At 39.7% G+C, this 57,671-nt stretch carries 59 protein-coding genes (2 of these 59 only partly in view); 28 read left to right on the top strand and 31 right to left on the bottom strand.

Going from position 1 to position 57,671, the window contains the following annotated elements; all coding sequences use genetic code 11:
* The 25 genes from T356_RS0101590 to rsfS all read left to right on the top strand — a co-directional run.
* On the top strand, nucleotides 1-567 hold the 3' end of the coding sequence (locus T356_RS0101590; RefSeq protein ID WP_026512984.1) for a DNA gyrase/topoisomerase IV subunit A. It extends 1,671 nt beyond the left edge of the window; the window shows 567 of its 2,238 coding nt (coding positions 1,672-2,238); the start codon falls outside the window, past its left edge; its stop codon occupies nucleotides 565-567.
* On the top strand, nucleotides 564-1,121 hold the full coding sequence (gene rsmD, locus T356_RS0101585) for a 16S rRNA (guanine(966)-N(2))-methyltransferase RsmD (protein WP_026512983.1): 558 nt from the start codon (nucleotides 564-566) through the stop codon (nucleotides 1,119-1,121). Before T356_RS0101590 ends, rsmD begins: the two co-directional genes overlap by 4 nt.
* The gene (gene coaD, locus T356_RS0101580) at nucleotides 1,118-1,621 is read left to right on the top strand and encodes a pantetheine-phosphate adenylyltransferase (protein WP_026512982.1); all 504 of its coding nucleotides are present in this window, start codon (nucleotides 1,118-1,120) and stop codon (nucleotides 1,619-1,621) included. Before rsmD ends, coaD begins: the two co-directional genes overlap by 4 nt.
* Entirely contained in the window at nucleotides 1,622-2,329 is a 708-nt protein-coding gene (locus T356_RS0101575) for a hypothetical protein (protein ID WP_026512981.1), read from the top strand.
* A gap of 91 nt (nucleotides 2,330-2,420) precedes the next feature.
* The gene (locus tag T356_RS0101570) at nucleotides 2,421-3,470 is read left to right on the top strand and encodes an N-acetylmuramoyl-L-alanine amidase family protein (RefSeq protein WP_026512980.1); all 1,050 of its coding nucleotides are present in this window, start codon (nucleotides 2,421-2,423) and stop codon (nucleotides 3,468-3,470) included.
* On the top strand, nucleotides 3,467-4,195 hold the full coding sequence (locus tag T356_RS0101565; protein WP_026512979.1) for a pseudouridine synthase: 729 nt from the start codon (nucleotides 3,467-3,469) through the stop codon (nucleotides 4,193-4,195). Before T356_RS0101570 ends, T356_RS0101565 begins: the two co-directional genes overlap by 4 nt.
* A gap of 15 nt (nucleotides 4,196-4,210) precedes the next feature.
* A complete protein-coding gene (locus T356_RS0101560) occupies nucleotides 4,211-4,819 on the top strand; it encodes a hypothetical protein (RefSeq protein WP_026512978.1) in 609 nt (202 codons plus the stop codon).
* Nucleotides 4,820-4,827: 8 nt separating this feature from the next.
* A complete protein-coding gene (locus T356_RS0101555) occupies nucleotides 4,828-5,814 on the top strand; it encodes an RluA family pseudouridine synthase (protein ID WP_026512977.1) in 987 nt (328 codons plus the stop codon).
* Between the two features lie 40 nt (nucleotides 5,815-5,854).
* Nucleotides 5,855-6,391 (top strand): Holliday junction resolvase RecU, encoded by a 537-nt coding sequence (locus T356_RS0101550; protein WP_026512976.1) that lies wholly within the window; start codon nucleotides 5,855-5,857, stop codon nucleotides 6,389-6,391.
* A gap of 158 nt (nucleotides 6,392-6,549) precedes the next feature.
* Entirely contained in the window at nucleotides 6,550-7,659 is a 1,110-nt protein-coding gene (hisZ, locus tag T356_RS0101545; RefSeq protein ID WP_026512975.1) for an ATP phosphoribosyltransferase regulatory subunit, read from the top strand.
* Nucleotides 7,660-7,670: 11 nt separating this feature from the next.
* The gene (gene hisG, locus T356_RS21220; protein ID WP_026512974.1) at nucleotides 7,671-8,306 is read left to right on the top strand and encodes an ATP phosphoribosyltransferase; all 636 of its coding nucleotides are present in this window, start codon (nucleotides 7,671-7,673) and stop codon (nucleotides 8,304-8,306) included.
* A gap of 3 nt (nucleotides 8,307-8,309) precedes the next feature.
* The gene (hisD, locus tag T356_RS0101535; protein ID WP_026512973.1) at nucleotides 8,310-9,599 is read left to right on the top strand and encodes a histidinol dehydrogenase; all 1,290 of its coding nucleotides are present in this window, start codon (nucleotides 8,310-8,312) and stop codon (nucleotides 9,597-9,599) included.
* Between the two features lie 183 nt (nucleotides 9,600-9,782).
* Nucleotides 9,783-10,373, top strand: a complete 591-nt coding sequence (hisB, locus tag T356_RS0101530; protein WP_026512972.1) for an imidazoleglycerol-phosphate dehydratase HisB — start codon at nucleotides 9,783-9,785, stop codon at nucleotides 10,371-10,373.
* Nucleotides 10,374-10,376: 3 nt separating this feature from the next.
* A complete protein-coding gene (gene hisIE / locus T356_RS20710; RefSeq protein WP_026512971.1) occupies nucleotides 10,377-11,663 on the top strand; it encodes a bifunctional phosphoribosyl-AMP cyclohydrolase/phosphoribosyl-ATP diphosphatase HisIE in 1,287 nt (428 codons plus the stop codon).
* Between the two features lie 9 nt (nucleotides 11,664-11,672).
* A complete protein-coding gene (locus T356_RS0101520) occupies nucleotides 11,673-13,553 on the top strand; it encodes a TIGR03960 family B12-binding radical SAM protein (RefSeq protein WP_026512970.1) in 1,881 nt (626 codons plus the stop codon).
* A gap of 6 nt (nucleotides 13,554-13,559) precedes the next feature.
* A complete protein-coding gene (locus T356_RS0101515) occupies nucleotides 13,560-14,288 on the top strand; it encodes a TIGR03936 family radical SAM-associated protein (protein WP_026512969.1) in 729 nt (242 codons plus the stop codon).
* Complete coding sequence (locus T356_RS0101510; RefSeq protein ID WP_026512968.1) at nucleotides 14,281-15,453, top strand: ribonuclease E/G; 1,173 nt, start codon at nucleotides 14,281-14,283, stop codon at nucleotides 15,451-15,453. The genes T356_RS0101515 and T356_RS0101510 overlap by 8 nt, the downstream gene beginning before the upstream one ends.
* Before the next feature lie 86 nt (nucleotides 15,454-15,539).
* Nucleotides 15,540-15,848: a 50S ribosomal protein L21 gene (gene rplU / locus T356_RS0101505; protein ID WP_026512967.1), complete on the top strand. Its 309-nt coding sequence runs from the start codon at nucleotides 15,540-15,542 to the stop codon at nucleotides 15,846-15,848.
* A gap of 19 nt (nucleotides 15,849-15,867) precedes the next feature.
* Nucleotides 15,868-16,206 carry a ribosomal-processing cysteine protease Prp gene (locus tag T356_RS0101500; RefSeq protein ID WP_026512966.1) on the top strand — a complete coding sequence of 113 codons (339 nt, stop codon included), beginning with the start codon at nucleotides 15,868-15,870 and terminating at the stop codon, nucleotides 16,204-16,206.
* Nucleotides 16,200-16,487, top strand: coding sequence for a 50S ribosomal protein L27 (rpmA, locus tag T356_RS0101495; RefSeq protein ID WP_026512965.1), 288 nt, complete (start codon nucleotides 16,200-16,202; stop codon nucleotides 16,485-16,487). The genes T356_RS0101500 and rpmA overlap by 7 nt, the downstream gene beginning before the upstream one ends.
* 100 nt (nucleotides 16,488-16,587) lie before the next feature.
* Complete coding sequence (gene obgE, locus T356_RS0101490) at nucleotides 16,588-17,946, top strand: GTPase ObgE (RefSeq protein WP_026512964.1); 1,359 nt, start codon at nucleotides 16,588-16,590, stop codon at nucleotides 17,944-17,946.
* Nucleotides 17,946-18,260, top strand: coding sequence for a ribosome assembly RNA-binding protein YhbY (gene yhbY / locus T356_RS0101485; RefSeq protein WP_026512963.1), 315 nt, complete (start codon nucleotides 17,946-17,948; stop codon nucleotides 18,258-18,260). Before obgE ends, yhbY begins: the two co-directional genes overlap by 1 nt.
* A 174-nt stretch (nucleotides 18,261-18,434) precedes the next feature.
* Nucleotides 18,435-19,043, top strand: coding sequence for a nicotinate-nucleotide adenylyltransferase (nadD, locus tag T356_RS0101480; protein ID WP_026512962.1), 609 nt, complete (start codon nucleotides 18,435-18,437; stop codon nucleotides 19,041-19,043).
* On the top strand, nucleotides 19,040-19,621 hold the full coding sequence (gene yqeK, locus T356_RS0101475; RefSeq protein WP_026512961.1) for a bis(5'-nucleosyl)-tetraphosphatase (symmetrical) YqeK: 582 nt from the start codon (nucleotides 19,040-19,042) through the stop codon (nucleotides 19,619-19,621). Before nadD ends, yqeK begins: the two co-directional genes overlap by 4 nt.
* 13 nt (nucleotides 19,622-19,634) lie before the next feature.
* A complete protein-coding gene (gene rsfS, locus T356_RS0101470; protein ID WP_026512960.1) occupies nucleotides 19,635-19,997 on the top strand; it encodes a ribosome silencing factor in 363 nt (120 codons plus the stop codon).
* Between the two features lie 89 nt (nucleotides 19,998-20,086).
* Here rsfS and lexA read toward each other — a convergent pair whose 3' ends face one another.
* Complete coding sequence (gene lexA / locus T356_RS0101465) at nucleotides 20,087-20,707, bottom strand: transcriptional repressor LexA (protein WP_026512959.1); 621 nt, start codon at nucleotides 20,705-20,707, stop codon at nucleotides 20,087-20,089.
* Between the two features lie 225 nt (nucleotides 20,708-20,932).
* Here lexA and T356_RS20035 point away from each other — a divergent pair, with 225 nt between their 5' ends.
* Nucleotides 20,933-21,352 carry a LysM peptidoglycan-binding domain-containing protein gene (locus T356_RS20035; RefSeq protein ID WP_051563067.1) on the top strand — a complete coding sequence of 140 codons (420 nt, stop codon included), beginning with the start codon at nucleotides 20,933-20,935 and terminating at the stop codon, nucleotides 21,350-21,352.
* Nucleotides 21,353-21,511: 159 nt separating this feature from the next.
* Nucleotides 21,512-22,654, top strand: coding sequence for a D-alanyl-D-alanine carboxypeptidase family protein (locus T356_RS17985; RefSeq protein ID WP_051563066.1), 1,143 nt, complete (start codon nucleotides 21,512-21,514; stop codon nucleotides 22,652-22,654).
* Nucleotides 22,655-22,727: 73 nt separating this feature from the next.
* Here T356_RS17985 and T356_RS0101450 read toward each other — a convergent pair whose 3' ends face one another.
* From T356_RS0101450 to T356_RS17965, 27 genes are all read right to left on the bottom strand, one after another.
* A complete protein-coding gene (locus T356_RS0101450; RefSeq protein WP_026512958.1) occupies nucleotides 22,728-23,744 on the bottom strand; it encodes a tyrosine-type recombinase/integrase in 1,017 nt (338 codons plus the stop codon).
* Between the two features lie 184 nt (nucleotides 23,745-23,928).
* Nucleotides 23,929-24,147 (bottom strand): hypothetical protein, encoded by a 219-nt coding sequence (locus T356_RS0101445; protein WP_026512957.1) that lies wholly within the window; start codon nucleotides 24,145-24,147, stop codon nucleotides 23,929-23,931.
* Nucleotides 24,148-24,261: 114 nt separating this feature from the next.
* Complete coding sequence (locus T356_RS17980) at nucleotides 24,262-25,035, bottom strand: PHP domain-containing protein (RefSeq protein ID WP_155838939.1); 774 nt, start codon at nucleotides 25,033-25,035, stop codon at nucleotides 24,262-24,264.
* 60 nt (nucleotides 25,036-25,095) lie between these two features.
* Complete coding sequence (locus T356_RS0101435; RefSeq protein ID WP_026512956.1) at nucleotides 25,096-26,139, bottom strand: M42 family metallopeptidase; 1,044 nt, start codon at nucleotides 26,137-26,139, stop codon at nucleotides 25,096-25,098.
* A 162-nt stretch (nucleotides 26,140-26,301) separates the two neighbouring features.
* Complete coding sequence (locus tag T356_RS0101430) at nucleotides 26,302-26,631, bottom strand: hypothetical protein (RefSeq protein ID WP_026512955.1); 330 nt, start codon at nucleotides 26,629-26,631, stop codon at nucleotides 26,302-26,304.
* Nucleotides 26,632-26,755: 124 nt separating this feature from the next.
* Nucleotides 26,756-27,391 carry a cytidylate kinase-like family protein gene (locus T356_RS0101425; RefSeq protein WP_026512954.1) on the bottom strand — a complete coding sequence of 212 codons (636 nt, stop codon included), beginning with the start codon at nucleotides 27,389-27,391 and terminating at the stop codon, nucleotides 26,756-26,758.
* A gap of 51 nt (nucleotides 27,392-27,442) precedes the next feature.
* Nucleotides 27,443-28,366, bottom strand: coding sequence for an RluA family pseudouridine synthase (locus tag T356_RS0101420; RefSeq protein ID WP_026512953.1), 924 nt, complete (start codon nucleotides 28,364-28,366; stop codon nucleotides 27,443-27,445).
* A 36-nt stretch (nucleotides 28,367-28,402) separates the two neighbouring features.
* On the bottom strand, nucleotides 28,403-28,942 hold the full coding sequence (lspA, locus tag T356_RS0101415; protein WP_026512952.1) for a signal peptidase II: 540 nt from the start codon (nucleotides 28,940-28,942) through the stop codon (nucleotides 28,403-28,405).
* A 14-nt stretch (nucleotides 28,943-28,956) separates the two neighbouring features.
* Nucleotides 28,957-30,063, bottom strand: coding sequence for a 3-dehydroquinate synthase (aroB, locus tag T356_RS0101410; RefSeq protein WP_026512951.1), 1,107 nt, complete (start codon nucleotides 30,061-30,063; stop codon nucleotides 28,957-28,959).
* Nucleotides 30,064-30,144: 81 nt separating this feature from the next.
* On the bottom strand, nucleotides 30,145-30,672 hold the full coding sequence (locus tag T356_RS0101405) for a cell division protein SepF (RefSeq protein ID WP_026512950.1): 528 nt from the start codon (nucleotides 30,670-30,672) through the stop codon (nucleotides 30,145-30,147).
* Nucleotides 30,673-30,787: 115 nt separating this feature from the next.
* Nucleotides 30,788-32,368 (bottom strand): HlyD family efflux transporter periplasmic adaptor subunit, encoded by a 1,581-nt coding sequence (locus tag T356_RS17975; protein ID WP_197020864.1) that lies wholly within the window; start codon nucleotides 32,366-32,368, stop codon nucleotides 30,788-30,790.
* A 72-nt stretch (nucleotides 32,369-32,440) separates the two neighbouring features.
* Nucleotides 32,441-32,860: a hypothetical protein gene (locus tag T356_RS0101395; protein WP_026512949.1), complete on the bottom strand. Its 420-nt coding sequence runs from the start codon at nucleotides 32,858-32,860 to the stop codon at nucleotides 32,441-32,443.
* A gap of 72 nt (nucleotides 32,861-32,932) precedes the next feature.
* Nucleotides 32,933-33,907: a D-alanyl-D-alanine carboxypeptidase family protein gene (locus T356_RS0101390; RefSeq protein WP_026512948.1), complete on the bottom strand. Its 975-nt coding sequence runs from the start codon at nucleotides 33,905-33,907 to the stop codon at nucleotides 32,933-32,935.
* The gene (gene mgsA, locus T356_RS0101385) at nucleotides 33,891-34,286 is read right to left on the bottom strand and encodes a methylglyoxal synthase (protein ID WP_026512947.1); all 396 of its coding nucleotides are present in this window, start codon (nucleotides 34,284-34,286) and stop codon (nucleotides 33,891-33,893) included. Before mgsA ends, T356_RS0101390 begins: the two co-directional genes overlap by 17 nt.
* Before the next feature lie 18 nt (nucleotides 34,287-34,304).
* Complete coding sequence (locus T356_RS0101380; RefSeq protein ID WP_026512946.1) at nucleotides 34,305-35,417, bottom strand: FtsW/RodA/SpoVE family cell cycle protein; 1,113 nt, start codon at nucleotides 35,415-35,417, stop codon at nucleotides 34,305-34,307.
* Nucleotides 35,418-35,435: 18 nt separating this feature from the next.
* Complete coding sequence (locus T356_RS17970) at nucleotides 35,436-38,351, bottom strand: penicillin-binding transpeptidase domain-containing protein (protein WP_035780103.1); 2,916 nt, start codon at nucleotides 38,349-38,351, stop codon at nucleotides 35,436-35,438.
* Nucleotides 38,344-38,868, bottom strand: coding sequence for a rod shape-determining protein MreD (gene mreD, locus T356_RS0101370; protein ID WP_051563064.1), 525 nt, complete (start codon nucleotides 38,866-38,868; stop codon nucleotides 38,344-38,346). Before mreD ends, T356_RS17970 begins: the two co-directional genes overlap by 8 nt.
* Nucleotides 38,869-39,783, bottom strand: a complete 915-nt coding sequence (mreC, locus tag T356_RS0101365; protein ID WP_026512944.1) for a rod shape-determining protein MreC — start codon at nucleotides 39,781-39,783, stop codon at nucleotides 38,869-38,871.
* Nucleotides 39,784-40,788 carry a rod shape-determining protein gene (locus T356_RS0101360; RefSeq protein ID WP_081777702.1) on the bottom strand — a complete coding sequence of 335 codons (1,005 nt, stop codon included), beginning with the start codon at nucleotides 40,786-40,788 and terminating at the stop codon, nucleotides 39,784-39,786. It lies immediately after the preceding gene.
* A 10-nt stretch (nucleotides 40,789-40,798) separates the two neighbouring features.
* Nucleotides 40,799-41,512, bottom strand: coding sequence for a RadC family protein (gene radC / locus T356_RS0101355; RefSeq protein WP_026512942.1), 714 nt, complete (start codon nucleotides 41,510-41,512; stop codon nucleotides 40,799-40,801).
* Between the two features lie 64 nt (nucleotides 41,513-41,576).
* Nucleotides 41,577-42,878 (bottom strand): methionine gamma-lyase family protein, encoded by a 1,302-nt coding sequence (locus T356_RS0101350; protein WP_026512941.1) that lies wholly within the window; start codon nucleotides 42,876-42,878, stop codon nucleotides 41,577-41,579.
* On the bottom strand, nucleotides 42,871-43,809 hold the full coding sequence (miaA, locus tag T356_RS0101345) for a tRNA (adenosine(37)-N6)-dimethylallyltransferase MiaA (protein ID WP_026512940.1): 939 nt from the start codon (nucleotides 43,807-43,809) through the stop codon (nucleotides 42,871-42,873). The genes T356_RS0101350 and miaA overlap by 8 nt, the downstream gene beginning before the upstream one ends.
* Nucleotides 43,806-45,944 (bottom strand): DNA mismatch repair endonuclease MutL, encoded by a 2,139-nt coding sequence (mutL, locus tag T356_RS21405; protein WP_026512939.1) that lies wholly within the window; start codon nucleotides 45,942-45,944, stop codon nucleotides 43,806-43,808. The genes miaA and mutL overlap by 4 nt, the downstream gene beginning before the upstream one ends.
* Nucleotides 45,945-48,587 (bottom strand): DNA mismatch repair protein MutS, encoded by a 2,643-nt coding sequence (gene mutS / locus T356_RS0101335; RefSeq protein WP_035780166.1) that lies wholly within the window; start codon nucleotides 48,585-48,587, stop codon nucleotides 45,945-45,947.
* An 82-nt stretch (nucleotides 48,588-48,669) separates the two neighbouring features.
* Entirely contained in the window at nucleotides 48,670-50,139 is a 1,470-nt protein-coding gene (gene miaB, locus T356_RS0101330; RefSeq protein WP_026512937.1) for a tRNA (N6-isopentenyl adenosine(37)-C2)-methylthiotransferase MiaB, read from the bottom strand.
* Nucleotides 50,139-51,383 carry a peptidase T gene (gene pepT, locus T356_RS0101325; protein ID WP_026512936.1) on the bottom strand — a complete coding sequence of 415 codons (1,245 nt, stop codon included), beginning with the start codon at nucleotides 51,381-51,383 and terminating at the stop codon, nucleotides 50,139-50,141. Before pepT ends, miaB begins: the two co-directional genes overlap by 1 nt.
* Entirely contained in the window at nucleotides 51,380-53,362 is a 1,983-nt protein-coding gene (locus T356_RS17965; protein ID WP_051563063.1) for an alpha-amylase family glycosyl hydrolase, read from the bottom strand. Before T356_RS17965 ends, pepT begins: the two co-directional genes overlap by 4 nt.
* 123 nt (nucleotides 53,363-53,485) lie before the next feature.
* On the opposite strand from T356_RS17965, the gene T356_RS0101315 reads away from it, so the two are divergent.
* Nucleotides 53,486-53,845: a DUF1292 domain-containing protein gene (locus T356_RS0101315; protein WP_051563062.1), complete on the top strand. Its 360-nt coding sequence runs from the start codon at nucleotides 53,486-53,488 to the stop codon at nucleotides 53,843-53,845.
* A gap of 173 nt (nucleotides 53,846-54,018) precedes the next feature.
* Here the strand turns inward: T356_RS0101315 and T356_RS17960 are convergent, their stop codons facing one another.
* The 3 genes in view from T356_RS17960 to gltX are tightly spaced (at most 11 nt apart) and all read right to left on the bottom strand, a layout consistent with a single transcriptional unit that may run on beyond the window.
* Nucleotides 54,019-54,879, bottom strand: coding sequence for a PD-(D/E)XK nuclease family transposase (locus T356_RS17960; protein ID WP_051563061.1), 861 nt, complete (start codon nucleotides 54,877-54,879; stop codon nucleotides 54,019-54,021).
* An 11-nt stretch (nucleotides 54,880-54,890) separates the two neighbouring features.
* Nucleotides 54,891-56,795 (bottom strand): ATP-dependent helicase, encoded by a 1,905-nt coding sequence (locus T356_RS0101305; protein WP_026512934.1) that lies wholly within the window; start codon nucleotides 56,793-56,795, stop codon nucleotides 54,891-54,893.
* Nucleotides 56,785-57,671 carry the 3' portion of a glutamate--tRNA ligase gene (gltX, locus tag T356_RS0101300; protein WP_026512933.1) on the bottom strand. It continues 592 nt past the right edge of the window, so 887 of the gene's 1,479 nt are visible here — the last part of the coding sequence; its start codon lies beyond the right edge, outside the window; its stop codon occupies nucleotides 56,785-56,787. Before gltX ends, T356_RS0101305 begins: the two co-directional genes overlap by 11 nt.

Genomic DNA, 57,671 nt, shown 5'->3' with positions numbered 1-57,671 from the left:
ATGAAGAACACGGGGAAAGTGTGTCTTTTCACAAGTGCAGGTAACCTGCATACTATAAAGGCTATGGATCTTCCTCAGGGAAAGATGCGAGATAAGGGCGTTCCGATCGACAATGTAAGTAATTACAATGCTTCGGAGGAAACCGTTATCCTTGCCGCAAGTCAGTCGGAGCTTAATCTCTACAGACTTATCTTTACAACAAAAGCTTCAATGATGAAGACTGTAAACGGCGGAGAATTTGACGTTTCAAAGAGAACCGTTGCGGCGACCAAGCTTTCGGACGATGATGAACTTGTGAGCGTAGAAGTTCTCAAAGAGCAGAAGACGATCATACTTAGAACCGAAGACGGATATTTCCTTAGATTCCCTGTCGATACCATTCCGGAGAAAAAGAAGACCGCTGTCGGTGTTCGCGGAATGAGACTTGGAAAGAATGACTTTGTAAGAGATGTTTACTACCTGAACGATCAGGAAGAAAAAACTGTTGAACACAACAATAAAAAACTCGAGCTTGCTCATCTTAAGATAACAAGCAGAGATACTAAAGGAACAAAGGTAAGGATATGAGAGTAATCGCGGGAACTGCCAGAAGGCTCAGGCTCGTAACCCCTGAAGGGAACGACACAAGGCCTACTCAGGACAGAATCAAGGAAACACTTTTTAATATGATCCAGAATGAAGTGCCCGGCGCAGTATTTATCGATCTTTTTGCCGGAAGCGGCGGAATCGGTATCGAGGCACTTTCAAGAGGTGCTTCCAAAGCCTATTTTATTGAGAATGCTACAGCTGCATACAAGTGCATTTTACAGAATCTCAAGACAACGCATTTTGAAGAAGATGCAACAGTCCTCAAACAAGATGTAGTAATCGGACTTAGAAATATTCATGAGGATGAAGCGGATATAATTTTTCTTGATCCCCCGTACCATGAAGATCTTTATGAGAGAACACTTGCCCAGCTTGGAACCATGAAGTATGTTACTGAGCATACCATGATAATTGTTGAGAGTTCACTTGATATGGATTTTTCATTCGCTGAAGACTATGGTTTTGAAGTCAGACGCGAAAAAGAATATAAAACAAATAAGCATGTCTTTTTGTACAGAAAGGAAGCGCTATGAAAACAGCGGTTTATCCCGGCAGTTTTGACCCGATTACTTATGGACACTTGGATATAATTAAACGTGCGGCATCAATGTTCGACAAGGTAATTGTCGCTGTAATGTGTAATTCAGCCAAAACTCCATTGTTCACACTTGATGAACGTGTTAAAATGATTAAAGAGTCCGTAACCGGCATTGACAATGTCGTTGTTGAATCTTTCAGCGGACTTTTGATCGATTATTGCAAGAAGGAAGACATTCATATTGTTATCAGAGGACTGCGGGCGATAACCGATTTCGAATATGAACTCCAGATTGCGCAGACCAATAAGGAACTGTCGCATAACGAGGTCGATACGGTTTTCCTCACAACTAATATCAAATACTCATATCTTAGCAGTTCTGTGGTAAGAGAAGTCGCAAGTTATAAGGGTGATATTTCACCTTGCGTTTCAGATTTTGTCGCAAAAGCTATGTACAAAAAGTTTGAAAAAGATGAAAATCAGGGGGATGTATAAATGACCAGCAAAATCGAGCAATTAATTGATGAGATTGAGACTTATATCGATAATTGTAAGCCTCAGCCTTTGTCACAGACAAAGATCATTGTCAATAAAGAGGAGATCGATGAGCTTTTGAGGGAGCTCAGATCAAAAACTCCCGAAGAGATAAAGAAATATCAAAAAATTATCAGTAATAAAGAAGCCATCTTAAATGATGCCAGAAGAAAAGCCGAAGATATCGTGAATCAGGCTACAATAAAGACTAACGAGCTTATCAATGAGCATGAGATCATGCAGCAAGCTTATGCTCAGGCAAACGAAGTCGTTTCACAGGCAGCTGTTCAGGCCAAAGAAATCCTGGATAATGCCATGACGGAAGCTAACAGCATGAAATCAGCCGCTGTACAGTATACAGACCAGCTTCTTGCAGGAGTTGAAGATATTATCACTCAGTCAATCGATGTGACAAGCAAGAACACCGATGATATCGTTGAGACCATTAAGCAGAACAGCATTAACATGGTAAAAGAGATATCACAGAGTACAGACAGTGTTTTATCTGCACTTACACAGTACGGTGAAGTCATCAAATCAAACAGAGCCGACTTAAGGCCGCCGGAAGTTGCTTCATCAAATACCGCCAACGTGTCTAATGCAGAAGATTCTCAGGCTCAGGGAATATCCGAGCAGGAAGCTCTGAATCTTGATATGTTAAACGGTTAAACAGCATATTTAAGCTGCCGCTTTTTGCGACAGCTTTTTACATTTTTTATCGGGTTTCTGTAGTTTTTACACAAAAAAGAGGAGAAGAAGTATGAAAAAAAGAATTACTGCAATTATTTTAGCCGGACTTTTGTCTTTTAGTGGGATTTTGCCCGCTTCTACCGTTCCTGCAAAAGCAGCAGAGAAACCTGTTGTTATCGTTATCGATCCCGGTCACGGAGGAAACAATCTCGGTGCACAGCACAACGGATTTACCGAAAAGCTTCTGACACTTCAGGTTGCAAATGCAATGAAGGCAGAGCTTGAAAAGTATGACAATGTAACAGTTTATCTTACAAGAACTTCAAACGAACAGGGAGTTTCTCTTGAAGACAGAGCTGCATTTGCACAGAGCGTAAATGCCGATTTCCTTTACAGCCTTCATTTCAATGCATCAGCTGAGCATAACTTCTACGGATGCGAAGTTTGGGCATCAGCATTTGGCAGCTGCTATCAGAAGGGAATGGATTTTGGTAATATTATGATTGCCGAACTTGGCAGTCTTGATATTTACCAGAAGGGCGTAAAGACCAAGATAGGTAAAAAGGGTGAAGATTATTACGGAGTTATCAGAGCCTGCACAGCAAGAAATATTCCGGGAGTAATCATTGAGCATGCATATCTCGATCATGCATATGATGTTCCCAAGGTAAAAGCCGCAAACTTCCTTAATACTCTCGGAGTTAAGGATGCAACAGCCGTTGCTAAATATTTCAAGCTTAAGTCATCCAAGACAGGAGCTGATTTCTCGGGATTTAAGTACACTCCCACAGCACAGCCCGCAGGTCCCATCCGTCAGGATGAGTCAGCCCCCGATGTTTGTGATATCAAAGTTCTTGCAAGAAATGATAAGGACGGAAACGTACTTGTTCAGATGACTGCAAAGGATAATCAGAGTCCTGTGATCTATTTTGCATACAGCTATGACGGCGGTAAGACATACAGCCCTTTACAGATGTGGGACAGATCAAAGGAAACACAGTCATACAATGTAAAGGTTCCGAGCGGATTTGCTAATCCCACGATCGTATGCCGCGCATATAACAATTTTGAACTTTTCAAGGAAAGTAATCCTGTTCCTGTAAAGGAATTTAAATATTGAGACTCGACAAATATCTGGGTGACCACAATGTAGGAACCCGCAAACAAATTAAAGAATACCTGAAAAACGGTCGTTGTACGGTTAACGGTACTGTCATCACCAAGCCTGACGTACACATCGATGAAAATGTCGATGAGATCTCTTTTGACGGAAAGGTTCTTTCTTATTCACGCTTTCACTACTTCATGCTGTATAAGCCGGCAGGAGTAGTGTCAGCTACTAACGATAAGAGAAATACAACCGTTCTTGATCTGTTAAAAGAAGAAAATGTCAGGGATTTAAGTCCCTGCGGAAGGCTTGATATCGATACGGAAGGGCTTTTGCTGATAACCGATGACGGAGTGCTTATACATAAGCTGCTTTCTCCCAAAAAGCACGTTGATAAAGTCTATGAGGTGCATATAAAACACGCTCTTTCGGACGATGATATCAAAGTGCTCGAGAACGGCGTTGACATAGGCGATAAGAATGACGATGGTTCAAAGAAGCTCACGCTTCCCGCCAAAGTTTATGTTAAGGACAGCGACAACGAAGGAAATCCCGTTATCGAGCTTACCATTCACGAAGGCCGTTTTCATCAGGTTAAAAGAATGCTTGAAGCGGTTGGTAATGAAGTGCTTTTTCTCAAAAGACTTTCCATGGGATCGCTTTTTCTTGATGAAAGCCTTAATCCCGGCGAATACAGAGCTCTAACGGATGAAGAGTTAAAAGAACTTGGTTTATGACCGGAGGAAAACAAATTGGATCTTCACAGAGTAAATAAAGGTGATTTTGGATACATAAAATACAGAAAGAGTGTTGCAATATTAAGGACTGCGATCAGCCTTATTATCACGTTCGGAATATATGTTGCAGGACTTATATTATACGGATCTCAAAAGAATGTTTTGAGTATCGTCGCTGCACTCGGATGCCTTCCTACCGGCTGGAGCGCTGTAAATATGATAATGTTCATTAAGGCAAAAGCATGTGAAGATGCTGACAAAAACAAGATCGAAGCATGCAGAGGAAGCCTTCTTATTCACTACGATCATGTTATTACATCGTATGATAAGAATTTCAATGTGTCTGCATCAACTGTTCTTGATAAGAATATTTGTTGCTATTCCTCGGATGAAGATATTGATGAGATTGATTGCGAGAAGCACATCAAGAAGATGATCGCACAGAGTGGTTATTCCAGCTACAGCATCAAGATTTTTACCGATATCGATAAATTCTGTGACAGGCTTTCGCAGCTTGAAAAGCTCCGTGCAGATAAGGGTATCGATCCACAGGCTATTGAAGACAGCTGGATTCCGGGAACAACGCAGACACCTGCATCAATTCTTTTGTCCATTTCATTGTAAGGATAGTCATGAAAGAAATTAAAATCGGAAATAATGCAGCAGGAAAGCGCCTTGACAGCTTCCTTAAAGGATATCTTCCCGGTGCATCGGGCGGATTTATCTATAAGATGCTGCGTAAAAAGAATATAACTCTGAACGGCAAGAAAGCTGACGGAACAGAGAAACTTAGAGAAAACGATCTTATAAAGATCTTTTTTTCTGATGAAACATTTTCGAAATTCAAAGGAAATACTGACGTCATTAAGAATAGCAAAAACGATGACAAAAATATAGACCTCTCGAAGTACGGCAATGTGAAGGTTGTTTATGAAGATGATAATATCCTTCTTGCCTCCAAACCGGTGGGACTTCTGTCACAGAAGAGTACGCCTAAGGATATCAGTTTAAACGACTGGCTTATCGATTATCTTTTGAGCACAGGAAGCGATGCAGCGAAGGATCTGGATATTTACAAGCCTTCAATATGTAACAGACTCGACCGGAATACAGGCGGAATCGTGATATGCGCCAAATCACTTCCGGGCGCAAGAGAGATGAACAGGCTTCTAAAGAGCAGGAATCTCGATAAGTACTACAAGACGATAGTTTCAGGGAATCTTTCCGAGAATATTTATCTAAAGGGATTTCTTTATAAAGATGAGAAGAAGAACAAGGTCTTTATAAAAAAAGATGATCCTCACGATGACAGATATTCTTATATAGAGACGGAAATTGTTCCCGTTAAATATAACAAAGATGCGGATCTTACCATGCTTGAAGTAAAGCTTATAACAGGAAAGCCACATCAGATAAGGGCGCATTTATCAAGTATCGGACATCCGCTTATCGGCGATGTCAAATATGGCGGAAAAACATACAAGAATATCAAGCACCAGCTTCTTTTCTGCTATAGAGTGTGCTTTCCCGATGATATGCCAAATGGATTTGAAAATATCAAAGGAAGAGAGTTTAAGACTGAGCTTCCCGATGCTTATGACAGTTTTTTTGATCAATAGGGATTTATATCGCATATAATCAACACAGAAGGGGAAAAATATGCCTACATGGAAATCAAGGGGGCTCCGGGGATCTACCTTGGAGGAACTTATAAACAGGACAAATGAAAGATACAATGAGCTTTCGCTTGCCCTTATCCAGAAAATCCCGACTCCCATAACACCGATAAAGATTGACAAGAGTACAAGACATATTACACTTGCATATTTTGAACAAAAGAGTACTGTTGATTATATTGGTGTAGTGCAGGGAATACCTGTTTGTTTTGACGCAAAAGAGTGCGCTGCCGAGACATTCGCACTCGAAAATATCCATCCTCACCAGGTTGAGTTCATGAAAACCTTTGAAAATCAGGATGGAATAGCTTTTTTTCTAATTTATTATACAGGACTAAATGAGTTCTATTATCTACCTTTCAGAAAATTGTATGAATTCTGGGAAAGAGCAGAGAATGGCGGAAGGAAAAGCTTTCGACACGAGGAACTTTCTGAGGAATTTGTAATAAAGTCTCCGGGTGAAAATGGCCTTCTCATTCCCTATCTCGAAGCACTTCAAAAAGACTTAGATGCCAGATAATAAAAGTGATTGACAGCTTTATAAAATTGATGTTAAACTCTGTAGTATAGTAATTAATTAACACTGTGCAATACTAAAGTGTAAATTTTTTTTACTTTGCACCGCTAAAGCAGACACATAGATTTTTGTTTATGATATATAGATTAAGTGAGGTTATTATGAATAAAGTTCTTTTACATACTCCGGACGGAGTACGTGATATTTATGGAAGCGAATACAGCGACAGACTTATTATTGAAAATAAGATCCATAATGTCATCAAAAGCTATGGATATAGCGATATTGACACACCGACATTTGAGTTCTTCGATGTTTTCGCAGATGAGATCAATGCATCAGATGCGCGTGAACTCTACAAGTTCTTTGATAAAGACGGAAATACTCTTGTTTTAAGACCTGATTTCACACCTGCGATCGCACGTTGTGCTTCCAAGGTGATGCTTGAGGATTCAAAGCCTGTCCGTGTTTGCTATAACGGCAAGACTTTCCTTAATACATCAAGTTTTCAGGGAAAGCTTAAACAGAACACAAATATAGGCGTTGAGCTTATGAATGATTCTTCAGTATATGCCGATGCCGAGAATATAGCTCTTTTGATCGAGGCTCTTAAGAGCACGGGACTTACTAATTTCCAGATCAGTATAGGTGATGCGGATTATTACAAGGGAGTCTGCGAGGAGGCCGGAATCGACGCTGATACAGAGGAAAAGATCAGAGAGCAGATCATTGATAAGAATATTTTTGCTGTTGAAGGAATCTTGAGCGAAAGAAACGTTCCCGAGAAATATCGTGGTCTTATCGGTAAGGTCGCTGAATTTATCGGAACGGATGAAGCTCTCGATAAGGCTCAGAGCGAAGTGAGCAACAAGCGTTCACTCGATGCAATAAAGAGACTTAAGGATCTCTACAGGGTTCTTACAAATTACGGTGTTGAGAAATATGTTTCTTTTGACCTCGGAATCCTCAGTAAATTCAATTATTACACAGGCGTGATCTTCCTTGCATATACATACGGCGTGGGAGATGCCATTGCAAAGGGCGGAAGATACGATAATCTTCTCGGTAAATACGGAACAGATGCACCTTCGATAGGTTTCTCAATTATAATTGATGACCTCATGTCTGCACTTTACAGACAGAATGCCACAGTTGAGCATGAAGCTGAGCGAGTAGTCATCACATACAACGAGAACACTTTTGAGGAAGCACTCAGCAAAGCAAAAGAACTTAGAAAAAATGGCACAAATGTTGCTTTGGAGGCTGAATGATCGGAGGAGACATGAGATATTTAACTTTTGCGCTTGGAAAAGGCAGACTTGTAAAAGACACAATGGAACTTTTAAATAAATGTGGGATTGAATGCGAGGAAGTACTTGATAAAAAGACAAGAAAACTTATTTTTACAAATGAGGAACTTGGACTTAAGTTCTTTCTCGCAAAAGGGCCCGATGTACCGACTTATGTTGAGTACGGCGCCGCAGATATAGGAATTGTCGGCGCAGATACTATTCTTGAAGAAAACAGAAGAGTATACGAGGTTTTGGACCTCGGATTTGGAAAATGCAGAATGTGCGTCTGCGGACCGCATGATGCCAAGAGCCTTCTGGAGCATCGCGAGATGATCCGCGTTGCAAGTAAGTATCCGAACATTGCAAAAGATTACTTTTTTAATAAAAAGCATCAGACTGTAGATATAATCAAATTAAACGGTTCGGTTGAACTTGGACCTATTGTTAATCTGTCGGATGTGATCGTCGATATCGTTGAAACAGGATCAACACTCAGAGAAAACGGACTTGAAGTCTTGGAAGAAATTTGTCCGTTATCGGCAAGAGTTATTGTAAATCAGGTTAGCATGCAGATGGAAACAGAGAGAATCAGAAAACTCATCAATGCTATGAAGGAGAATTTATAAGATATGCGTACATTAAAGCTTACAGAAGAAACACAGAGCGAACTCCTTGGAAATCTTTTGAACAGAAATCCCGGAAGCTACACAGAATATGAAAATACAGTAAATGAAATAATTGATAACGTAAGAAAGAACGGTGATAAGGCTGTTTTTGAATATACTCTTAAATTCGATAAGAGTGAACTTTCAGCTTCTACTGTCAGAGTTACAGAAGATGAGATCAAGGCCGCTTACAAAGAGCTTGATCCCAAATTTGTGGAAGTTATGAAAAAGAGTGCTGAGAACATTCGTATATTCCACGAGAAGCAGAAGAGAAATTCCTGGATTGATACAAGAGAAGACGGAAGCATCCTTGGTCAGAGAATTCTTCCCATCGAGATCTCGGGTGTCTATGTTCCCGGCGGAAAAGCCGCTTATCCTTCAAGCGTTCTTATGAATGTTGTTCCTGCAAAAGTTGCAGGCGTTGAAAGAATTGTAATGTGCACACCTCCCGGAAAAGACGGCAAGGTAAATGCGGGAACTTTGGTTGCCGCAGATATCGCAGGTGTTACGGAAGTGTACAAAGTAGGCGGAGCTCAGGCTATCGCTGCCATGGCTTTCGGAACAGAGAGCATTCCTAAGGTTGATAAGATCACAGGCCCCGGAAATATCTTTGTTGCTCTTGCAAAGAAAGCGTGCTTCGGACATGTTTCAATCGATTCTATCGCAGGCCCAAGTGAGATCCTTGTTGTTGCAGATGAGACTGCTAATGCAAGATATGTTGCCGCAGATCTTCTTTCACAGGCTGAGCACGATGAGCTTGCAAGTGCAATACTTGTTACAACATCAGAGAAGCTTGCAAATGATGTTTCCGCTGAAATTGAGGGATTTTTGAAGGAACTTTCAAGATCGGATATCATCAAGAAATCTCTTGATAATTACGGATATATATTTATCGCAGATGATATGGATGCAGCTGTAGATGCAGCAAATGCAATCGCATCGGAGCACCTTGAGATCATTACAAAAGATCCTTACGAAGTAATGACTAAGATAAAGAATGCGGGCGCAATTTTCCTCGGAGCTTATTCATCAGAGCCTCTCGGAGATTATTTTGCAGGTCCCAATCACATTCTTCCAACAAACAGAACCGCAAGATTCTTCTCACCTTTAAATGTTGATGATTTCATGAAGAAGACAAGCATCATTTCTTATTCAAGAGATGCGCTCAGCAAGGTTCACGAAGATATCGAGCTCTTTGCCAAGGAAGAGGGGCTTACAGCTCACGCAAACTCTATAGCGGTAAGATTTGAGTGATAAATTCCAGTTGTTATCGTATTGCGTGATATCGCAAATAGCGATAATTCGTTTTTGAAATTGTATATAATTGTTTTAAAATTGCAAGTGTACTTTCTAAAATGTCCATAAAATGCAAGTTTGGTTTTTAAGCCGAACAGATAACAACAATATTTTGTACTGGTAAATAAGGAGACACAAATTATGGATAACAGAATTGCAAGTGTTACCCGGAATACTAAAGAAACTCAGATTGCCGTAACCATCAACATAGACGGAACGGGAACAAGTGATATTTCAACAGGCATCGGCTTTTTTGACCACATGCTTGAAGGATTCGCAAGGCACGGTCTGTTCGATCTTACAGTCAAGGTCACCGGCGATCTCAATGTAGACGGACACCACACTGTTGAAGATACCGGAATTGTCCTGGGACAGGCTATCCTGAAGGCAATCGGTGACAAAAAAGGCATTAAGAGATACGGAAGCATGATCCTTCCTATGGATGAGACACTTGTTATGAGTGCAGTAGATCTCTGCGGTAGACCGTATTTTGTTATGGACGCCGAGTTTAACGCTCCCATGGTGGGAGATTTTGATACACAGCTTGTAAGTGAGTTTTTCTATGCTGTTTCTTATGCGGCAATGATGAATATTCACCTCAGAGTAATAACCGGATATAATGAACATCACAAGATTGAAGCAATGTTCAAGGCTTTTGCCAAGTCACTTGACGAAGCAACAAGTTTCGATCCCAGGATCAAAGATGTTCTCAGCACAAAAGGAGCCCTTTAAATTATGAATGACAATAAGAAATTTATCCCCTGCATTTATCTGTGTGAAGATAAGGCTTGGTCGGATTTTAAGAAATCAGATGTTATTAGCGAAGCCCCCGCAGCGCTTGCTGAGGCTTATTCCGACGCAGGTGCGGATGAGATTATAGTATTCGATCTTTCACCCGAGGGAGATGACAAACTTCACGAAGATTCACTTCATATGCTTCAGAAGATCTGCAAAGCCGTAGACGTTGAAGTTATCGGTGCTGGAAACGTTAAGCGCATGGAGGACATCAAGAAGCTCATTTATGCCGGATGCAAGAAGGCGTTCCTTAACTATTCCAAAGAAGGCAACAGAGAGATCCTCAAAGAGGTTTCAAGCAAATTCGGCAAAGAAAAGATCGGTATCTGCTACAGCAATCCTCAGGATATTACAGATGATATCGAGAATGTCGATGAACTTGCTTCAGAGCTTATATTTATAGGCGATAACAGTAAATTCAAGACAAATTCTCTTTTGCCCGTAATATTATTCGTTGAACAGAGCGATGACAACAGCCTTGTAGAAAGCCTTAAATCAGATAAGGTTCAGGGTGTTACGGGAACTTATGTAAATAAGAACTATGCAAGGATAAATGACTGGAAGGATGCCTGCAAGAGTGCGGGAATTCCCGTATTCAGACTTGAAGCTGCTTTTTCATGGGATCAGCTCAAAAAGAACTCCGACGGAATGGTTCCCGTTATTGTTCAGGACTACCGCACAGATCAGGTTCTTATGCTTGCTTATATGAACGAGGAAGCATATAACATGACAATCAAAACAGGCAAGATGACATATTACAGCAGAAGCCGCAATGAGCTCTGGATAAAGGGCGAAACCAGTTCACATTATCAGTATGTGAAATCTCTTTATACCGATTGCGACTATGATACGATCCTTGCTAAGGTTAAGCAGATCGGCGCAGCATGTCATACAGGAAAATATTCCTGTTTCTTTAATGAGATTGCGAGCAAGAACTATACCGAGAAGAATCCTCAGAAAGTTCTCGACAACGTATATGATGTTATTAAAGACAGAAAGGTTAATCCCAGAGAGGGTTCTTATACAAATTACCTGTTTAACAAGGGTGTAGACAAGATTCTTAAGAAGCTCGGAGAAGAGGCAACAGAGATTGTTATTGCTTCAAAGAATCCCGAGGAAAAAGAAATAGTTTACGAAATTTCTGATTTCCTGTATCATATGATGGTCCTTATGGCTGAGAAAAATGTCAGCTGGGAGGATATTACCGACGAACTGTCTAGACGATAAGGGAAAAATATGAATTACAATTTAGCACTGTCAGATGACATACTTTTAAGTATCGAAAAACCTGAAAGGTACATCGGAAACGAAGCCAACAGCATTACGAAGGATAAAAAAGCGGTTGATATTCGATTCGCTATGTGCTTTCCTGATGTTTACGAGATTGGTATGTCACATCTGGGAATACAGATTTTATACGGAATGTTCAATTCTTTTGAGGACGTCTGGTGTGAGCGCGTTTATTCGCCGTGGCTCGACATGGATGAGGTCCTCAGAAAAGAGGACATTCCTCTTTTTGCGTTGGAATCACAAGATCCTGTAAAGGACTTTGACTTCCTCGGATTTACTTTGCAGTACGAGATGTGTTACACAAATATACTGCAGATTCTCGATCTTTCAAAGATCCCGCTTCTTGCAAAAGAAAGAACCTGGGATCATCCGATCGTAATAGGCGGAGGCCCCTGCACATACAATCCCGAGCCTATTGCGGACTTTTTTGACATATTTTATATAGGTGAAGGCGAGACGAGATACAGAGAGATCTTTGATTATTACAAAAAGTGTAGGGCTGACGGAACTTCAAGGGAAGATTTCCTTCACGGCTGCGCAAAGATGCCCGGTATCTACGTTCCTGGGTTCTATAATGTCGAATATAAGGAAGACGGAACTATTAAATCTATGCTTCCGATATACGATGATATCCCAAAAACCATCAAAAAAGAGATGTGTTTAGAGATATCAGATGTTTTTTATCCCACAAAACCTGTTGTTCCCTATATCAAGATAACTCAGGACAGAGTAGTCCTTGAGATCATGAGAGGTTGCATCAGAGGTTGCAGATTCTGTCAGGCGGGACAGCTCTACAAGCCGCTCAGGGAAAAAGATGTCGAGCACCTAAAGGAACTTGCTATTGAGTCATTAAAGAACACGGGGTATGAGGAAATCTCACTCAGTTCATTAAGTTCAAGTGATTATACCAAGCTCCCCGAGCTCATTGATTTCCTGATAAAGAGTTGCAATGAGAGAAAGGTCAATATTTCACTTCCTTCTCTTAGAATTGATGCATTCTCACTTGATGTTATGAGCAAGGTTCAGGACGTAAAAAAGAGCAGTCTTACATTTGCGCCCGAGGCCGGAACTCAGAGAATGAGAGATGTTATAAATAAGGGACTTACAGAGGAAGATATCTTAAGAGGCTCGCACGAGGCGTTTCTTGGAGGTTGGAACAAAGTTAAGCTCTATTTCATGCTAGGGCTTCCGACAGAGACAGACGAAGATATCCTCGGAATCGGTGAGATTGCCAATAAAGTGGCTGCGGAATACTTTGATACCGTTCCCAAGGAAAAGAGAAACGGAAGAACAATTGATATCGTTGCAAGTACATCTTTCTTTGTACCTAAGCCGTTTACTCCGTTCCAGTGGGCTCCCATGAATACCAAGGAAGAATTCCTTGAAAAGGCAAATAAGACCAGAAAAGGCATCATGTCACAGCTTAACCAGAAGCATATCAAGTACAACTGGCACGAAGCTGATGCGAGCATGATGGAAGGTGTCCTTGCAAGAGGCGACAGAAAGCTCTGCGACGTTATCTTAAAGGCCTATGAAAAAGGCTGTATCTTCGATGCGTGGGGTGAATACTTTAAGTTCGACGTATGGATGGATACATTTAAAGAATGCGGCGTAGATCCTATGTTCTATACCGTAAGGGAAAGAAGCGACGACGAGATTTTCCCATGGGATATATTAAATTGCGGTGTTACCAAATCCTTCCTTCTTCGCGAATGGAAAAATGCTCTTGCCGGAAACAAGTCAAGCAACTGCAGAAACGGCTGTCTTGGCTGCGGAGCCGCATCATACGGCGTCGGAGTATGTTTTGAGAACAAAAAAGAAAGTTGATCTTTTATGAATAAATTACGTCTTAAATTTTCTAAAAACGGCCCGATCAAATTTATCGGCCACCTCGATGTTATGAGGTATTTTCAGAAAGCCATCAGAAGAGCTGAGATCGATATCAAGTATTCTGAAGGCTTCAGCCCGCATCAGGTCATATCTTTTGCCCAGCCTTTGAGCGTAGGAGCTACAAGTGACGGAGAATACATGGATATTTCCGTTAATTCCATGGTAAGCGCAGAAGACATCATGAACAGATTAAATTCTGTCATGAATGAGGGCATTGAGATTCTTGCAATAAGAGAACTTTCAGAAGGCGATGAGAAGGCCATGACTGCTTGTCACGCTGCCAAATACAGGATCTCTTTCAGAGAGAAATTTAAGCCCTCATATGACTGGATTGAAAAATTCAAAGAATACCTTGCGCTGGATAAGCTTCCTGCCATGAAAAAGACAAAGAAGGGCGAAAAAGAAATCGATATGAAGCCTATGATATTCGATTTTTCTTTTGACAAAGAGCAGGGATACATCGAGCTTTTACTCAGCATGAGCAGTAGCGCCACTCTTAAACCCGCACTTTTGCTTCAAGGATTTTTTGATCATATGAAAGAAGAGCTTGCGCCACATGCAATGGCTATTCACAGACTTGATATTTATAAATATGTCGAAAACGACGGAAAGCCTTATATAGAGCCATTTATAACAGATGATATACAAAAGAGGTTTTATTTAAATGTCTGAGATCATTATTTCCGAATATCTGAATACACCGGTCGTAACCGCTTTTATTGGCAATAAGATGGAATATCTTTCTTTTGTAAGAGATAATGAACTTGGAAACATTTACGTAGCCAAAGTCGATCATATAGTAAAGAATATAAATGCCGCTTTTGTCAGATATGACAAGGATAAGACAGGGTATCTGCCTTTACGAAACATAACAGGTGCTTGTGTTATAAACCGCCCGTTTGAAAGCGGCGATGCTCTTAAGAACGGTGATGATGTCATTGTTCAGGTAGAATCCGAAGCCGTTAAGACCAAGAAAACAAAACTTACGACAAATCTGTCCATATCGGATGATTATGTTGCGGTGACGCTTGGTAAATACGGCGTCGGTGCATCGATAAAGCTTTCTGATAACATAAGGACTTTACTTGCAGATGAGATAAAAGCAGATTACGAGACTATTATGCAGGAATATACGGATGAGCTCTTTGGAGCTTCGGCCGGTGTAATCATACGAACCAAGGCATCTGAGATTGAAGATGACAAGGCGCGTGATGTTATAGAAAGTTCTTTTAAAAGTTGTCTTGATAAACTTGCTGAAATTCTTTCGGAAGGAAGAAAAAGGACTCTCTACAGCTGTGTTCACGTTTCGGACAGCGGAAGTACGGATAAGCTTATAGAAAGCGCCGAAGCATTTCTTAAAATAAGAAATGAATCCGAATATAAAATTATAGAAGATACCGGCATTCACGGGATAAAATCTGCGATTGAAGATCTAAAGCACCGTAAAGTCTGGCTTAAAAGCGGAGCATATATTATCATCGAGCAGCTTGAAAGCTTTAATGCAATTGATGTAAACAGCGGGAAAGCTATCAAGGGAAAAGATGATATTGCCTTTAAGGTAAATCTTGAAGCGGTCAATGAGATTTTCAGACAGATTCGCCTCCGGAACCTCACAGGTATGATTCTCATCGACTTTATCAATATGGACGATGATGAAAAATACGAAGAATTGATACATAAAGTCAAATCTTTTTGCAAGTACGAACAGGTACATACCGTTTTTGTAGATGTTACGGGGCTTGGCATCATGGAGCTCACCAGAAACAAAAACGATAAAACGTTAAAAGAAATATTGAAGGATGTCGAAAAAGCTGTTGACAACAGTATTCATCAATGATATGATACTTTGGTATGCCGCATAACTAGGCTTAAGTGGTTTAGTCCCGCCAAAGTTAGCGAGTTTTTTGAAGAAGGAGGTAACTTATGTACGCAATTATTGTAACTGGTGGAAAGCAGTACAAAGTTTCCGAGGGTGATGAGATCAAAGTTGAGAAGCTTGATGTTGAGCCCGGAAAAGAAGTAACATTTGACAATGTTATTGCAGTAAATGATGACAAGGCACTTAAGGTAGCCGGAGATGTTAGCGGAGCTAAGGTTAGCGCAACAGTTGTTGAGCAGGGCCGCGCTAAGAAGGTTGTTGTTTACAAGTACAAGAGAAAGACTGGCTATCACAAGAAGAATGGTCACAGACAGCCTTTCACACTTGTTAAGATTAACAAGATCACTATGTAATTATTAGTAAGACGGAATAATGACTACTATTACGATTACCAAATCTTCAACAGATAAATACAAGAAAATTGAGTGCAGCGGACATGCCGGATACGCCGATAGCGGTGAGGATATTGTTTGTTCTGCAATTTCCATTCTTACGTTGAATCTTGCCAATTCTATTGAGGAGTTGACTAAGGATGATTTTTCTTGTGATATTGATGAAGACAACGGTTATTTTTCAATTTCCTTCGATGATGAACTCTCAAAGGAAGCCGATCTTCTCGTAAGATCTTTTGAATTAGGTATAGATGGTATATTCCGACAGTACGGTAAGAAGTTTTTGAACATTAAATTTAGGAGGGATAAGTCATGTTGAATATTAACCTTCAATTTTTTGCTCATAAGAAGGGTGTTGGATCAACCAAGAACGGTAGAGATTCAGAATCCAAGAGACTTGGAGCAAAAAGAGCTGACGGACAGTTCGTTAAGGCCGGTAATATTTTATACAGACAGCGTGGAACACACATCCATCCCGGTGTAAATGTTGGAATCGGTAGCGATGATACATTATACGCACTTGTTGATGGCGTTCTTAGATTTGAGCGTAAGGGCAGAGATAAAAAGCAGGCCAGCGTTCATCCTGTAGAGAATAAGTAATTTAACTAAGCGGGCTTCAAACATTTGAGTTTGAAGCCCATATTGTATTAAATAGATTTTGTTATTAAAGTAATCCATTTATTTTGAAAAGGGACAGATTATGCCAGTATTTGTAGATAAAGCAAAAATCTTTATACAAAGCGGAAAAGGCGGAGACGGACATGTTTCGTTTCGAAGAGAGAAATATGTGCCTAACGGCGGCCCGGATGGCGGAGACGGCGGAAAAGGCGGAGACGTGATCTTTATCGTTGATGAAGGTATCAATACACTTGCCGATTTTCATTACGGCGGCAAGTATAAAGCACAAAACGGTCAGGATGGAAATAAGAGACGTTGCCATGGTAAAAATGGCGAGGATTTATATATAAAAGTTCCCGAAGGAACTGTCATAAAAGAAGCAAACACAGGCAAAGTTATAGCCGATATGAGCGGTGATAACAAAAAGGCTGTTATTTTAAAGGGCGGAAGAGGCGGAAACGGAAATATGCACTACGCAACTTCCACAATGCAGGCACCCAAATACGCTCAGCCCGGTCAGCCCGCGCTTATGCTTGAAGTCATGCTTGAGCTTAAGGTTATTGCCGATGTGGGACTTGTCGGATTCCCCAATGTCGGAAAATCAACCTTTTTATCAAAGGTTTCAAACGCAAAGCCCAAGATTGCAAACTATCACTTCACCACATTGTCTCCAATGCTCGGTGTAGTTGATCTTTCTGATGCAAGAGGCTTTGTTGTTGCGGATATTCCGGGACTTATCGAAGGCGCTTCGGAAGGACTGGGCCTTGGACATGAGTTTTTGAGACATATCGAGAGAACTCGTATGATGATCCATGTTGTAGACGCGGCTTCAACAGAGGGACGAGATCCTATTGAAGATATCGAGGCTATCAACGCGGAGCTTAAGAACTACAATGCCGATATTTCAAGCAAACCTCAGGTAATTGCTGCAAATAAGATTGACATGCTTCCCGACGGTGAAAATTCAGAAATAATTAAGAAAATAAGAGAGAAGTACGAACCGCTTGGAGTTAAGGTCTTTGCCACCTCGACCCTAACTGGAAAAGGCATTCGTGAACTGCTATACTATGTAAGTAGGACTCTCGATGAACTTCCGAAAGATGCTGTTGTATTTGAACAGGAATTCTTCCCTGAGACAATGGCTCGTGATACAGATGAGGCATTTACGGTAACATATGATAGCGATGAGAAAGAGTTCGTCATTGAAGGACCTAAGATTGAGAAAATGCTTGGTTATACTAACCTTGAATCCGAGAAGGGATTTGCATTCTTCCAGAACTTCCTCAAGGACAACGGTATTCTGGATGAGCTTGAGAAGCTCCACATAAACGAAGGTGATACCGTAAGAATGTACGGATACAGCTTTGAATACTATCGCAACGCAGATACTGTTCCTGCCGGCGATACAGATGAATATGACGATGAAGAGGATGAAACATAATGACATTAACAAGTAAACAAAGAGCATATTTAAAGAGTCTTGCGGCTGATCTTGATCCTGTTTTTCAGATAGGTAAATCAACCGTAACACCGGAAATAATAGACGCGATTGCTGAAACATTCAATACACATGAGCTTGTTAAGATCGCTGTTTTAAAGAACTGCATGGATGATGTATCGAACGTAGCAATTATGGTTTCTGAGAGAACACGTTCGGATCTCGTTCAGGTTATCGGAAGAAAATTTGTGTTATATAAGCCATTCAAGGACGAACCCAAGATAGTTTTACCCAAGACCAAGAAGGCTGTTAACTGATTTCTATAACATCTTAAATGAAATTACAGAAATCCGCACTGGCTGCGGATTTCGTGAGAACATGATTCAGGAGTCAACCAAGCCCTATCGACGAAGTCGATTCAAATTGGCTTGGTTGATGCATTCTTGAACTTCATGTTCAAGAATGCATTATCCCATTACGGAGGCGCTCTTATGGCTAGCAGAAAGATCGGTATTTTTGTAGGAAACTTTGACCCAATACACTACGGACATCTTCTTTTAGGAGAAGCCGCAAGGGAGCAATATGGTTTGGACAGAGTAATCTTTATCCCCGAGAAACTTGCTCATCTTATGAAGGGAAGCACTTTATCACCCGGAGATATCAGATATAATATGGTCAAAATGGCAATCAAAGACAATCCATATTTTACCTGCTCCAGAATCGAGATTGATAAACCAAAAGGAACCTATACATATGACACATTGGAAGAGCTTAAGAGCATGTATCCCGGCGATGAGCTTTATCTAATACTTGGCGGAGATGCCGTTGTAGATATTGATACCTGGTATAATGCAAAAGAGCTTCTTAAGTCTTGCACGATTCTTGCCGCTGTAAGAGACAACCATGATGTTGCTGCACTTGACAGCGTGAGAAGAAAACTACTCAAACAATTTGATGTTGATATACAGTTTCTTACATTTAACAGAATTGATATCTCTTCACAAGAGATCAGAAAAAGAGTCAGAACGGGCAGAAGCATTAAATATATGGTTCCTAAAGAGTGCATAGAGTTTATATGTTTAAAAGGATTATATAAATGAAGACCTTAGATATTACTCAAAAGCTTAGAAAAGAGCTCGAAAAGGAATTAAAGCCCGATCGTTTCGACCATACTCTGGGCGTTGCATACACAAGTGCTTCTCTTGCGATGGTACACGGAGCAAACGTCGAAAAAGCACTTATTGCAGGATTCTTGCATGACTGCGCCAAATGTCTGTCGCATGAAGAACAGCTTAAGATCTGTGAAAAGAACAATATAGAACTTACTGATGTTGAAAGAAGGAATCATTCACTTCTTCATGCAAAAGCAGGAATCTATATTGCAAGCACCAAATATGAGATCCGCGACAGGGAAATCCTTGATGCGATAAGATATCATACAACAGGAAGAGAAAATATGTCTCTTCTTGAAAAGATCGTATATATCGCAGATTTCATAGAACCTAACAGAAAACCTCTCGATGACATGAATATCATCAGGCAGGAAGCGTTTTCTGATATAGATAAGTGCCTTGCGCATATATTGTACAATTCAATCGTATATTTAAGAACCATAGGAAAAGAGTGTGATGATACCACTATGAAAGCTTATGAGTTCTACAAGAAATACTATAAATAAGAATGAGGTGAATATGTCAGATATTGAGAACTCAAAGAAAATGGCTTTGATGGCAATGGATGCATTGGAAGACAGAAAAGGTATTGATGTTCATGCCATTGATATAAGCGAAATTTCTACACTTGCAGATTATTTTATAATCGCAAACGGAACAAACTCAAACCAGGTACAGGCCATGGCAGACAGCGTTCAGGACGCTCTCGGAAGAGCAGGGTATCTTACAAAGAACGTTGAAGGCTATGAATCAGCAAATTGGATTCTTCTGGATTTCGGTGATATCATTGTACATGTTTTTGACAGTGAGAACAGAGTATTCTATGATCTTGAGAGAATCTGGAGAGACGGAAAGCCTGTAGAAAAAGAAAGTCTTAATTAAATTAGAATGAATAAGCGGCCGGTATGATTCGATTATGAACCATATCGGCCGTATTTTTATCATTTATATTTTTATCATTTATATTCCTATCACTTATAAAATCTCATAACTCCGAACACTCTGCCGAGGATTTTGCAATCATCTACGATTATGGGATCCATGGTATCATTTTCGGGCTGAAGCCTGATGTGATTGTTCTCTTTATAGAAAGTCTTGACCGTAGCCGAATCATCTATAAGTGCAACGACCTGCTCGCCGTTCTTGGCAGTGTTACATACCTCTACAAAGATCTGATCGCCGTTGTATATACCGGCATTTATCATTGAATCACCCTTAACATTCAGAATAAATGCATCTGATCCCTTAGGACACATAGATGCGGGAATCGGAATGTAAGAATCAATATTTTCCTCAGCAAGGATAGGAGAGCCTGCGGCAACCTGACCGACAACAGGAATGCTTACGATCTCTGTTCTTATCATATTAAAACTGTCATCGCAGATAGTAATCGCACGCGGCTTGGTGGGGTCACGCTTGATATATCCCTTTTTCTCCAAATTACCCAGATGTGTAAAAACTGAAGATGTAGATTTAAGATTAACCGCAGCACAAATGTCGCGTACTGACGGAGGAAAGCCCTTTGTTAATGTCTCTTCCTTGATATAATCAAGGATCTTCTGCTGAATTGGTGTAAGTTTGCTCTTATCCATATATACCTCCTAAATCCCGAAACATCATCTATCGTCGATAAACTGCTTGATACGTAGGATGTACCGGTTCTTTAACAAGTATAGCATATGAAAATTCAAAACACAAATATTTGTTCGCGAAAATATGTTCTGTTTTTTCTTGACAAACGAATGTTTGTTCGATATCATGATAGCAGAACGGTTGTTCGCAAATATTTGTTCGATTTATGTGGAAAGGTGGCAGTTATGAGTGAAGCATTGACTATTGCAGCAAGTTTATACAACGATCCCAGATATTTCAGCAAGAGCGAGATCAGAATCAGAAATAACAAGATCAGACGTAAGAATATTGTCAGAAGACAGTTTATATCACTTATGGTCGCAATCTCGGCATTGATCTTCATCATAGTTTTCAACTTGACTAGTTTTAATTCTGATGCACAGTCCGATACATATGTGCCTGAATATAAATATTACAGATCGATTAACATCCATCCCGGTGACAATCTCTGGACAATAGCTGCTTCAATGTATTCAGCCGATCATTACGATGATATAAACGATTACATTGAGGAAGTGTGCAATATTAACAATTTATCGGACGCATCTGACTTAATTGCGGGAGAAACACTTGTAATTCCATATTATTCAACAGAATTTAAATAATATTTGACGAATAAACAGAAAACAGGGCGGATAAAATAAAGTTTTTTCCGCCCTGTAAGTTTTTTTTACATTATTTTGTAGCTTTTTGCCCTTGAACATATAGCTAAAAAAATGATAACATTTAATAGTTATATTTTTTTTATAGGGTGGAATTTAGTTTTGAGAAATAGCAGAAAAAGACGACGTTCTTTAAGGCGAAGAAGTTACAGAAAAAGAAACGGACAACGGCTTTCCGTTAGAGAATATAAATTAAGACGACAAAGAGAAATTATCCTTCATACAATTACATTTGTAATAGTATTATTTTTCATTTTATCCGGATTTGTATTTGGTATAGGTAAGATTCACAAAACTAAGGAAAAGAAACAAGACGCCGAAGCATCAGCAGAGGCTGACAACACGCCGCTTGATGTAGTAGATACAGTTATCAAAGACGTTCAGCTCAACCCATATTTGGAAAAATCAGCTGACGCTGCATCATTCTTTAAGGGATATAAAGTGCAGTATGTTGAATCAAACGTGTCTACCATCAATACAGAAAATATGATGAGTACTTATGCGGTTCTGCTTGATCTGGACACAGGAGAAGTTATTGCCGGAAAAAGCGCAAGGACACGTATTAATCCTGCTTCGATGACCAAGATATTAACTCTATTGGTTGCTGCAGAGCATATAAAAAGTCTAGATGATGAATATGAAATAAATGAAGGAATAACGAAATACGTACTTGAAAATGATTGTATGAACGTTGGACTCCAAGTCGGTGATAAACAGACTGTCAGAGATCTTATGTACGGTACTATTTTGAAATCCGGTGCCGATGCAGCTATAGGTCTTGCTGAATATGTTGCGGGATCACAAGATGCTTTTGTAGAATTGATGAATCAAAAGCTTGAAGAGCTTGGTCTTTCCGATTCGGCTCATTTTACAAATTGTGTCGGAATATTCAACGAGGATCACTATTGTACGCCACTTGATATAGCAATTATTCTTAAGGCTGCTGAAGAGAATGCTCTTTGTCACGAAATTTTGCAAGCAAGAACCTATACAACATCACCAACCAAAGCAGCTCCCAAAGGAATAAACATATCAAATCTGTTCCTTAGAAGAATAGAAGATAAGGATACGCATGGTGAGGTTCTTGGCGCTAAGACCGGATATGTACATCAGGCCGGTTCTTGCGGAGCCAGCTATGAGATTTCCAATAACGGTAAGCATTATATTTGTGTTACAGCCAATTCTTTCAGTTCATGGAGATGCATCTACGATCATGTAGAAATATATGATAGTTTTGTAAATTAGTTTAATAATATGACATTATAAAACCCGGAAATTTTTCAGTTTTTCCGGGTTTTGCTTATAATATTTCAATATTTTATCTTAATCCCTGCAATATCGATCTGGAATCCTTCATAGCTGAATCTGAAGCTTTAGCATATATATTTGTGGTCTGTATGCTCTTATGATTCATTTTTTTCTTAAGAAGAAGGATATCTTTATCGCTCGCAGCATAAAAACTCATTGCAAAACTTGATCTTAATTTATGCGGAGATATTATCCTGGCTTTTTCCGGAAGACAAGCAGTCACATACTTCTTTACAAGCATCTCAACGGCTCGAACTCCAAGTCTTTTGCCGGTAGAAGTAGTAAAAGCAGGGTACTTGAGATTATTTGCAGATAATCCGTTTTTTGCCTTTTGAGAAGTAAAATATACATCCAGATAATCACGACATTCATCGGAATAATAGATTATCTGCGTGTCACCGCCTTTTCTGTTAACGACAACACTGCAATCATCAAGGTTGTAATCAATAATATCCGTGCCGAGCATCTCAGAAACTCTAAGTCCCGTATCAAGGAGCAAAATAAACATGGCTGAATCCCTGTCTGCATAGATATAATGCACTTTAGCGACAGAATCATGAAGATTGGTCCCGTGCCTTACGGTGTCCAGAAGAGTACTCTGTTCCTTGTTTGTTAAATAAATAACATCCTTATTTGGAATTTTAATTGTCTTAGTAGCTGCAATTGGATTTCGCGGCATTTTACCCGTTGCAACAAAAAAGCCATACATACTGGATAAGGAAGCACGTTTTCTTTTAACAGTTGTTTCCTTGTGATTACCGGAAAGCGTTGTTAGGAACCTGTTTATATCAAGAATTTCTATATTGGCAACGTCATCTATGGTAAGTTCCTTGATGTCTTTATCGCAATATTTTGGCAGATAATTTGTTATGAATTCAAGATAGACCTTTATATCACGACAATATTCGAGCTTAGTCGCATAATTCTCAACGCGTCCGAAATTATAGATAAAGTCAGAAATAAATTCAGGCATTTCACTTAAGAGTTCATTGATCTTATCAGAGTATTGTGTTTTGTTCTCAAGCATCGTGTAGTTCCTCCAAACAAGATATTTATAGCTGTATATGCGCTTTAAAACAGATAAAAAATAGATATATAGGCAAAGAATACCTATATATCTATAATAACACACTATATGTTTTTCGTAAAACTAGAATTTTGCGAAAAAGTTTATTTGCATCCCTACCAGTGCTAAATTGCTAAATTGTCCGTTATTTCTTAAAAAGTCCTCCGGCAATATTTTTAATATCTCCAAGGTCAAACTTGCCATCTGCAAGCGCTGATTGAACCTTTTTGACATCGGCTTCATCAATATTGATATTGGCTTTTGCTAAAAGATCCTTTGCCTGACTAAGATCAGCTGATGAAAGTTGCTTTAAAAGATCTTTGTTACCTGAAATCTGCTTGATAATACTTGTAATATCTGCCATTTTCAAATTCCTCCTTTAATAACAACACTTTTTTATCATTATATCAAAAAACTCTATGAAATAAGCATAAAAAAGAGGTTATCTATTAAATAACCTCTCCATTTACTTAAATATTCAATGCCAGAACACTTCAAGAGTCGGCCCTTGTGTAGGAATCGTAAGCGCTGTATCACCCTTAACTTCTTTAAATTCTATATTGTTTTGTATATTACGCGCAAATACAGGAGTTCCTTCGTTGTTCATAAAAGCTTTTACATATTCTTCAATAGAATTTATCTTATGATCGAAGCTCATTCCGCCCATATCGGTTTGTCCCGGATTATGGATATCGGAACCTGCAGACATTCTGAATTTCTTTTCAACAGCATATTCGTATCCGAGTGAATTCTGATAATCGGGATTGCAGGCGTTGTATACCTCTACTCCGTCGCATACTGCGGGCGTTAAGTTTATCTCGCTCAGATACCCTCTTTCTCTGTACGGATGAGCCTGAACCATGATTCCGCCGTAATTATGTACGGATTCGCAGACTTCATATCTGTCTTTTTCCAGAATATCAGGATTATCAAGGAGCCAGTTCTCATCTACTCCGTAAAGAAGAAATTCATCGCCCTTGAAATTGTATTCGATACCGAACATTACAGTGAGGTCAGATTCGGTTTTCTGTGCTTCTTCCAATGCATGCTTGTAACCGCTGCAATACATCTCTACCCTTTTCTCCCAGGGCAGATCCTTTGGAACACAACTGTTTCCGTTGAAAAAATGATCTGTGATTATTATTCCGCTGTAACCAAGATCAGACATATATTTAATAAACTCGCGGCCCTCTGTTCCCGAACAGGCGCTCGCTTCCTTGGTGTGCATGTGAGTTTCATAAATGTACTTCATAATGTCTTTAAATCTTGTGTGCCGGACGGCACACTAATCCTCCTGCTAAATAATTTATCTTTATTGCAATAAATATGCTATCAATAATTTTAATGTGTTCTCCGCGCCGTCTTTATGACTTCTCTCATATCCGTGAGACGCATAAACACCCGCACCTATAAGTCCGTGCCTGAGATCGTTTCCGGCACGAAGTGATGCTTCGGCGTCGCTTCCGTACATAGGATAAACATCAACAGCATAATCTATTTCATTGTCCATAGCTGTTTTTATCAGTGTTTTTACAATATTGTAATTGTAAGGGCCGTTACTGTCCTTTGCACATATGGAAACCTGACGTTCCGTGCAGTTTAAATCTTCACCGACACACCCCATGTCTACTGACATAACCTCAGTGCATCCTTCGGGAACATTACCGCATCCGCCGTGTCCTACTTCTTCATATACCGTGATATGCGCATATATGGCTCTTTCAGGGATTATATTATTATCTTTAATATATTTTGCAAAAGCAAAAATAATACCCACACTGAGCTTATCATCAAGAAATCTTGACTTGATATATCCGCTCTTTGTAACTCTGAAATTGGGATCAAAGCAGACAATATCGCCTACAGAGATTCCAAGCTTTTTGACATCGTCAACGCTATGAACGTCCTCGTCGAGAACAACTTCACAGCTGCTCCATTCTCTTTTGTTCTCATCATATTTTTTGTTTACATGAATAGAAGCATCATTTAGCTGGAATGTACCCTCGTATTCACCGGCAAATTTGGTGATGACCTTTACATTCTCTGTCTCGGCATTATTAGGATTCATTCCGCCAAGGTTTGTAAGTTCCAATCTGCCGTTAGACTTGATCTTTGAAACCATTCCGCCGAGAGTGTCGACATGAGCTTCAAGAAGGAGCCCGTTATCCTTATCTTTACCGCCAAACTCGACAATTACTCCGCCTTTGTTTGCATAATATGCTTTAAAGCCCAGATCTTCGAATTCCTTTTTTACAAATGCCGCAGCATTCTCGGTATAACCTGTAGGAGAATCAATTTTTACGATTTCCTCTGTTTTACTGATAAGATAATCTACATATTCCTTTTCTAATTTCATCTTCATAATTTTTACGCTCCTTAAAAAATAATTCTACTCTTGAAAAATGCATTATTCCAGCATAAAAGAATAAAATCTTTATGTAATATTTGGGAATGACCGTCATAAAGACGGCAAAAAGCCTGTACCTTACGATACAGGCCAAACATCTGATAAAATTTATTAAATTAAAGAACTGACCGCATTATCCATAGCGGATTTAACTTTTGTATTCATTTCATCCGTTAGCTGCACATGAAGCATATTTATGACTCTGTTATCTATTGAATAGCCAAGTCTTGAAGCATGCTCACTCAGATCGTCAGAATGTGCGTGTTCATAATTTGAACGAAGATTTGCGCTAAGAAGCTTCATTGAGGTCATTGATTCATATACTTCGGCAAAATCCGCGCCGAATTTCTTTTTATCTTCTTCACTTAATGATGAAATCGCTGTCTGATTGAGATATTTATTTGTAATACTGTCTACCGATGCCAAAAAATTGAAATCCATAAACGACTCCTTGAAATTATTCATATACTATATCGGTAGATTCGTTTTTTAGTTAAGGGTTTTTACAAAAAATTCAAAATAAGCAAGATAAACCGAAATCTATCTTGCTCCAAAATGCTGTAATTTACTTGTTTTGAGCCGATTCATAATCTTCAACATACTGAATTATGAGCTTTACCGTTCCCTCAATGCCAAGAATACTTGAATTGATGCAAAGATCGTAGCTGTCAGCTCTTCCCCATTTCTTGGAAGAATAGTAGTTATAATAACTCTGACGCTGCTTATCCTTCTTTATCATCATTTCTCTGGCTTTTTCATTTGATGTGATATCAGAGAAACGCTCTCTGATCCTTTTGATCTTGCATTCTTCATCGCCGTAGATAAAGAGATTAAGAACATTCGGAAGGTCGCTCAGCGCATAATCTGCACATCTTCCTACGATAACACAGGGTTCCTCTTTGGCAATCTTTTTTATAGTATCAAACTGCGCAAGAAAAACCTTATGACTGATCGGCATATCTACAAAACTTGAGGAATTATATCCAAAAGAATATGTATCCATTACAAGATTATACAAAAAAGAATTTGTAGGCCTCTCATCATGATTCTGTATCATTTCCTCACAGAATCCGCTCTCTTTTGCAGCTCTAGATAAAAGCTCTTTGTCATAGCATTTTATTCCAAAATGTTCGGCAACCATCTCTCCAATTTCTCTTCCGCCGGATCCGAATTGCCTACCGATAGTAATTATTGTATTCATACTACTCACCCCTTTTTCATGAACAATTCCTTCTCTTACTTATATCTTACCTTATTTGAGAACATCAAGCAAATGCTGAAAATAAGCAGGTAAAGGCGCGTCGGTCTCAATATAATCACCGCTTACGGGATGAACAAAACTAAGCGTCTTGGCGTGCAGACATTGACCGTTTGTCTTAAACTTACTCTTTCTTCCCGGAGCATACACCTCATCTCCAAGAAGAGGATGCCCGATATGAGCCATATGTACCCTTATCTGATGCGTTCTTCCTGTTTTGAGCTTACATTCTATATATGTCAGATTATCCTGCTCAAATCGCTTTAAAACGCGATAATGAGTAAATGCCTCTTTTCCGCCTTTTGAAACGACAGCCATCTTCTTTCTGTCAGAAGGGCTTCTGCCTATAGGAGCATCTACATCGCCTTCATCTTCCTTGATAATACCGTAGCAGATGGCATGATAGATTCGGTCAATCGAATGCTCTTTTAACTGAGCAGCAATCTCTCTGTGCGCCGTATCGTTCTTGCATATGATAACCGATCCTGTTGTGTCCTTGTCTATGCGATGAACGATCCCCGGTCTTAGAACTCCGTTAATCCCCGATAAATTCTTGCAATGAAACATAACCGCATTTACAAGCGTATCTTTATAATGCCCGGGCGCCGGATGAACAACCATATCCTTCGGCTTATTTACAACAAGAACATCTCTGTCTTCATAGATGATATCAAGCGGTATATCCTGCGGAAGGATCTCCGGAACCTCAAGCGGCGGAATCTCCATCTTGATAACATCATTCTCCGAAACGACATAGCTTGCCTTCACGTTTTTATCATTGCAAAAGACTTTTTTGTCATCTATAAGTTTTTTTATGTATGAACGCGAAAAAGAATCGATAAGTTCACTAATAAGCTTATCGATTCTATAACCTTCATATTCGTCAGTAACTACACATTCAAAAAGATTTTCATCCATTATCTGTATTTCCCAAACTACACTTTTGAGCTTCTTTTATTTGAACTCCTTGAATTTCTTTTGCTGCTTGAAACTAAGGAACTCGAAGTCATTGTCTTTATAATAAAAAATTAAAAGATAAGCAAAAGCAAATGTCGCAACAGTGACATATATATCCGCAACATTGAATATAGGGAAATTGATTATCACAAAATAAATGAAATCAATAACATAATCATTCTTAACCCTGTCGATCATATTTCCTGCGGCGCCGCTGGCAACAAGAACAAGAAGGATGTGCATTGCGTTATACTTCTTGTCATCAGGCATTCTGAAAAGTACATAAGCAATAACGATAAGCATTATTGCGGCAATAAGTACGAAGAACACCTTCTGATTCTGAAGTATTCCAAATGCAGCTCCTGTATTTTGTAAATAATTAAACTCAAGGACACCGTCTATTATCTTAAAAGGCTTGTCCTGAAGATTCACCAATGCAAGGTGCTTTGTAAACTGATCGAAAAGTATCAAAACAATAATAAGCACAAAATCTGCAAGTAAAAATAACTTTTTCTTTTTAGATAAATTTGTATTCATAATAAACCTCTGTATTATTCGTTAGCTTTCTTTGACCAATCCAATTCATCAAGTGCTGCTCTCATCTCGTCTTCTGTAACCGAAGTATCGATAAATGCTTTTCCGATCTTCTTAAGGAGAATGAATTTTATCTTATCACCATCTGCCTTCTTATCGGATTTTGCAAGCTTTATAACCTCGTCTGCATCAATTGAATCCAATGAAATAGGAAGATTAAACGGAACAAGCATATCTCTTATCTCGTAGAATTCTTCCATTGAAAGAAATTCTTTTTTCCATGAAATAAAAGCCGCTGCCACAAAACCAAGAGAGATGCACTCGCCGTGCGCAAGCTCAAAGTTTTTGTATTTCTCTATCGCATGACCTAATGTATGGCCAAAGTTAAGAAGAGCTCTTTCACCCTTTTCCGTGGGATCTTTCTCAACTACGGCTTTCTTTACAAGACAGCTCCTGTAAACCATCTCAAGAAGAGTATCAACATCTCTGTCGTCTATTTCATACATGTTATCGATAAGCCATGTATAGAACTCGCTGTCCTTGATAATACCGTGCTTCATAACCTCGGCAAAGCCCGAAGCAAATTGTCTGCCGTCAAGTGTCTTAAGAGTTGAGATATTCATATAAACAAGGCGTGGCATATAAAAAGCGCCTACCATGTTCTTGTAACCTTTGTAATCTACACCGGTCTTTCCGCCGATACTGCTGTCAGACTGTGAAAGAAGTGTTGTGGGAATCTGTATAAAATCAATTCCCCTTAAATATGTCGCAGCTGTAAATCCGGCCATATCTCCGACAACTCCGCCTCCGAGAGCAACGATCAGATCGTGCCTGTCATAATGATTTATAATAAGCTGCTCATATATCTTATTTATCTCATCGAGATTCTTGTTCTCTTCTCCTGCAGGAATGACACACTTAATTACAGTCTTTGCAACTTTATTAAGTATATCACATACTTCATCTGCATAAAGCTTATCAACATTTGAATCCGTTATAAGGCAGATTCTTCTGTTTTCGAATCCGAGCTTCTTTATCTCCTCGCCAAGATCGCTGAAATCTTTGCAGTACATAATGTCATAACAGGGCTTTTCCTGATAGCATACATTTAATCTCTTTTCCATAACTTCTCCTCAGATGCGCTTATCCCGCACTCATAGTAAAAGGCTGTTGACAATGATAATAAAGTCAACAGCCTCGATTATTTAATCTATCTGCTGTGGTCCGTCTGTAATTCCGCCACCGAATGTTCCGCTCAAGATACTCTGGAAATCACCTGAAATATCAACAGATGCAGGTGTAATGATAAATATATATCTCGAAATTTTCTGAAGATTACCTGATATAGCAAATGTAGAACCCGAAGTAAAATCGATAATTCTCTGGGCTATGTCTACATCAAGTCCTTCAAGATTAAGTACTACAGTCCTATTAGCCAAAAGAGTTTCTGTAATTTCTCTCGCATCCTCAACAGATGTGGGCTTTATAACGCAAACCTCCATACCGGCAGCCGATAAAGACTTTCTGGATCTGGTAGGAACAACTTTAGGAGTAACCTTTTTCTTTTCCTCAGAAAGATCGATACTCGGAACATCCTTTCCAATTGGAGCCGTATTGCTAAATACATCATTCTTGGAATTGCTGTCATAGTAGATATCATCAGAATCGTAATATCCGCCTTCGTCATCTCCGGTAAGCTGTATTGCTTTTAAAAACTTATCCATTACGCTCATTATCTATATGCTCCTCATAATAATATCCCAACAAAATTCTATCTTAATATTATCGTAGATTTATTCCTTAGTCAAATTGCTATTGAAACAAAATGGCTTATCGATTGGATTCTGCTCACTGCTCACCTGTTGTTTCGCCTTCCGAGGCATTCGCTTCTGATGATCCGGTTTCTGCTTCATCAATAACAGATGCTTCACTTTCCGCCGAATCTTCATAAACTTCCTGTGGTTCATCAGCAGTTTCATTGGTGATGCTGTTACCTGTTGATGAACTTCCTGCGTTACCCTGTGAATTCTTCGCAGCATCCTTGTCAACCGCTTCGGCATCAAGAACTATATAGTCATAAACATTAAGACCGTAATTGGTATAGGACTTAACTATCGAGTATTCATCATTTTGATAAAGAACTTCAATCTGCTTAAAATCAGCATAGCCCTTATTGATATTATATACTCCAAGCAGCGTATGCATCTTGCTTACGGTATAAAGCTCCGTCGAATCCTGCTTGATCAGCACATCACCTGCTCTCAAAACGTCAGTATCAATGTAATATTCCGTCTCATCATCACTCTCACCGTAGATAGACAAAACAATCCGTTCAGAAGTCTTATTTCCCTGTTCATCATACTTATCTCTGAGAACTTCGGCATTCTTCTCGGGATTTATGGTCACAAAATCCTCCGGAACAATAAAGAAACTCTTCTCAACAATTGATGAATTGGGAATCTTAAGCCCCGTATCATCCTTGGTAATAAGCTCAATATCAAGAAATCTGTCACGACAGAACGTGATCATTGAATTGGTAAAAGAAAGCTGTACGAAGGTATCCCCATCAGCATTTGTGAACCAGGAAACCTTACCCATTGATTCATCCTGATTCTTGATAAATTTAACTTTGACATACTGCTCTGCTTCAAGAGCCTTGGCCTGCTCTTCGTCTTTAACCTGAATAACGACAGACCATTCTTCATTGTCACAGACCTTATAAACCGGATCTCCGGCCTTTACAAGTGTATTATTTATAAGCTGATGTTTCTCATATTTAGACTCATCAAACTTATCCGCTGACATCGCATCTAGAGTAAGATTCTCATAGCCGTCAATTGAATAAACAACAATTCCCGTAGTCTGGGCGGTACTGTTCTTGATAGACTGTCTTGTGGAACTGCTTGAATTAAGCGATTCGATATTCTGAAGTACACTTTCATTAGACAACTTCTGAACCGTACCATCCAAAAGAGACTTAAAATCATATACGGTATAAAAATTCTTCTCATCAAAAGAAGCAGAAAAATCTACTATCTGCGACCTCACCTCTTCCATACTCTCGTCGGTAAGAGCCACTTCTTCCGCTCCCTGCGATTTAAGATATTCGAGAAGCTGTCCGGATTCATCAACGGTATAGACCTGTGAATTAACGGCAACTCTTCGTCCTTCGGGAGCAAAATAGTAAACATATCCTGCATTTTCTGCGGTAACGATTTTCTCACTTCTAAGAGCAATAGCTTTGTAACTATTATTGGTTGAAAGAGCTCCTTCCATAACCTGATAACCGATTATATGATCTCTCTTGAGATATAAGATCACGCTTATCAGTATGTAGATTGCCACAGCAACAAAGAAGACCATACCGATATTTATGTTGTTGATATTCTGGGGATATTTTGTAATCTTTCGGCTATTTTTGCCAGCCATATTTATTAACCTTCTTTATACTCAAACATTGAGCCGCGGTTATTCCGCGGCTCAAATATCTCATACTTTAAATTAAAGTGAAATAACAACCTTTGATTTGACACTTTCCGGAAGCTCTGACTCATCCATTGAAAGGCTGAGAACAAAGTCAATATTAAACTTCTCGCCAAGCTTCTCGAGTTTGTCGATAGTCTGAGAAATATCTTTTCCTTCAAGACAGGAAATCTTCAAAAAACTGTCAAAATACATTTGCTGGAGATCGTGGTCCTGAGAAATAATACCACTGACGAAACCAATGAATTCATCGGAATTGGTGATCATAAACTCCGAAACTACAATTAGACGAATCTTATTGTTAAGCTCATACATGTGCTTGGTACTCTTATCCAGAAAGGCAACGGATCCGAGAACATTTTTTACCTCGGTGTTTACCTTGTCCAATAAGCATTTGGTCTTACCTTTACCTTTTTTCCCAACAATTAACTGAACCATCGGCATACCCTCCCGCAAGTAAGTATTTTATCGATATATTAATTATAAAATATTAGGGGGTAAAAGACAACATTATTTAGCGATTTCACTTAACATGTTAGTCATGTCAGAATACAACGTATCACCGTCTGTATCACGCAGAATTACTGCAATATACGGATTGCCTTTGCCATCTTTGGCAAGCAATATGAGGCAGTGTCCTGCCGCATTTGTTGTACCTGTTTTACCACCTATAACAGTAACACCACTTGGAGCTTTTGCATTACCTGAAAGATATCCGTTTGTATTATTAATAGACCTTTCCTGTACCTGTCCGCTTGCATCGGTCCATTTCGCATTATACTCACTCATACTGATGATCTCAGAGAAAGTGTCATACTTCATTGCAGCACTGAATATAAGATACATATCATAAGCGGTTACATAATGATCCATGTCATTAAGACCGTTCGGATTCTTAAAATTGGACTGTGTTGCGCCTAATTTCTTTGCTTCGGCATTCATCATATCGGCAAAACCTTCGATAGAACCACCGAGATTGGTCGCAATAAGATTCGCCACATCGTTTGCCGAGTAAATAAGCAGAACATGAAGCGCATCGTTGAGAGTCATTGAATCACCCTCTTTAAGGCCAAGTGCCTGAGCTCCGCTCTCATTCGCATAGACTGAAGAATCGGCGGTAAGCACCTTATCAAGCTGATCACCGAAATATTTAAGTGCAACATAAGTAGTCATGACCTTAGTAAGACTGGCAGGCATGACTCTTGAATTTACATTTTTGGCATAAAGTGTGCGTCTGCTGTTGATATCAAATAAACCTGCACAAGCAGCTTCATTTACTTCCATACCCGAATCTGAAGATCTGTCCTGCGGTTCGCATTTATCAGATGCAAATGTTGGATAATACAGATTTTCCCTACTGTTTGCAGGCGATTTATCTATAGAATATTTTGCCTCATAAGGAATAGAAGAACATCCACTCAGACATGCAGATGAAAGCATCAACATTGCAATAATGATTGAACAAGTCTTACTTATACATTTCACGCCACTCAAGATCTCCTCTATCCAATGATTTAATAAGCAGTTCTGCTGAAGCAAGATTGGTTGCTACAGGTATGTTATGCATATCGCAAAGAGTCATGACATTACTGATGTCAGGCTCGTGAGATTTAACAGTAAGAGGATCTCTCAAAAAGATCACAAGATCGATCTCATTGTGTTCAATAGCCGCTCCAAGTTGCTGAGCACCACCCAAGTGGCCTGCAAGATACTTATGGATGCTAAGATTTGTAACTTCCTCTATAAGTCTGCCCGTTGTTCCCGTGGCAAAAAGCTCATTTTTGCTCAAAATACCCCTATAAGCGATGCAGAAGTTCTGCATAAGCTTCTTTTTTGCATCGTGTGCAATAAGCGCAATATTCATTTCTATCTATAACCCTCCCTAGATATACTTGTTGCTTTGCAATCTGACATTAAGGACAACTCCTATACCCGCATAAATACTCATTAAAGATGTAAGTCCCGCGCTCACAAAAGGAAGCGGAAGTCCTGTATTAGGAAAAAGTCCTGTTACAACAGCAATGTTCAAAAAGCCTTGGAACCCCACCCAAGCTCCTACACCTGCTGCAATAATCTGTCCTGCCTTGTCTCTCGCTCTTAGAGAGATCATAAAGCACCTGATTGCAATAAGTAAAAGAACAATAATAACTGCACAGCATCCGATAAAACCAAACTCCTCGCCGATAACCGCGAAAATGAAATCACTCTGAGCCTCTGAAATAAATCCGGAATTAAGAACCGAACCTACATCATCGTTGTTATACCCCTTGCCATAAAGCATTCCCGAACCTATGGCTATAATTGAATTGCTCGTCTGATATGCTGTCGTTGTGGAATAATCCTCCGGATGCAGCCAAGCCAATATTCTATTCTGCTGATACTCATCCAAAAAGCCTGCATGTCCGCTACTTACGGCATATACACCAAGCCAGACCGCAGGAACGGCTACAGCCAAGGAAACAGCAATCAGTCTCCAATCCATACCCGCAATCACCAACATGCACGCAAAAATAATAAAGATTACGATACAAGTCGAAAGATCCGGCTGCTTTTTGATATATACCAGTGGTATTGCCAATAATAAAAGGCAAACAAGGATAAAGCTGATTTTTTTTACTTTATCCTTATATTTCATAATAAACTGCGAAAAAAATAAAATCAATAAAATTTTGGACGCTTCCGAAGGCTGAAAACTAAAGCCAAATATCCTTATCCACCTTCTCGATTCGTTAAGAGTAATCCCCAATGGAGTTTTAACCAAATATAAAAGAACAAGATTTGCAATATAAAAGCCCCAATAAAACTTAACTAAATATGTGTAATCAAGAAGTGACACAAATGCCATGATTGCAATACAGACGATCATACCGCCAAGCTGTTTAAGCAATGCGTCTGAATTGGCGGAACTGACAGCCATAATACCAAAGCATGTCAGTCCTATAACCATCGCGACAAGAGAAAAATCATATTCAGTTATCTTGTATTTTTTTAACATTTTTTCTCCTAGAAATAATCAATCTCCGTTCGCAGCACCATCCTGCAGATGCTCTCCATCTGAAAGAATCTCGTCAAGACTTGTTATTTTGAAATAACACTCAAGCACATCTTTTGTGATCTGAGCTGCGTAACTGGAAGTATAACCATAATCGATTCGGGTTGCTACTGCAATCTGAGGCTTGTCATACGGAGCATAGCCAATAAACAAAGAGTGGTTAGGTGTATGTTCACTGGTCTGCGCCGTTCCGGTCTTACCGGCGACGGGAATTCCGGCATTATTAAGCTTTGCATAATAAGCCTTATCCATAACAACCTGTCTCATTCCAAGATGTAATGCATCCCAATATGCACTCTTCATATCGATCTTATCTTTGATCGTTGCATTTCGCTCTTCAACATTGTCATACTGATCTTTTATCTTATCAACAAGAGTAAGATTATAACAAGTTCCACTGTTCGCAACGGTTGTGACATATCTTGCAAGTCCTACAGTCGTAAAACTATTCTTATCCTGACCGATAGCACCACGGACAGCATCGTCCTTCGCTGTTGAAGGTGTATGTTCTTCTATCTCAACTCCGGATTTTTCTGTAAGGCCGTATAAGGCGGCATATTTCTTGAGCTTTTCGCAGCCAAGATCGCTGTCATATTTGTTGGTCTCCCTATTAAATCCCAAACGATAACCTACTTCATAGAAAAATACGTTACACGAATTTCTGATTCCACCGACAACATTAAGCGAGCCGTGTCCGCCACCTTTCCAACACTTAGGCGGATGTCCGTCTCCAAGCTTCATAAATATTCCGCTACATGGAAGTGTTTGAGTTGTAGTTATAGCTCCTTCCATAAGTCCTGCGGTTGCAGATACTATCTTAAATGTAGATCCCGGAACCGATTTATCCATCGTAGCATAGTTAAACATGGGCTTGGACTTATCATTCATGAGCTTTGCGTAATACTCTGCATTAGCTCCGTTTGCCATACGATTGTTGTCATATCCCGGATACGAAACAAGTGCAAGAACATCACCTGTATTAACATCCGTAATAACCATGGATGCCGTAGAAGGATATATCGCAAGCTGTGCCGGAGTGATATCACGATTGGCAATGCGGTTCTTCATAAATTCAAATGGATTTCCACCATTCTTCCATCTCTGAAGTTCTTCCGGATTGATATTATCACTGTTTACAATGCCCTGTTCAAGCAGGATATTACATATCTGAGTGCCTGTAACACCACCCGTATATATCATATATTTATAAAGGCTGGTATCAAAAACATGATCGTCGTTAAGACCATATTGCTTAATCGTTCCGTTGGCACCCTTGCTCTCTTTTCCGACGAAAATGTAGTTTACTATGGCATTAAAAGTATCATCCGAATCAACATACTGATCTTCAAGAGCTAGCTTTGAAGCATCTATCCATTGCTGCGAAAGTGCCCCGCTTATATACTCTGAAAGAGATATTGTTCCTTCTGCCCAGTTATTATATAAATCCGTCTTCTTATCAGGTGTAATAATCCCGTCTTCATACAGGTTTGACACTATATGATTTATGTACTCTTTATATTCGCCTGAAAGCTTATTAAAAGGCGTCTTCTTGGTAACAAGCTCTTCATTTAAGGCGGTGATAACAGATTGTTTTTTCTGCTTAAAGGCCTCATATACCGTTTTTTCATTATTTTTTGCATCAGCCTGACTGAAGTGAGATATATCTATGACATTATTATCAAAAAGTCCAAAATAAACATCAAAAATAGAAATCTTAACATCACTTGAATTGGAAGGCTTTGCATTTGGATCCGTCATTGCAGTCGTGAGCTTATCTGTAATAATACTGGCAAGCCTCTTTTCAATGATGTTATAACAGGCTATATTAAGATCCTTATCAATTGTCAGATAAACATCTTTGCCCGCAACAGGATCCTTATGATCGGTTACCTGTATAACCTTACCGGTATTGTCAACGCTCACGGTCTCATAGCCTTTTTTTCCCTGGAGTTCGCTCTCCATTGACTGCTCAATTCCGCTTTTTCCGACAATATCATTCATGTTGTATTCGGGATTGATCTGTGAATACTTATCAAGCTCATCAACATTGATCTTACCTGTATAACCAAGAATCGGCGAAAAAACCTCAGGATCTTCATACATCCTCATAGTATTCATTTCAACCGAAATTCCCTTTAATGTATCCAGATTTTCCTTAACAGCAGCAACCGTCTTATCATTTACATTTGATGCGATCGTGGTACCAAGATATTTCTGGTATCCGTTTGTGGTCATCTTATATCTTATGACTACAAGCTTAAAAGCCATTTCATCCGAATATCCGGCTCTTGGTACAAATATAGACTTTCCGTTTTTTTCCTTGGTCTCACCGATCTCATATCTTTTGCAAAGATAGTCAATTACCTGTAGCGGAGTACTGTTCTTCTCATCCTCCTCAAGTTCACTTATCTTGACATGTCCATAAACATCCCTAAGGAATTTTTTTCTTTCTTTATCTTTTTCTGATGAAAAGACAAATTTATGTGCGATAACATCCATAGAGATACCAAAGCCATCAAGATCAATGGTGTCATCGTTCATCTCAATAAGGTCAATAACTCTGCAAAGAGTATCATTTATCTGTTGGTTTCTCTGTTTTCCAGCATCAAAAACATCTTCGATCATAACAGAATTGGCAGGTTCATCATGTGCAAGAAGTTTTCCCTGTCTGTCAAAAATACGACCTCTGGTAGCAGAAATGGTCTTTTCCTTATTCTGCTTTTGAACAAATGAATCTCTGTGCTCTTTTCCCTCAACTATCTGAAGCACAAAAAGCTTGCATATCAGAACGCAAGCAAATAAGATAAGAACTCCGGATATAATAACAGCTCTTGAAGTTATGAATTTTAAAACCTTTTCCTTTAAATTATCAAACAAACTTCTTTTCACTCCTCTGCTCTTTATCAAAGATCCGTTCATGTATCTTAAGTACGACCGGATAATAGAATATTCCGACCATCGCAGTGTAAACCATCTCAGGAATTATAATATTCATCATATAATAACCTATATCGAATTCGTTCCTGAGGAGAAACTGCAATACATAACATGCAAAGCCGTAAATAAAATCAGCAACAGATATGATAGCGATGGGAATTGCCATATTCTGAGAATAAAAAACTTCGTGAAGTTTTCCGACAAAAAATCCGATGTACATAAATAAAAGCGCATAAAATCCAAGTATAGCGCCAAAAAAGATATCCACTAAAAAACCGCTCACAAAGCCGGTCAACAGCCCCACTTTGTCACCTCTTATAAAAGCTATAGAAGTGACAAAAACAAGCATAAGATTCGGCACAACTCCGCCAAAAGCAAATACTCTGAAGACTGTTGTCTGCAATGTGAACGTAAGGATCATTATTATGAAATTAAGTAATATTCTTCTGATACTCATTTAATCGTTTGAATCTGTCTTGTGTTCTAAGCCGTCTTTAGGAATCTGTTTTTGATCCAAAATGACAAGCACATCGTTTAAATGTGCAAAATCAGCAGCCGGAGTGATATTTCCCGACTTGGTAATATTATTGTTGTCATCATTGACCGAATAAACATATCCGATCAAAATACCGGGAAGATATTTTGAACTGATGTATGATGTTACAACTTTATCTCCCGCCTTTACAGCTCCTGTCCTGTCTTTAAGATCCGTAAAACTTATGGCACCTTTTTCATACTTATTCAGATTACCTTTGACCATAAGAATATCCTGCGTGGACAAAACCATTCCGCTGACATACGAATTATCGGAAATTATAGACTGCACTGTAGCCCAGTCGGGACCAACTTTTATGACTCTTCCGACAAGTCCGCCGTCCGCAAGAACATTCATATCAACTTTGATTCCCTGATCCTCACCTTTATCAATCGTAAAGGTAGAAAACCAGTTTCCGGAATCTCTTCCTGTAACTCTCGCACCTATCTTCTTGTAATTTCCGTAGTCATCCTGAAGAGCATATAGTTCACGAAGCTTTGTGAGCTCGTATTTATCCTGCTCCAGTTTTGAATTCTCTATTTTCAGATCTTCAATTTCTTTTTTTAATCTCTCATTTTCATCAAGAAGCTTTGTAATCTCAGACAATCTGTCAGAAGTTTTCTTGAGAGATGTACCTACTGTTGTAATTCCTCTTTGCAAAGGCGCAATAAAAACGCCCGCAAACGCATTTAGCGGCCCTTCAAAAGGCCCCAATTTACTTCTTTCAACGCTAAATGTGACCAGCATTAAGATCACAGACAGCACTGACAAGATTGAGAGAAGATATTTACTTGGTATTCTAAAATCCTCTCCGGTTCTCCTAATAATAGGACTCATTTACTTATCCTCTTCTATTCCGTAAGCAAGAACCTTGTACTGGTCATCCTTGATAATCTTGGAAAGACCGAGCGCAACCGAACCAACGGGGTTCTCTGCAATATTAACATTAAGTCCGACACCGTTAGAAAGTCTCTGCGCAAGATGACAGATCTGAGAAGCTCCGCCTGTAAGATAGAGACCGTGCTTAAAAATATCGGCAGCGAGCTCCGGAGGAGTTCTCTCAAGTGTAGCTTTAATGTTATCAAGGATTGCATCGAAGTTCTCGATAAGAGCCTGATTAAGCAGATCTGTAGGGATCATTCTCTCAACGGGAAGACCTGTTACAATATCTCTTCCGTAAACAACTGCATCCTTACCTTCTTTCTCAAGGTCCTTAAGTGATATTTTTACAGCTTCAGATGTTTTCTCGCCGATAAGAAGTCCGAATTCCTTACGGATAACGGTTCTGATCGACTCATCAAATTTCTTGCCGCCAACTTTGATAAGTTTGCTGACAACGATACCTCTGAGTGAAAGAATTGAAATTTCTGTTGTATCATATCCAACGTCAACCACAAGTACACCCTGCGAATTCATGACGTCAACATTCATTCCGAGTCCGTCAGCCAAAGGCTTTTTAACCATCATGATCTTTTTGGCCTTAATGCCCGCATCATTTATGAGATCGTGGAAAGCACGTCTCTCAACTTCAGTAACATCCTTGGGAACGGCAATGTAAACTTCGCAAGGCTTAACAGAACCCTTCATCTGGTCTGTCAAAAACAGCTTTACAAGAGCTTCCATGTGTTCAATATCAGCAATAACACCGCTGCTCAAAGGATATGTGATCTGAATCTTATCAGGAGCTTTCTCATACATCTCGTATGCAGAATTACCATACGCAAAGACATTAGTCTTGTTCTCAATGGCAATCATGTTCTTCTCAACAAAAAGACCATCCTCGTCTCTGTTATAAATTTTAATGTTGCTGGTTCCAAGATCGATTCCAAAAATATTACTCAAAATGTCCTCCTTATTGCCATAACAGCCCCTTCTCTTCGAAGCTGTAATATGAGCGATCTCCTATAATTATATGATCCCTTAATATGATATCAAGCATTGTCCCCGATTCTCTGATCTTATTGGTTATCACAACATCCGATCTGCTGGGAGCCGGATCACCTCCCGGATGGTTGTGCACCAATATCAGATTGGAAGCTCCTGTTCTGAGAGCATGTATAAAAACATCCCTCGGTGACAATGAGGCTGAATTAACCGTCCCCATGGACAAAAGAACTTCCTGTACAAGCTTTAATCTGTTGTTTAGACATAGCAGATAAACCCTCTCGGATTCTTCATGCCTGAGCTTTTCCATAAAATATTCCGCAACTGCTGACGGATCGTTGCATAAAAGCCCAATATCCGCTTTTTGACAAGACATTCTCTTCGCAAGTTCAGCAATACACTTAAGTTTTACTGCCTTAACTTCCCCTATGCCGTGAACACTCTTAAGTTCCTCAACAGAAACACAAAAAAGACTGTTAAGCCCTTTTTCTTTTCCTCTGCCCATGGCCATAACTTTTTTGGCTATATCAACCGGAGATGCCATGCAGCTTCCTGTTCGTATAATTATCGCAAGAAGTTCGGCATCGGTCAGACTTTCCGGACCTGACTTTAAAAAGCGCTCATAGGGAAGCTGGTCCTCATATGTTTTGTGCTCTTTAAAAGAGATATCAGATTGCTTCATGTGATTCCTCCTGATAATGCTATCCGGGCGACCAGAAAGAATCAAAAATCATACAGCTAATAGTTTAGCACAAGATAAGGCCAGCATCTACAAGATTTTGCAAAGTCTTTAGTATGCCAAGCTTAGCATGCGGCCATGTAAGGCCTCCCTGGAAGAAAACTGAATATGGTTCTTTGATCGGGCCATCCGCGGAAAGCTCTATTGAAGAGCCCGAAACAAAGGCACCTGCCGCCATAATAACCTGTGAATCATAGCCGGGCATATCCCAGGGTTCTGGAGTTACAAATGAATCAACGGGTGCCGCCGCCTGAATTCCCTTGCAGAATTCTATAACTCCTTCAGGCTTACCAAAAGTAACCGCCTGTATAATGTCATGTCTTTCCTCTTTGCTGTCGGGGCAAACAGAAAATCCAAACTTCTCATAAATATTTGCGGCAAAAATTGCACCTTTAAGCGCACTTGCCGTAACTGTGGGCGCAAGGAAAAGTCCCTGATAGAAATTGGGAAGAATTCCAAGTGACGCACCAACCTCTTTTCCAAGGCCGGGAGAAGTGAGCCTGAATGCAGCATTCTCAACACACTCCTTCTTACCCGCGATATAACCGCCTATAGGAGCAAGTCCGCCGCCGGGATTCTTTATAAGAGAACCGACAACCATATCTGCACCTACATCCGTTGGCTCAATCCTTTCAACAAACTCACCGTAGCAATTATCTACCATGCAGATGACATCACTCTTTATGCCCTTGATAAATGCAATAAGCTCACCGATCCTTGATACAGAAAGCGTAGGTCTTGTCTGATATCCCTTGGATCTTTGTATCGTAACAAGCTTTATGTTCTCATTTTCTTCAAGAACTTTCTTGATATTGTCATAATCAAAACTTCCGTCAGAGAGAAGATCCACCTGAGAATAAGTAATACCATACTCTGCAAGCGAGCCCCTTGACTCCCTTATTCCGATAACTTCCTCAAGCGTATCATACGGTTTTCCAACCGGTGAAAAGAGCATGTCGCCGGGTCTTAAATTACTCATAAGCGCAAGTGCAAGTGCATGAGTTCCGCAAGTTATCTGAGGCCGCACAAGTGCATCTTCCGTATGAAAAAAAGAAGCATAGACAGCCTCAAGCTTTTCTCTTCCGATATCATTGTATCCGTAGCCAGTTGTTCCCATAAGGCAAGCTTCACTTACCTTATTGTCCTGCATTGCCTTAAGGACTTTCAGCTGGTTATACTCTGCAGTCTCATCGATCTTTTTAAATCTCTCCGAAAGTTCCTCGATGATTATCTCTCCGAATCTGTGTACCTTCTCTGAGATACCGAATTCCTCATATATTTTATCCGTTGTCTGATTAAATTCACTCATTTTCATATATCCTTAATATTTCTTTTAAAACCAGATTGTCATCTCTTCCAAATTCCGACTTGTCTATCCAGCGCACATCTTTTTCTCTTCTGAACCACGTAAGCTGCCTCTTCGCAAAATGTCTTGTATTTCGCTTTATGAGATATATCGCTCTTTCAAGATCGTATTCGCCGTCAAGATATCCGAATATCTCTCTGTAGCCAAGACTCTGCATCGATGTAGCGGTCTTTGGAATGTTCATCTTCCGAAGTTCCTTAACTTCATCGACAAGGCCGTTTTCTATCATCTCGTCAACTCTCTTCTCAATCCTTGAATAAAGAACCTCTCTGTCATCGGTCAGAACAAAATAATAGAAATCGTAAGGCGAAACATTCTCGCTCTGCTCTTTATTGTGCTCCGATATCTTCCGCCCTGTCTTCTTATAATATTCAAGAGCCCGAATAACCCTCTTTGAATTATTTTCATGGATCAAAAGAGCCGACTCCGGATCGACACTTTTTAGTTCTTCATAAATCCCGGAAGTACCTTCTCTTTGCACTCTCTCTTCAAGTTCATGCCTTATCGTATTATCTTCGTCCGTCTCCGTAAAATCAATGTCATAAAGAACAGCCTGAATATAAAAGCCCGTTCCCCCAACAAGGATCGGTATTTTTCCTCTTGAAGAAATATCGGCAATTGCTTCCTTCACAAGCTTCTGAAAGGTAAAGACATTAAAGTCCTCTTTCGGATCGAGAAAATCTATAAGGTGATGCGGTATATTCCCCATCTTTTCTTTTGATATCTTGTCCGTGCCGATATCCATATATTTATAGACCTGCATAGAATCAGCGGAGATGATCTCTCCGCCAATCTTTCCGGCAAGCTCTATTGATAATTTGGATTTCCCCACCGCAGTGGGCCCGGTTAAAACAATCAGCTTTTGTTTATTCATTCCACAACTCGTTTAAACTTTTTATCAATCTCATATTTTGTCATCGATATGATCGTAGGTCTTCCGTGAGGACAATTATAAGGATTCTCGAGAGTAAGAAGCTCATCCAAAAGAGCTTCCATCTCTTCCTTCGTCATCTTAGTATTACCCTTAACGGAAGCCTTACAAGCCATGCTTGCGATCTTATAATTTATCACATCCGGCGTTCTGTCAAGATTAGTCTCATGTGACAACTCATCAAGAATCTTTATAAACATATCCTTTTCATCGTCGCAGCCAAAGAGATCTACCGGAATAGCTCTCATCGCATATTCGTGACCGCCGAAATTCTCAATGTTAAAGCCTATCTTCTCAAAATACTGCCTGTACTGCAGGAAAAGATCTTCCTCTGCCGAAGACAAAGTCACAATAACCGGAGGATTGACCATCTGTGAAAGAAGCTCTCCCGATTTATACCTCTTCATCATTCGCTCGTAGTTAACTTTCTCATGCGCAGCATGCTGATCGACAAGAAGCATCTTATCCTTATAGCCAATAAGCCAGTATGTTCCGAATATCTGCCCTAGTATCTCATACTCTTTGACATTATCCTTTGTAAGAACCTTCTCTTCAAAGAGATCAAGCTGTACCGGCTTCTCAACTATAATAGCTTCTGAAGGCTTGATTATAGGCGAAGGATGCTCAGCTTTTTCAGCCTGTTTTCCTTCAAGGTCTCCAAAAATTCTTGTCCATACGGCAGATTTATTGTTATCGCTTATTCTTACAGTCTCTCCGCTCGCATCTTTTGAGTAAATCGGAGTATCTTCTTTTACAAGATTCTCCTCAAATCTTTGTTTTTCAAAAGGTTCGGGAGCAGTCTTCTTTTTAGAAACGGCATCTTTATCTCCGTCCGCCTCTGTGCTCTTTGAATCATCAAAAAAGACATCGACGCTTGTTGGAACATGCTCGTTTTCTTTATCTGAAGAAACTGCATTTACAGTCTCCTTATTTACAGTCTCTTTATTCAAAACCTCTTTAACCAAAGTCTCTTTTGGAGCGCTTTCAACTTTAGAAGCAACTGTCTCATTATCTGTTTTGATTATATTTAATGCATCTGCCTTTTTAGGCGCCGTCTTTTTATCATCAAGAACCGCATCGGGGATCATTTCATGATTTCTGAGCGTATTCTCAACATTTGAACGGATAAACTCATAAATTGCCGTCTGATTGTCGAACCTTACTTCAAGCTTGGCAGGATGTACATTTACATCGACAAGAGCGGGATCCATTCTGATGTGAAGTACCGCAAACGGGAACTTGTGCATCATAAGGTACTGCTTGTATCCCTCTTCAAGAGCCTTCGAAACAATCTTATCTTTTACATATCTTCCGTTTACAAAAAAGATCTCAAAATTCCTGTTAGACCTGTTTATCGAAGGTTCTCCCAGATACCCCTCAAGTGTCACCCCCCTGTCCGTGACATTTATTGGAACAAGGTTCAAAGAAATATCACGACCGTATATTCTGTAGATGATCTCCTTGAGATCACCGTTTCCGGAAGTATTGAATTTATCATCTTTGTTATTTATGTAATGAAAAGAGACAGTCGGATTATCAAGAGCAAGATGCTCCATGACATCACCAATATAACTTGCCTCCGTCTGCGGAGTCTTAAGGAACTTCTTTCTCGCAGGAGTGTTAAAAAACAGGTTCCTTACGATAAGAGACGTTCCGTCCGGCGCACCGATCTCCTCAAAACACACTTCGTCTCCGCCGCTTATGCTATATCTGATCCCGACAAGATCCTCTCTTGTCTTTGTGATCATATCGACCTGAGCAACGGAAGAAATACTTGATAAAGCCTCTCCTCTAAATCCCAGCGAATGAATCTTAAAAAGATCGTCTATAGACTTAAGCTTACTTGTAGCATGTCTTTTGAAAGCCTTTCGGATCTCACTCTTTTCGATTCCGGATCCGTTATCCGTAACTCGGATCATATCGATACCGCCGCCTTTTATCTCAACGGTTATGGCGGTAGCGCCGGAATCTATCGCATTTTCCACCAGCTCTTTTACGACACTGGCAGGTCTCTCAACAACTTCTCCCGCAGCAATCTGGTCTATAGTATTTTTGTCGAGTTCGTTAATGAATGCCATTTAGTTTTTCCACCTGTTTTTTAAATCACTCTGAAGCTTGTACAAAGTATTCAGAGCGTCCATAGGCGTAAGAGTTGTTATATCAATTTCCTGCAATCTCTTAAGCACATCCTCATCAGTTACCGTATCAAATAATGACATCTGATCCATGTCAACGTCATCGTAATGCTTAACTTTAACCTTCTTATCGCTCTTATTGTCCTTGGCAATACTCTGGACCTTACCTGTAATATCATTGTCAGTAAGCTCGGAAACAATCTCTTTTGCCCTGTCTATGACCATATCGGGCACACCAGCAAGCTTGGCAACCTGAATACCGTAGCTCTTATCGGCGCCACCCTTGACGATCTTTCTGAGAAAGACAATGTCATCTCCATTTTCTTTTACCGCAATGCAGTAATTGTTTACATTGTCCATCTTACCTTCAAGTTCCGTAAGTTCATGGTAATGCGTTGCAAACAATGTCTTTGCTCCCAGAATCTTTCTGTTACTGATATGCTCCGTAACCGCCCAGGCTATCGCAAGTCCGTCATAGGTTGATGTTCCTCTTCCGATTTCATCAAGGATCAAAAGAGAATTAGAAGTCGCATTCCTTAATATATTGGCAACTTCATTCATCTCAACCATGAAAGTCGACTGGCCGCTTCCAAGATCGTCGGAAGCACCGACTCTTGTAAATATCCTGTCAACAACGCACAGATCTGCTTTCTCTGCAGGAACAAAACTTCCTATCTGCATCATAAGAGAAATAAGAGCCGTCTGTCTCATATATGTCGATTTACCCGCCATATTGGGACCTGTGATAATGGAAATACAGTGTTTCTTATTATCAAGGAATGTGTCATTTGCAATGAACATATCCGAAGAATCAAGCATAAGCTCAACAACAGGATGTCTTCCGTTCTTTATGTTGAACACACCCTTTTCGTTTATCGAAGGCTTAACATAATGATTCTTCTCCGCAACATAGGCAAGCGAAGCATATACATCAAGAAGAGCGATTGCTTTTGCCGTGCCCTGTATCCTGTCTATCTCAAGTGCGATAGAATCTCTTATTTTACAGAACATCTCATACTCAAGATTATTGAGCTTATCCTGAGCATTTAATATTGTATCTTCAAGCTCTTTAAGCTTTGGAGTTGTATATCTCTCGCAGTTTGTAAGAGTCTGTTTTCTTATGAAATAATCGGGAACTTTGTCTTTGAAAGAATTGGTGACTTCAAAGGAATAACCAAATACATTACTGTACTTGATCTTAAGATTTTTTATCCCCGTCTTTTCCTTTTCTTCATCCTCAAGCTGTGCAAGCCAGCTCTTCCCGTTTGTACCTGCCTCCCTGAAATTATCGATATCCTTATCAAAACCATCTTTGATGATTCCGCTCTCTTTTATCGTAAGCGGCGGTTCCTCAACGATAGCCATATCGATAAGATCATATATGTCTCTCAAAGGATCAAGCTGTTCTTCCACCATAGAAAGCTCTTTGTCATCCTTAACATCTATAAGAGAAGTCTTTATCGCAGGTATCATCCTGATAGAATTTCTAAATGCCAGAAGATCCCTTGGATTGGCCGTCTTAAATACGATCTTTGACATAAGTCTCTCAAGGTCGTATACAGGATTTAAGTACTCTCTTATCTCTTCTCTTGTGACAACATTTTTTACAAGCTTCTCGACAGCTCCCTGTCTTAAAAGAATATCTTCCTTCTCGATAAGCGGCTGTTCGATAAAACTCCTGAGCGTCCTTGCGCCCATAGCTGTCTTTGTCTTATCAAGAACCCAGAGAAGCGTTCCTCTTTTCTGCTTGTCCCTCATCGTTTCAACAAGCTCAAGATTACGCCTTGTCGAAGAGTCAAGAAGCATGAACTTGCTCGTAAGATAAGGATATATATGAGTAATATTCGCTATCTCCGTTTTCTGCATATCGATCAGATATTGCAAAAGAGCTCCCGCAGCCACAATTCCGTTTCCGAAATCATCAAGCCCGAGGCCAATTAGCGACTTTACTTTAAAGTGCGTTATCAGCGTATTTTTACAGCTGTCCTCATCGTAATATCTTGCATCAAGCGGATTTATATATACTCCGAGTCTATTCTTTATATCATCCGTAGAAACACCCGAAAAAGTAAATGCCTCATTACAGATAAGCTCTGACGGCATATATTTACCGATCTCATCGCAAGCCTCTTTGATGCTCGATACTTCCGTAAGATAATAATCACCTGTCGTCACATCCGCAACAGATATTCCTATACAGTCGGGATCGTAAAATATACACATGAGGTAATTGTTCTTGGTCTCCTCAAGAGCCTGCATATTAAGATTTGTTCCGGGAGTAACTATCCTCGTCACATCTCTTTTTACAATACCCTTTGCCTGCTTCGGATCCTCTGTCTGCTCGCAAATGGCAACTTTATACCCCTTTGAAACAAGCCTTGTAAGATAGGTATCTACTGCATGAAAAGGAACACCGCACATCGGAGCTCTCTCTTCAAGTCCGCACGCCTTTCCTGTCAAAGTAAGCTCAAGCTCTTTTGAAACAGTCTTGGCATCATCAAAAAACAGCTCGTAAAAATCTCCAAGTCTGTAAAACAAAACGCAGTCTTTATACTCATTCTTAGTCTGCAGATAGTGCTGCATCATCGGAGATACTTTTTCTATATCTACATTTTCATACATCGTGGCTTTCTCCACGGACAACTCCTCCTAAAACCAATGCCAATAATTATTCGGCGATCTCCCCAAAGAAATAAAAGCCGTGGCATTCAGTAATCTTTACTTTGACCATCTTTCCTATAAGATCCTCGCCCCCGGGGAAGTGCACAAGCGTATTGTTCGACATTCTTCCCGTCATAAGAGAATCATCGTGATCGTTTACATTTTCTACAAGTACTTCCTGAACCTGACCTTTATACTTAAGAGACTGCTCTTTAGCCGTATCCTGTACAACCTTAAGAAGTCTGTCGAAGTTCTCCTTTACCACATCTTCTGGAACCTGGTCTTCAAAAGAGGCAGCAGGTGTACCCGTTCTCTTTGAATAGATAAAGGTAAAAGCATTGTCAAATGCCGATTTCTTTACAACATCTATAGTATCGTCAACGTCCTCTTTGGTCTCACCTGGGAATCCGACGATAATATCCGTAGTAATGGCAACATCCGGGAGCTTAGTCCTTATCTTATTTACAAGATTAAGGAAATCATCCTTTGTATATTTTCTGTTCATTCTCCTCAGGATCTCGGTATTTCCGGACTGAAGAGGAAGATGAATATGTCTTGCTATCTTTTTATTATTTGCGATAACATCAATAAGTTCATCGGAGAAGTCCTTGGGATGAGGAGTCATGAATCTTACTCTCTCGATTCCTTCTACCTTCGTGACTTCGTCAATAAGCTTCGCAAAAGAAATCTTATCAGGATTTCCTTCCTCGAAATCATTTCCGTATGAATTTACATTCTGTCCAAGGAGCATGATTTCCTTCACTCCGTCTGCAGCAAGCTTCTCACACTCTCTGATAATATCCTTGGGACTTCTGCTTCTCTCACGTCCTCTTACATAAGGAACTATGCAATAAGTACAGAAATTATTACAGCCAAACATGATATTGACGCCCGACTTAAATGAATACTTTCTGAGTACCGGAAGATCCTCAACGATCTTGTCGGTTTCTTTCCAAATATCTATTATCATCTTGTCAGAGTTAAGTGACTGATACAAAAGCTCCGCAAATTTATATATATTATGTGTTCCGAAAATAAGATCAACAAATCTGTAGCTCTTTTTGATCTTCTCAACAGCAGATTTTTCCTGCATCATGCATCCGCAGATTGCAATCTTCATATAAGGATTGCTCTTCTTAAAATTGCTGCACTGACCAAGCCTTCCGAGAACTCTCTGGTCCGCATTGTCACGAACGGTACATGTGTTATAGATGACAAAATCTGCATCTTCCGACTCAGTCTCTTCATATCCCACAAGTTTGAGCGTAGCAAGAAGCTTCTCGGAATCCCTTGCATTCATCTGACATCCGAAAGTAACAACGCAGGCTTTAAGCTTTCTTCCAAACTCTTTTTCCATAAAAGAAACCTGTGCTTTTGCCTTCTCGATATAGTCGAGCTGTCTTACGCTTTCTTCATCGGCAACATCCTGCCTGTTCGCATTTAAAACACTGATATTATTTGCTTTATCAATAGCCATTAAAAATCTTCTCCGTATACTTTAACAATTCCCAAAAGGATATCTACAACCTTGCGCATCTCCTGTACAGAAGCATACTCATACTTGCCATGATAGTTGTAGCCTCCCGTGCAAAGGTTGGGACAAGGAAGTCCCTTATATGAAAGGGCTGCTCCGTCTGTTCCGCCTCTTATAGGTGAATCAATAGGTGTAATGCCAAGTTCTGCCATTACCTTCTTGGCATTGTCTATAAGATGCATATGAGGACGGATTTTCTCGATCATATTGAAGTACTGGTCTCTTAAAACAACTTCAACAGTGCCTTCTCCGTACTTCTTGTTAAGATAATCCGCAGCATCTTTAAAGAGCTTTTTCTTAGCATCAAAGAGCTTCTCGTCGTGGTCTCTGATGATATATGTTGCCTCTGCGTTCTCTGTTCCTCCGTTTACATCCGTAAGATGGAAAAAACCCTCTCTTTTCTCCGTATACATAGGATTCTGGAAAACAGGAAGCATAGAATGGAACTCATAACATAAAAGCGCCGCATTTATCATTTTATTCTTGGCATCACCGGGATGAACGCTTCTTCCGTGAACTTTGATAATTCCCTCTGCGGCATTAAAGTTCTCATACTCAAGTTCGCCAAGCTTACCGCCGTCAACGGTAAACGCATAATCAGCACCGAATCTCTCGATATCAAAATAAGCCGTTCCCTCGCCGATCTCTTCATCGGGAGTAAATGCAATCTTGATATCGCCATGCTTGATATCGGGATTTGAAAGAAGTGTCTCAGCCATTGTCATGATCTCTGAAACACCGGCTTTGTCATCGGCTCCAAGTAAGGTTGTTCCGTCAGTAACTATAAGATCTTCACCGATATGATTTAAAAGCTCCGGGAAATCATCCGGAGAAAGAACTACTTTTCCGTCTGAAGAAAGAGCAATCTCAGTTCCCTCATAATTATCAATTATTCTTGGCTTTACATCTTTTCCGCTGACTTCATCGGAAGTATCCATGTGAGCCACAAAGCCCATCTTGTATCTCTTCTTGTCATCATCGATATTTGAAGGAATAGATGCATACACATAGCAGTGCTCTTCATCATAGTACACATCCGATGCACCGATCTCTATAAGCTCATCTCTGAGGATCTTAGCAAGATCATGCTGCTTCATGGTTGAAGGAGATGTGCCCGAATCGGGATCTGACTGTGTGTCAACCTTTACATATTTTAAAAATTTCTCAATTACATCCGGTTTGTTCATTTCTTTTTACTACTTTTCCTTTTACTAGATTTTTTATCTTCAAAACTTCGGTATATTCTGACAGAGCGCTCCGTAAGAGTAACTTTGTCATTGTCCGAAGCTTTTTTAACTGTATTATTATCAGGCTCTTCTGCCGTATCCGAAACAAGTTCCCATACATTTCCTTCAGGGAGTTTTGGAAGTGCAATTTCCGACTCGTTCCAGCACATGTTATAGCATACATATATAAAAGACTTATCATCCACACTCTTGTCATAAAGGCCGCAATAAAGAAGCCCCAAGACATGACTCTGTGCTGTAAAATCAGGTCTCCACGCCTCTCTTCCATGGCACGAAAAATCAGGATAGCCGCAGGAAATATAATCCATAAGTTTAAACGGTGCAGGCTCCCTGAACATAATATGATTCTTTCTCATACCGATAAGGAATCTTACATAATCATAGATGTCCTTATTCCTGTCAAATGCCTTCCAGTCAACCCAGCCGATCTCGTTATCCTGACAGTAAGGATTGTTATTTCCTCCCTGCGAGTTACCGAATTCGTCTCCGCTGAATATCATTGGAGTTCCCTGCGCAAGAAACAGCATGGAAAGAATATTCTTCATTTGTCTGTTTCTGAGATCGAGAATACCCTTTTTTCTGGTTCTTCCCTCGATACCACAATTCCAGCTGTAGTTCTCATCTGTGCCGTCTTTGTTATTCTCGCCGTTTTCCTCATTTCTCTTGTGTTCAAAAGAAACAAGATCTGCAAGTCTGAATCCCTCATAATTGCAGATATAATTTATAATACCGTGATCGCAGCCGTTTGCTATCATAACCCTAAGGAAATCGGCCGCGGTATTATCATCACTTTTAAGAAACTTTCTTGATGAGTACAAAAATGCATCGTTGTATTCTGCAAGAAATCTCTTTTTTACAGGCTTTCCGCCGTATATATCGCCGTAATCAAACCACTCATGCCATATCTTAACATCGGCAAAAAGAGGATCCTTTGCGATATTCCTAAGCGGAAGACGTGCCCCCTTGACATGGAAGCCGTCTACTCTGTAAGTACATCTCCAGTATCTGAGCGCATCGATGATAATGCTCTCGCTCTCATCTTCTTCAAAATAGAACTGAAGCACAACCTCGATGCCGTTCTCGTGCATTGTCTTAATAAAATTTTTTACTTCATCCTCAGCATTGTAAGGATCCACACAATAAGAAGTTCTGGGTGCAAAATAATATCCCTTTTTATATCCCCAGAAATTCACTTTATGATCAAGACTTCCCTTATTGGTGATACTTCCATTTCTTGAAAAGATAACATCGCTTCCCTTGGGAGCTTTCGTGCCCTTGATCGCGCTATGTATCCTGCCTCTCTTCTCGGCATCCTGAAGTTCATCCATTTCATAGATTGGCATAAGTTCAATGCAGGTAACTCCAAGCTCTTTGAGATAATCAAGCTTATGTAATATTCCGCTGAACGTACCTCTGATACCTACAGGAAGACCGCTCGAAGGACTCTTCGTAAAGCCTCTTACATGCATCAGATAAACAAAACTGTTCTCGTAAGATGTTTCGGGAGCTTTGCTGTCGCCCCAGTCAAAACATGTCGATGAATCCGATCTTAAGGATTTATTGTCAAGCTTCGCCCTGATATCGGAATCCTCAACTTCTTCTCCGAATTTCTCAAGACCTATGACATGCTTGGCATACGGATCGCAGAAATATTCCTCATCCTCAAAAAGATTGTACTCCGTATAGCCGTCAATATCATCTATTCCGGAAATTCTCGCAGAATAAATATTCCCGCGTTTACAATCCGCAGGAAGTTCAATGACATATTTCTTATCCGCACCGGTGCCCTTGCGGTACAACGTGATACCACGCTTTATTCCGCCATCAAATACTGCTCTGACAACAAGACTCTTATCATAGTCAATATAACAGCCAAGCGGATATGGCTTTTCATCAGCAATCTTGTACCCTGAAGTCATAGTCTCTCCCGATTAGTATAATAAACAACATAAGCCCTAATATTTTAACACATAATGTCTATATATGCACGAAGTATGCTATAATCATGATAACCAATGATAAAGATTTTCAGGAGGATTTTTATGGAATTTTCCAAGATAGCAACAGACATGAATACCAGGATTGAAAATGATGAACAGATGACTGTCGAACTTGAGCTCGATGACAATAAAACCGTTACTTGTGCGATAATCATAGTCCTTACAGTTAATTCCAAAGATTACATCGTTCTTCTTCCACTCGACAAAAACGGACAGAATAACGACGGAAGCGTTTGGTTCTATGAATTCATCTACAAAGGCGAGGATGAAGAGCCTGAACTTGGCTACATCGAAGACGACGCCGAATACGACGCCGTTGCCGAAGCCTTCAACCTCTACCTCGACGATGTTGAGTTCGACGAGATTGTCGACCTTCCCGAGGAGGACTCAGAGAGTCTCTAAGAAAAAAAACATCATAAAAGGGAGCGCACTAATTTAGTGTGTTCCCTTTCTTTACGCCCGGCCATAAGGTAACTGTTTGGAAATGCTCTGTGTACGGCTACGCAGTGATTTTCAAACAGTTATCTTGTGCCGGGCTGTCTATGAAAAGGTCGGCAAAACCTCAAAAGGTTTGATTATCCTTTTTTAAGTAAACTAATTATATTATCACGTTCTGCCTTATCTGAAACCCCTATATTATCCAATGTTTGTTCCAATGTCCATTTCATATTCTTCATTAATTTTTGAACTGTAATTACTTTATCCTTAATTATATATTCTTCTGCATATTCTTTTGCATATTCTTCTGCATATTTCTTTACTGCTTCACACATAATTTCACGACCTTTCTTTGTTTCTTTGAAATGATGTACACTGTTCGCCAATTCTTTATAATGCATTTCTTTAGAATCTCTTGAATGAAAATCCTGCATCAATTTTCCAAATTCATCATTTCCGGTGTATGTTCCATTAACATAGATAATATGTGCACCATCATTAAGAGCTTCTCCGGTTTCCATGATAGTTCTGTCAGCACTGTATATTGGTAATCCTTTTTTGAATTTATCATGCTTATAGATAAATATCACATAAGAATCTTTCAAGCTTTTAAAAACATCGCTTTCCCTAAGCATCCTTGAATCCAACATAGCACTGTGGAATCTTGCCCTCCTGACATGTGACCCTTCATAATTACCTTGCACTTCTATGTCAATTTCTTCTCCATCAATGTCAATTGCATGTATATCAAGGGTTATGTCTCGACCTCCAACAATAGGATTTTTGAATTCTTCCTGCCCTTTTACGCTTTTGACTATAATATCACGTTTTAATATTATTCTAAGCAAAAGTTGCGTTGCAGGAATATTTTTGTCAAAAACCAATGACATCATGTCATCATCAAAAAGCGTTAGATCATCGATAATCCGTCTTACTCTGTCACTTTCTTGTTGTTTAGCCCGACTACTATAACCATCATTTAATTCATCTTGTATCATTTATATTCTCCTTAAATATTATCATTTTTTGTAGTTTTTTCCCACAGACTTCTTATGGGACGTAAGAATCTTGAAGGAAGCATCGCATTTTCTTTAGTTCCGCAGATATAAGACATTATTAAAGCCTCTTTAGCTCTTGTCATTCCTACATACAACATCCTTCGTTCCTCTTCCTTTTCAGGTTCATATATTGCACTTCTGGAAGGGATTATTCCTTCGTTTAAGTCAGGAATCCAAACGTACTTGTATTCAAGCCCCTTGGATCCGTGAAGCGTGAGTATATTGACAATGTCTTTGGCATTACTGAATTTCTTTTTTCCTTTGCTCTGATTATCAGACTTTTCTTTTTCTTCGTTAAAAGAACCAATGAACGACTTACTATCCCTAAAATTCCTCGCCATTTCTTCAAACAGATCCAGATTCCCGGTACTGTTCGGAAACAGCTTATCAATCCCTACTTCTTTTCTTATAAACCTCACAGAAAGCGAAGGGCGCATCTTTCCTATCATCGATATATCCCTGAACAGCTTCTCCACGGCCTTCGTCCGTTCTCTGTTTCCTCTGTAAAAAGAAAGAACATCTTCTTTTCTTATCAGCTCATTCATGGCACTTTCTCTAGAAATATAGCGAAGCGGCTTATTCATTATCTTGTAGAAAAGAGCTCTTGAATTTTCAATACAGGAAAAAGAAAGATAGTAAAGACACAATAGAACAGCCTCATCATCGTACAAAGAGGCATCATCCTTGTTTTCCAGATTACTCTTTATACCCTTTTGTCTTAGAAAAGACGCCACTGTTTTGCATTCAGAATTGGTTCGACACAAGATCCCGATATCGTTTAGATTGTTTTGTCCGCTCAAGAAGATACTCATAGCCTCATACTGCGTTTCCCTTGTCTTATATCTCCTCGCGACAACATATCCGTCTGCCCCCGTTCCGGATACGATATTCTTCTTAAAGCGCATCTTGTTCTCGCGGATGACAAGACTTGCATTATCAAGGATTGCCTTTCCGCACCTGTAATTTACGGAAAGATTTATCAAATGCACACTTCCGCCCATCCTATCTTTAAATTCCATCATTATTCCGGGTTTTGCACCTCGAAAGCCGTAGATTGCCTGGTCGTCATCACCTACAACAAAAAGATTCTTATCATCATTTAATATCGCCTCGATATTGTTTTGCTGCATCTCGTTTATATCCTGATATTCGTCAATAAGAATATACTTGAACCTGCTTTTATATTGCTCCGCTATGTCTTTTCTATTTTCAAAGAGCTGTGCGCATATTAGAGACATATCATCAAAATCAATCTTTCCAAAAGATTTAAGCGCAGCATTATATCCTGTAAATATTGCCTCAAAATGCTCCTTATAAGGAACAGCGTCGGATACGGAACTTGGCGAAAGACCTGCGTTTTTTATCCTTGATATTTCAGAAGTGATATCTTTTATGATCTCATTCTCATCTAGGAGCTTAAGCTTATTCATATTCTCCCTGCTGTTCTTTAACACATTCAGAAGAATATCTTTTACCAGTTTGTACTTAAAAAGCTCGTCCGCAATCTCAATATTGTTGTAGAATCCGGCTTCTTTTCTGTGGTCTCTTAATATGTTGTAAAAAAGTGAATGGAAGGTTCCGAATGAAACCTCCGGATAAGAACTATCCGTGATCTTTAAAAATCTCTGCTGCATCTCGATCGCAGCAGCCTTGGTGAACGTTATTACAAGAATCGAAGAAGGATCTGCGCCGTATTCTTCGATCAGATATTTAAGCCTCTGTACTATAACAAAGGTTTTGCCGCTCCCCGGTCCCGCAAGAACCATTGCGGGACCGTCTCTGTGAGTAATCGCTTCCTCTTGAGCGGCATTTACTTTAACGTCAACCAAAGGTGGTAAAACGTTATTATTTCTCAAGTAATTCAATTCCTTTTTTAATTCTGTTAATTGTCTCTTCCTTACCGATAACTTCCATGAGTTCTGTAGCTCCGCAGGGAGTCATCTCTTTTCCTGAAACAGCAATTCTTACAGGCCAAAGAACATAACCGTTCTTGTACTCGTTAGTCTTGATGTAATCAGAAAGAAGTGCATAAAGAGCATCATTTGTATAGTCATCATGTGCTTCGAGAAGAGGAAGAACCTCTTTTAACACCTTAAGAGAAGTCTCTTCGTTGGTCTTCATCTTCTTATGTGAGTAGATAGCTGTATCGTACTCGGGAAGCTTTGCAAAGAACTTAACCATATCTGCGATATCGGGCCAGATCTCGATACGAGTCTTAACCATGTTTGCGATCTGCTTAAGCTTGGTATCGTCAGAAGAAAGTACGCTGTCTCCCTCTTCCTTAAGAGCATCTACGATGTAAGGCTTAGCCATCTCAAAGAACTTGTCCTCATCCATCTTCTTAAGGTACTCACCGTTCATCCACTTAAGCTTAGTATAGTCAAATACTGCAGGTGACTTATTGATGCGCTTGTAATCAAACTTCTCGATAAGCTCCTGAAGGCTCATGATCTCGTTGTTATCATCAGGTGACCATCCAAGGAGTGCAACAAAGTTAACAACAGCCTCAGGCAAAAATCCCTGCTCGATAAGATCTTCGAATGAAGAATGTCCGCTTCTCTTAGAGAGCTTCTTGTGCTCCTCATCAGTGATAAGAGGACAATGTATATACTTGGGAATCTCCCATCCGAATGCATCATAAAGTCTGTTGTACTTAGGTGATGAAGAAATATATTCATTACCTCTTACAACATGTGTGATTCCCATAAGATGGTCATCAACAACGTTTGCAA

Origin of the sequence: Butyrivibrio sp. LB2008 (assembly GCF_000621565.1) — a bacterium.
Classification (GTDB): domain Bacteria; phylum Bacillota; class Clostridia; order Lachnospirales; family Lachnospiraceae; genus Butyrivibrio.
This window is presented reverse-complemented; position numbering and strand designations above follow the sequence as displayed.

Excerpts from the sequence above, each read along its gene's own strand:
- lexA (WP_026512959.1), bottom strand. The coding sequence starts at position 20,707 with ATGGATAAGAGCAAACTTACACCAATTCAGCAGAAGATCCTTGATTAT.
- rsfS (WP_026512960.1), top strand. The coding sequence starts at position 19,635 with ATGTCAGATATTGAGAACTCAAAGAAAATGGCTTTGATGGCAATGGAT.
- T356_RS0101425 (WP_026512954.1), bottom strand. The coding sequence starts at position 27,391 with ATGAATACAATAATTACTATCGGTAGGCAATTCGGATCCGGCGGAAGA.
- hisZ (WP_026512975.1), top strand. The coding sequence starts at position 6,550 with ATGAATAAAGTTCTTTTACATACTCCGGACGGAGTACGTGATATTTAT.
- T356_RS0101515 (WP_026512969.1), top strand. The coding sequence starts at position 13,560 with ATGAATAAATTACGTCTTAAATTTTCTAAAAACGGCCCGATCAAATTT.
- T356_RS0101315 (WP_051563062.1), top strand. The coding sequence starts at position 53,486 with ATGGAATTTTCCAAGATAGCAACAGACATGAATACCAGGATTGAAAAT.
- T356_RS17965 (WP_051563063.1), bottom strand. The coding sequence starts at position 53,362 with ATGACTTCAGGGTACAAGATTGCTGATGAAAAGCCATATCCGCTTGGC.
- mutL (WP_026512939.1), bottom strand. The coding sequence starts at position 45,944 with ATGGCATTCATTAACGAACTCGACAAAAATACTATAGACCAGATTGCT.
- T356_RS17980 (WP_155838939.1), bottom strand. The coding sequence starts at position 25,035 with ATGAAGTACATTTATGAAACTCACATGCACACCAAGGAAGCGAGCGCC.
- aroB (WP_026512951.1), bottom strand. The coding sequence starts at position 30,063 with ATGGAAAAGAGATTAAATGTATGCTATCAGGAAAAGCCCTGTTATGAC.
- T356_RS0101550 (WP_026512976.1), top strand. The coding sequence starts at position 5,855 with ATGCCTACATGGAAATCAAGGGGGCTCCGGGGATCTACCTTGGAGGAA.
- lspA (WP_026512952.1), bottom strand. The coding sequence starts at position 28,942 with ATGAATACAAATTTATCTAAAAAGAAAAAGTTATTTTTACTTGCAGAT.
- miaB (WP_026512937.1), bottom strand. The coding sequence starts at position 50,139 with ATGGCTATTGATAAAGCAAATAATATCAGTGTTTTAAATGCGAACAGG.
- obgE (WP_026512964.1), top strand. The coding sequence starts at position 16,588 with ATGCCAGTATTTGTAGATAAAGCAAAAATCTTTATACAAAGCGGAAAA.
- T356_RS0101350 (WP_026512941.1), bottom strand. The coding sequence starts at position 42,878 with ATGAGTGAATTTAATCAGACAACGGATAAAATATATGAGGAATTCGGT.
- T356_RS0101520 (WP_026512970.1), top strand. The coding sequence starts at position 11,673 with ATGAATTACAATTTAGCACTGTCAGATGACATACTTTTAAGTATCGAA.
- hisB (WP_026512972.1), top strand. The coding sequence starts at position 9,783 with ATGGATAACAGAATTGCAAGTGTTACCCGGAATACTAAAGAAACTCAG.
- hisG (WP_026512974.1), top strand. The coding sequence starts at position 7,671 with ATGAGATATTTAACTTTTGCGCTTGGAAAAGGCAGACTTGTAAAAGAC.
- rplU (WP_026512967.1), top strand. The coding sequence starts at position 15,540 with ATGTACGCAATTATTGTAACTGGTGGAAAGCAGTACAAAGTTTCCGAG.
- T356_RS0101450 (WP_026512958.1), bottom strand. The coding sequence starts at position 23,744 with ATGCTTGAGAACAAAACACAATACTCTGATAAGATCAATGAACTCTTA.
- T356_RS0101430 (WP_026512955.1), bottom strand. The coding sequence starts at position 26,631 with ATGGATTTCAATTTTTTGGCATCGGTAGACAGTATTACAAATAAATAT.
- hisIE (WP_026512971.1), top strand. The coding sequence starts at position 10,377 with ATGAATGACAATAAGAAATTTATCCCCTGCATTTATCTGTGTGAAGAT.
- radC (WP_026512942.1), bottom strand. The coding sequence starts at position 41,512 with ATGAAGCAATCTGATATCTCTTTTAAAGAGCACAAAACATATGAGGAC.
- T356_RS0101445 (WP_026512957.1), bottom strand. The coding sequence starts at position 24,147 with ATGGCAGATATTACAAGTATTATCAAGCAGATTTCAGGTAACAAAGAT.
- T356_RS17975 (WP_197020864.1), bottom strand. The coding sequence starts at position 32,368 with ATGGCTGGCAAAAATAGCCGAAAGATTACAAAATATCCCCAGAATATC.
- T356_RS0101570 (WP_026512980.1), top strand. The coding sequence starts at position 2,421 with ATGAAAAAAAGAATTACTGCAATTATTTTAGCCGGACTTTTGTCTTTT.
- mreD (WP_051563064.1), bottom strand. The coding sequence starts at position 38,868 with ATGAGTATCAGAAGAATATTACTTAATTTCATAATAATGATCCTTACG.
- T356_RS0101510 (WP_026512968.1), top strand. The coding sequence starts at position 14,281 with ATGTCTGAGATCATTATTTCCGAATATCTGAATACACCGGTCGTAACC.
- mgsA (WP_026512947.1), bottom strand. The coding sequence starts at position 34,286 with ATGAATATTGCGCTTATTGCACACGATGCAAAAAAGAAGCTTATGCAG.
- miaA (WP_026512940.1), bottom strand. The coding sequence starts at position 43,809 with ATGAATAAACAAAAGCTGATTGTTTTAACCGGGCCCACTGCGGTGGGG.
- T356_RS0101575 (WP_026512981.1), top strand. The coding sequence starts at position 1,622 with ATGACCAGCAAAATCGAGCAATTAATTGATGAGATTGAGACTTATATC.
- yhbY (WP_026512963.1), top strand. The coding sequence starts at position 17,946 with ATGACATTAACAAGTAAACAAAGAGCATATTTAAAGAGTCTTGCGGCT.
- T356_RS0101395 (WP_026512949.1), bottom strand. The coding sequence starts at position 32,860 with ATGGTTCAGTTAATTGTTGGGAAAAAAGGTAAAGGTAAGACCAAATGC.
- hisD (WP_026512973.1), top strand. The coding sequence starts at position 8,310 with ATGCGTACATTAAAGCTTACAGAAGAAACACAGAGCGAACTCCTTGGA.
- T356_RS0101380 (WP_026512946.1), bottom strand. The coding sequence starts at position 35,417 with ATGTTAAAAAAATACAAGATAACTGAATATGATTTTTCTCTTGTCGCG.
- yqeK (WP_026512961.1), top strand. The coding sequence starts at position 19,040 with ATGAAGACCTTAGATATTACTCAAAAGCTTAGAAAAGAGCTCGAAAAG.
- rsmD (WP_026512983.1), top strand. The coding sequence starts at position 564 with ATGAGAGTAATCGCGGGAACTGCCAGAAGGCTCAGGCTCGTAACCCCT.
- T356_RS0101500 (WP_026512966.1), top strand. The coding sequence starts at position 15,868 with ATGACTACTATTACGATTACCAAATCTTCAACAGATAAATACAAGAAA.
- pepT (WP_026512936.1), bottom strand. The coding sequence starts at position 51,383 with ATGAACAAACCGGATGTAATTGAGAAATTTTTAAAATATGTAAAGGTT.
- T356_RS0101435 (WP_026512956.1), bottom strand. The coding sequence starts at position 26,139 with ATGAAATTAGAAAAGGAATATGTAGATTATCTTATCAGTAAAACAGAG.
- rpmA (WP_026512965.1), top strand. The coding sequence starts at position 16,200 with ATGTTGAATATTAACCTTCAATTTTTTGCTCATAAGAAGGGTGTTGGA.
- mreC (WP_026512944.1), bottom strand. The coding sequence starts at position 39,783 with ATGAGTCCTATTATTAGGAGAACCGGAGAGGATTTTAGAATACCAAGT.
- T356_RS0101420 (WP_026512953.1), bottom strand. The coding sequence starts at position 28,366 with ATGGATGAAAATCTTTTTGAATGTGTAGTTACTGACGAATATGAAGGT.
- mutS (WP_035780166.1), bottom strand. The coding sequence starts at position 48,587 with ATGATGCAGCACTATCTGCAGACTAAGAATGAGTATAAAGACTGCGTT.
- T356_RS17960 (WP_051563061.1), bottom strand. The coding sequence starts at position 54,879 with ATGATACAAGATGAATTAAATGATGGTTATAGTAGTCGGGCTAAACAA.
- T356_RS0101555 (WP_026512977.1), top strand. The coding sequence starts at position 4,828 with ATGAAAGAAATTAAAATCGGAAATAATGCAGCAGGAAAGCGCCTTGAC.
- T356_RS0101405 (WP_026512950.1), bottom strand. The coding sequence starts at position 30,672 with ATGAGCGTAATGGATAAGTTTTTAAAAGCAATACAGCTTACCGGAGAT.
- coaD (WP_026512982.1), top strand. The coding sequence starts at position 1,118 with ATGAAAACAGCGGTTTATCCCGGCAGTTTTGACCCGATTACTTATGGA.
- T356_RS20035 (WP_051563067.1), top strand. The coding sequence starts at position 20,933 with ATGAGTGAAGCATTGACTATTGCAGCAAGTTTATACAACGATCCCAGA.
- nadD (WP_026512962.1), top strand. The coding sequence starts at position 18,435 with ATGGCTAGCAGAAAGATCGGTATTTTTGTAGGAAACTTTGACCCAATA.